Origin of the sequence: Streptomyces sp. NPDC006733 (assembly GCF_040636125.1) — a bacterium.
Classification (GTDB): domain Bacteria; phylum Actinomycetota; class Actinomycetes; order Streptomycetales; family Streptomycetaceae; genus Actinacidiphila.
The window spans coordinates 115,344-171,676 of the sequence record NZ_JBEYJD010000002.1 but is presented as its reverse complement, the minus strand read 5'-3'; the positions used below and the strand labels follow the sequence as shown (position 1 = coordinate 171,676).

49 protein-coding genes and 1 pseudogene (2 of these 50 cut by a window edge) are annotated in these 56,333 nt (G+C 73.8%); 33 read left to right on the top strand and 17 right to left on the bottom strand.

The genetic code is table 11. The features are described 5' to 3' along the window. On the top strand, positions 1-433 hold the 3' portion of the coding sequence (locus ABZ721_RS02980) for an electron transfer flavoprotein subunit alpha/FixB family protein (protein WP_358786785.1). Its footprint begins 530 nt before the window's first position; only the last 433 of its 963 coding nucleotides appear in the window; its start codon lies beyond the left edge, outside the window; it ends in the stop codon at positions 431-433. Positions 434-601: 168 nt separating this feature from the next. Next, positions 602-1,882 (top strand): aldolase/citrate lyase family protein, encoded by a 1,281-nt coding sequence (locus ABZ721_RS02975; RefSeq protein WP_358786784.1) that lies wholly within the window; start codon positions 602-604, stop codon positions 1,880-1,882. Here the strand turns inward: ABZ721_RS02975 and ABZ721_RS02970 are convergent. Continuing rightward, positions 1,879-2,865, bottom strand: a complete 987-nt coding sequence (locus tag ABZ721_RS02970) for a LacI family DNA-binding transcriptional regulator (RefSeq protein ID WP_358786783.1) — start codon at positions 2,863-2,865, stop codon at positions 1,879-1,881. The two genes, ABZ721_RS02975 and ABZ721_RS02970, sit on opposite strands and share 4 nt — an antisense overlap. Positions 2,866-3,028: 163 nt before the next feature. Here ABZ721_RS02970 and ABZ721_RS02965 point away from each other — a divergent pair, with 163 nt between their 5' ends. From ABZ721_RS02965 to ABZ721_RS02945, 5 genes are all read left to right on the top strand, one after another. Beyond that, entirely contained in the window at positions 3,029-4,012 is a 984-nt protein-coding gene (locus ABZ721_RS02965) for an ROK family protein (protein ID WP_358786782.1), read from the top strand. A 249-nt stretch (positions 4,013-4,261) separates the two neighbouring features. After that, positions 4,262-5,587 (top strand): ABC transporter substrate-binding protein, encoded by a 1,326-nt coding sequence (locus ABZ721_RS02960; protein ID WP_358786781.1) that lies wholly within the window; start codon positions 4,262-4,264, stop codon positions 5,585-5,587. Between the two features lie 11 nt (positions 5,588-5,598). After that, on the top strand, positions 5,599-6,513 hold the full coding sequence (locus tag ABZ721_RS02955; protein WP_358786780.1) for a sugar ABC transporter permease: 915 nt from the start codon (positions 5,599-5,601) through the stop codon (positions 6,511-6,513). Continuing rightward, a complete protein-coding gene (locus ABZ721_RS02950) occupies positions 6,510-7,436 on the top strand; it encodes a carbohydrate ABC transporter permease (protein ID WP_358786779.1) in 927 nt (308 codons plus the stop codon). Before ABZ721_RS02955 ends, ABZ721_RS02950 begins: the two co-directional genes overlap by 4 nt. A 136-nt stretch (positions 7,437-7,572) precedes the next feature. Further along, positions 7,573-8,577, top strand: a complete 1,005-nt coding sequence (locus ABZ721_RS02945; protein ID WP_358786778.1) for an NUDIX domain-containing protein — start codon at positions 7,573-7,575, stop codon at positions 8,575-8,577. 80 nt (positions 8,578-8,657) lie between these two features. Here the strand turns inward: ABZ721_RS02945 and ABZ721_RS02940 are convergent, their stop codons facing one another. Continuing rightward, positions 8,658-10,019 (bottom strand): dipeptidase, encoded by a 1,362-nt coding sequence (locus tag ABZ721_RS02940; RefSeq protein ID WP_358786777.1) that lies wholly within the window; start codon positions 10,017-10,019, stop codon positions 8,658-8,660. Positions 10,020-10,168: 149 nt separating this feature from the next. On the opposite strand from ABZ721_RS02940, the gene ABZ721_RS02935 reads away from it, so the two are divergent. Further along, positions 10,169-11,398, top strand: coding sequence for a geranylgeranyl reductase family protein (locus ABZ721_RS02935; protein WP_358786776.1), 1,230 nt, complete (start codon positions 10,169-10,171; stop codon positions 11,396-11,398). 58 nt (positions 11,399-11,456) lie between these two features. Then, the gene (locus ABZ721_RS02930) at positions 11,457-12,113 is read left to right on the top strand and encodes a DUF4230 domain-containing protein (RefSeq protein ID WP_358786775.1); all 657 of its coding nucleotides are present in this window, start codon (positions 11,457-11,459) and stop codon (positions 12,111-12,113) included. Positions 12,114-12,203: 90 nt separating this feature from the next. Here the strand turns inward: ABZ721_RS02930 and ABZ721_RS02925 are convergent, their stop codons facing one another. After that, positions 12,204-12,659, bottom strand: a complete 456-nt coding sequence (locus ABZ721_RS02925; protein ID WP_358786774.1) for a nitroreductase family deazaflavin-dependent oxidoreductase — start codon at positions 12,657-12,659, stop codon at positions 12,204-12,206. 131 nt (positions 12,660-12,790) lie between these two features. Here ABZ721_RS02925 and ABZ721_RS02920 point away from each other — a divergent pair, with 131 nt between their 5' ends. The 3 genes from ABZ721_RS02920 to ABZ721_RS02910 are packed head-to-tail and all read left to right on the top strand — an operon-like array spanning position 12,791 to position 15,462. After that, positions 12,791-13,522 (top strand): TetR/AcrR family transcriptional regulator, encoded by a 732-nt coding sequence (locus ABZ721_RS02920; protein WP_358786773.1) that lies wholly within the window; start codon positions 12,791-12,793, stop codon positions 13,520-13,522. Between the two features lie 57 nt (positions 13,523-13,579). Beyond that, complete coding sequence (locus ABZ721_RS02915; RefSeq protein ID WP_358786772.1) at positions 13,580-14,800, top strand: sensor histidine kinase; 1,221 nt, start codon at positions 13,580-13,582, stop codon at positions 14,798-14,800. After that, positions 14,797-15,462, top strand: coding sequence for a response regulator transcription factor (locus tag ABZ721_RS02910; protein ID WP_358786771.1), 666 nt, complete (start codon positions 14,797-14,799; stop codon positions 15,460-15,462). The genes ABZ721_RS02915 and ABZ721_RS02910 overlap by 4 nt, the downstream gene beginning before the upstream one ends. 172 nt (positions 15,463-15,634) lie before the next feature. Here the strand turns inward: ABZ721_RS02910 and ABZ721_RS02905 are convergent, their stop codons facing one another. Next, the gene (locus ABZ721_RS02905; RefSeq protein WP_358786770.1) at positions 15,635-17,200 is read right to left on the bottom strand and encodes an MFS transporter; all 1,566 of its coding nucleotides are present in this window, start codon (positions 17,198-17,200) and stop codon (positions 15,635-15,637) included. A gap of 87 nt (positions 17,201-17,287) precedes the next feature. On the opposite strand from ABZ721_RS02905, the gene ABZ721_RS02900 reads away from it, so the two are divergent. Beyond that, positions 17,288-17,683 carry a MarR family transcriptional regulator gene (locus ABZ721_RS02900; protein ID WP_358786769.1) on the top strand — a complete coding sequence of 132 codons (396 nt, stop codon included), beginning with the start codon at positions 17,288-17,290 and terminating at the stop codon, positions 17,681-17,683. Between the two features lie 90 nt (positions 17,684-17,773). Beyond that, a complete protein-coding gene (locus tag ABZ721_RS02895) occupies positions 17,774-19,144 on the top strand; it encodes a deoxyribodipyrimidine photo-lyase (RefSeq protein WP_358786768.1) in 1,371 nt (456 codons plus the stop codon). Between the two features lie 112 nt (positions 19,145-19,256). Here the strand turns inward: ABZ721_RS02895 and ABZ721_RS02890 are convergent, their stop codons facing one another. Both ABZ721_RS02890 and ABZ721_RS02885 read right to left on the bottom strand, forming a co-directional pair. After that, entirely contained in the window at positions 19,257-20,000 is a 744-nt protein-coding gene (locus ABZ721_RS02890; protein WP_358786767.1) for a maleylpyruvate isomerase family mycothiol-dependent enzyme, read from the bottom strand. Between the two features lie 240 nt (positions 20,001-20,240). Further along, positions 20,241-21,467 (bottom strand): MFS transporter, encoded by a 1,227-nt coding sequence (locus tag ABZ721_RS02885; RefSeq protein WP_358786766.1) that lies wholly within the window; start codon positions 21,465-21,467, stop codon positions 20,241-20,243. 41 nt (positions 21,468-21,508) lie between these two features. On the opposite strand from ABZ721_RS02885, the gene ABZ721_RS02880 reads away from it, so the two are divergent. Then, positions 21,509-22,732 carry an ROK family protein gene (locus ABZ721_RS02880; protein WP_358786765.1) on the top strand — a complete coding sequence of 408 codons (1,224 nt, stop codon included), beginning with the start codon at positions 21,509-21,511 and terminating at the stop codon, positions 22,730-22,732. A 338-nt stretch (positions 22,733-23,070) separates the two neighbouring features. Beyond that, a complete protein-coding gene (locus ABZ721_RS02875; protein ID WP_358786764.1) occupies positions 23,071-24,759 on the top strand; it encodes a DUF2142 domain-containing protein in 1,689 nt (562 codons plus the stop codon). A 29-nt stretch (positions 24,760-24,788) separates the two neighbouring features. Here ABZ721_RS02875 and ABZ721_RS02870 read toward each other — a convergent pair whose 3' ends face one another. Further along, complete coding sequence (locus ABZ721_RS02870) at positions 24,789-25,688, bottom strand: DUF2797 domain-containing protein (RefSeq protein ID WP_358786763.1); 900 nt, start codon at positions 25,686-25,688, stop codon at positions 24,789-24,791. Positions 25,689-25,747: 59 nt separating this feature from the next. Between ABZ721_RS02870 and ABZ721_RS02865 the strand changes: the two genes are divergently transcribed. The 4 genes from ABZ721_RS02865 (at position 25,748) to ABZ721_RS02850 (ending at position 29,951) form a co-directional block, all read left to right on the top strand. Next, entirely contained in the window at positions 25,748-26,128 is a 381-nt protein-coding gene (locus ABZ721_RS02865; RefSeq protein WP_358786762.1) for a PPOX class F420-dependent oxidoreductase, read from the top strand. Between the two features lie 162 nt (positions 26,129-26,290). Then, positions 26,291-26,596 (top strand): SHOCT domain-containing protein, encoded by a 306-nt coding sequence (locus ABZ721_RS02860; protein WP_358786761.1) that lies wholly within the window; start codon positions 26,291-26,293, stop codon positions 26,594-26,596. Beyond that, positions 26,593-27,390 carry an ABC transporter ATP-binding protein gene (locus ABZ721_RS02855; RefSeq protein WP_358786760.1) on the top strand — a complete coding sequence of 266 codons (798 nt, stop codon included), beginning with the start codon at positions 26,593-26,595 and terminating at the stop codon, positions 27,388-27,390. Before ABZ721_RS02860 ends, ABZ721_RS02855 begins: the two co-directional genes overlap by 4 nt. Beyond that, the gene (locus tag ABZ721_RS02850) at positions 27,387-29,951 is read left to right on the top strand and encodes an FtsX-like permease family protein (protein WP_358786759.1); all 2,565 of its coding nucleotides are present in this window, start codon (positions 27,387-27,389) and stop codon (positions 29,949-29,951) included. The genes ABZ721_RS02855 and ABZ721_RS02850 overlap by 4 nt, the downstream gene beginning before the upstream one ends. 86 nt (positions 29,952-30,037) lie before the next feature. On the opposite strand, the gene ABZ721_RS02845 is transcribed toward ABZ721_RS02850, so the two are convergent. Beyond that, positions 30,038-30,496, bottom strand: coding sequence for an ATP-binding protein (locus ABZ721_RS02845; protein WP_358786758.1), 459 nt, complete (start codon positions 30,494-30,496; stop codon positions 30,038-30,040). Positions 30,497-30,900: 404 nt separating this feature from the next. Between ABZ721_RS02845 and ABZ721_RS02840 the strand changes: the two are divergent. Next, a pseudogene (locus ABZ721_RS02840) lies at positions 30,901-31,508 on the top strand (hypothetical protein). Positions 31,509-31,539: 31 nt separating this feature from the next. Here the strand turns inward: ABZ721_RS02840 and ABZ721_RS02835 are convergent. Further along, positions 31,540-32,877: a PLP-dependent aminotransferase family protein gene (locus tag ABZ721_RS02835; protein ID WP_358786757.1), complete on the bottom strand. Its 1,338-nt coding sequence runs from the start codon at positions 32,875-32,877 to the stop codon at positions 31,540-31,542. 124 nt (positions 32,878-33,001) lie between these two features. Between ABZ721_RS02835 and ABZ721_RS02830 the strand changes: the two genes are divergently transcribed. The 4 genes from ABZ721_RS02830 (at position 33,002) to ABZ721_RS02815 (ending at position 36,821) form a co-directional block, all read left to right on the top strand. Beyond that, on the top strand, positions 33,002-33,832 hold the full coding sequence (locus tag ABZ721_RS02830; RefSeq protein ID WP_358786756.1) for an alpha/beta fold hydrolase: 831 nt from the start codon (positions 33,002-33,004) through the stop codon (positions 33,830-33,832). Between the two features lie 52 nt (positions 33,833-33,884). Next, positions 33,885-34,643 (top strand): molybdopterin-dependent oxidoreductase, encoded by a 759-nt coding sequence (locus tag ABZ721_RS02825; protein ID WP_358786755.1) that lies wholly within the window; start codon positions 33,885-33,887, stop codon positions 34,641-34,643. Then, positions 34,627-35,280: a cytochrome b/b6 domain-containing protein gene (locus ABZ721_RS02820; RefSeq protein ID WP_358786754.1), complete on the top strand. Its 654-nt coding sequence runs from the start codon at positions 34,627-34,629 to the stop codon at positions 35,278-35,280. Before ABZ721_RS02825 ends, ABZ721_RS02820 begins: the two co-directional genes overlap by 17 nt. Before the next feature lie 110 nt (positions 35,281-35,390). Next, positions 35,391-36,821, top strand: coding sequence for a hypothetical protein (locus ABZ721_RS02815; RefSeq protein WP_358786753.1), 1,431 nt, complete (start codon positions 35,391-35,393; stop codon positions 36,819-36,821). Between the two features lie 191 nt (positions 36,822-37,012). On the opposite strand, the gene ABZ721_RS02810 is transcribed toward ABZ721_RS02815, so the two are convergent. Continuing rightward, positions 37,013-38,068, bottom strand: coding sequence for a LacI family DNA-binding transcriptional regulator (locus tag ABZ721_RS02810; protein WP_358786752.1), 1,056 nt, complete (start codon positions 38,066-38,068; stop codon positions 37,013-37,015). Between the two features lie 222 nt (positions 38,069-38,290). Between ABZ721_RS02810 and ABZ721_RS02805 the strand changes: the two genes are divergently transcribed. The 5 genes from ABZ721_RS02805 to ABZ721_RS02785 all read left to right on the top strand — a co-directional run bounded on the left by ABZ721_RS02805 (position 38,291) and on the right by ABZ721_RS02785 (position 45,863). Next, positions 38,291-39,628, top strand: coding sequence for an extracellular solute-binding protein (locus ABZ721_RS02805; protein WP_358786751.1), 1,338 nt, complete (start codon positions 38,291-38,293; stop codon positions 39,626-39,628). A 15-nt stretch (positions 39,629-39,643) separates the two neighbouring features. Beyond that, positions 39,644-40,519, top strand: coding sequence for a sugar ABC transporter permease (locus ABZ721_RS02800; protein ID WP_358786750.1), 876 nt, complete (start codon positions 39,644-39,646; stop codon positions 40,517-40,519). 1 nt (position 40,520) lies between these two features. After that, positions 40,521-41,354 (top strand): carbohydrate ABC transporter permease, encoded by an 834-nt coding sequence (locus ABZ721_RS02795; protein WP_358786749.1) that lies wholly within the window; start codon positions 40,521-40,523, stop codon positions 41,352-41,354. Positions 41,355-41,415: 61 nt separating this feature from the next. Next, the gene (locus ABZ721_RS02790) at positions 41,416-42,684 is read left to right on the top strand and encodes a glycosyl hydrolase (RefSeq protein ID WP_358786748.1); all 1,269 of its coding nucleotides are present in this window, start codon (positions 41,416-41,418) and stop codon (positions 42,682-42,684) included. Positions 42,685-42,812: 128 nt separating this feature from the next. Next, complete coding sequence (locus ABZ721_RS02785; protein ID WP_358786747.1) at positions 42,813-45,863, top strand: glycoside hydrolase family 38 C-terminal domain-containing protein; 3,051 nt, start codon at positions 42,813-42,815, stop codon at positions 45,861-45,863. Between the two features lie 39 nt (positions 45,864-45,902). Here the strand turns inward: ABZ721_RS02785 and ABZ721_RS02780 are convergent, their stop codons facing one another. Continuing rightward, on the bottom strand, positions 45,903-46,370 hold the full coding sequence (locus ABZ721_RS02780; RefSeq protein WP_358786746.1) for a MarR family transcriptional regulator: 468 nt from the start codon (positions 46,368-46,370) through the stop codon (positions 45,903-45,905). Between the two features lie 105 nt (positions 46,371-46,475). Here ABZ721_RS02780 and ABZ721_RS02775 point away from each other — a divergent pair, with 105 nt between their 5' ends. Further along, positions 46,476-47,033, top strand: a complete 558-nt coding sequence (locus tag ABZ721_RS02775; protein ID WP_358786745.1) for a DoxX family membrane protein — start codon at positions 46,476-46,478, stop codon at positions 47,031-47,033. A 40-nt stretch (positions 47,034-47,073) separates the two neighbouring features. Here the strand turns inward: ABZ721_RS02775 and ABZ721_RS02770 are convergent, their stop codons facing one another. After that, entirely contained in the window at positions 47,074-47,562 is a 489-nt protein-coding gene (locus tag ABZ721_RS02770; protein WP_358786744.1) for an SRPBCC family protein, read from the bottom strand. A 25-nt stretch (positions 47,563-47,587) separates the two neighbouring features. Beyond that, positions 47,588-48,424, bottom strand: a complete 837-nt coding sequence (locus ABZ721_RS02765) for a DeoR/GlpR family DNA-binding transcription regulator (protein WP_358786743.1) — start codon at positions 48,422-48,424, stop codon at positions 47,588-47,590. 219 nt (positions 48,425-48,643) lie between these two features. On the opposite strand from ABZ721_RS02765, the gene ABZ721_RS02760 reads away from it, so the two are divergent. After that, positions 48,644-51,004, top strand: coding sequence for a hypothetical protein (locus tag ABZ721_RS02760; RefSeq protein WP_358786742.1), 2,361 nt, complete (start codon positions 48,644-48,646; stop codon positions 51,002-51,004). Here ABZ721_RS02760 and ABZ721_RS02755 read toward each other — a convergent pair. The 4 genes from ABZ721_RS02755 to ABZ721_RS02740 form a co-directional block, all read right to left on the bottom strand. Then, the gene (locus ABZ721_RS02755) at positions 50,974-53,373 is read right to left on the bottom strand and encodes a right-handed parallel beta-helix repeat-containing protein (RefSeq protein WP_358786741.1); all 2,400 of its coding nucleotides are present in this window, start codon (positions 53,371-53,373) and stop codon (positions 50,974-50,976) included. The two genes, ABZ721_RS02760 and ABZ721_RS02755, sit on opposite strands and share 31 nt — an antisense overlap. A gap of 86 nt (positions 53,374-53,459) precedes the next feature. Next, entirely contained in the window at positions 53,460-54,056 is a 597-nt protein-coding gene (locus ABZ721_RS02750) for a hypothetical protein (RefSeq protein ID WP_358786740.1), read from the bottom strand. Between the two features lie 105 nt (positions 54,057-54,161). Then, the gene (locus tag ABZ721_RS02745) at positions 54,162-54,986 is read right to left on the bottom strand and encodes an MOSC N-terminal beta barrel domain-containing protein (protein WP_358786739.1); all 825 of its coding nucleotides are present in this window, start codon (positions 54,984-54,986) and stop codon (positions 54,162-54,164) included. Between the two features lie 49 nt (positions 54,987-55,035). After that, positions 55,036-55,632, bottom strand: coding sequence for a DUF6643 family protein (locus tag ABZ721_RS02740; protein ID WP_358786738.1), 597 nt, complete (start codon positions 55,630-55,632; stop codon positions 55,036-55,038). Between the two features lie 260 nt (positions 55,633-55,892). Between ABZ721_RS02740 and ABZ721_RS02735 the strand changes: the two genes are divergently transcribed. Then, on the top strand, positions 55,893-56,333 hold the 5' portion of the coding sequence (locus tag ABZ721_RS02735; protein WP_358786983.1) for a TerD family protein. 963 nt of this gene lie beyond the right edge of the window; only the first 441 of its 1,404 coding nucleotides appear in the window; the start codon lies at positions 55,893-55,895; its stop codon lies off the right edge, out of view.

The following is a 56,333-nucleotide window of genomic DNA, read 5'->3' as shown; positions in this document are numbered from 1 at the left end:
GGCCACGGGCACCAAGGTCCTCACGCGCACCCCGCGCGAGTCCACCGGCCGCCCGGAGCTGACCGAGGCCGCGATCGTGGTCTCGGGTGGACGCGGTGTCAACGGCGCCGAGAACTTCCACCTCATCGAGGCGCTCGCCGACTCGCTCGGTGCGGCCGTCGGCGCTTCCCGCGCCGCGGTGGACGCCGGCTGGTACCCGCACACCAACCAGGTCGGCCAGACCGGCAAGTCGGTCTCGCCGCAGCTCTACATCGCCAACGGCATCTCCGGCGCCATCCAGCACCGGGCCGGCATGCAGACCTCGAAGACGATCGTGGCGGTCAACAAGGACGCCGAAGCGCCGATCTTCGACCTGGTCGACTACGGCGTGGTCGGCGACCTGTTCCAGGTCGTCCCGCAGCTCACCGGCGAGATCACCGCCCGCAAGGGCTGATCCCGCGACCCGCTGTCGACGGCCCCCGCCCGCCTGGCGCGTGCGGGGGCCGTCGTGCGTCCGGAGCCTGTCCCGCGTCCGGGCGGGGCCGCCGGGTGGGGGTTGACCTGGTCCGACGGCGCGGATAGCTTCCCTTCAACGGTTTGTTGAAGTTCGGGAGGCTGGCACATGACGCACGGTGAGACGGTCGGCACGACCTGGTCGGACGCGGTACGGGAGAGCGTCGGCGCCGCGCTCGCCACCACCGACGCGGAGCTGGCCCGCCGCTACCCGGGGGACCCGGGCACCCGGCAGCCCGTGCACACCGTCTACGTCCCGGCCGACGCCTTCACCGCCGGCACCGCGCGCGACTGGGGCCGGCAGGCCCTGGCCGCCCTCGACGAGCACGCCCCGGACGCGGAGTCGTTCGCGCGGGTGCTCGGCCTGAGCGACGAGCTGGCCGGACCGGTGCACGACCGGGTGCGCGCCAAGCTGGAGCGCGAGCCCGTGGAAGACCTCCGGATCGACTTCGAGGACGGCTACGGGCAGCGCCCGGACGCCGAGGAGGACGCGGCGGCCGTGGCCGCCGCCCGGATCGTCGCCGCCGTCGCCGGGGACCGCACGGCACCCCCGTACCTCGGCATCCGCATGAAGTGCATGGAGGCGGCGGTCCGCGACCGCGGCATCCGCACCCTGGACCTCTTCCTCAGCACCCTGATGGCGTCCGGCGGCCTGCCCGACGGCCTGGTGCTGACCCTGCCGAAGGTGACCTTCCCGCAGCAGGTCACCGCGATGGTGCGGCTCTGCGAGGCGTTCGAGGCGGCGCACGGCCTGGCGCCGGGCCGCATCGGCTTCGAGATCCAGATCGAGACGACCCAGTCGATCCTGGGCCCCGACGGCACCGCCACCGTGCCCCGGCTCATCGACGCCGCCGAGGGCCGCGCCACCGGACTGCACTACGGCACTTTCGACTACAGCGCCTCCTGCGGGGTCAGCGCCGCCTACCAGTCGATGGACCACCCGGTCGCCGACTACGCCAAGGCCGTCATGCAGGTCGCGGCGGCCGGCACCGGCGTCCGGCTCTCCGACGGGTCCACGAACGTACTGCCGGTCGGCCCGACCGCCCAGGTGCACGACGCCTGGCGGCTGCACCACGGACTCGTCCGCCGCTCGCTGGCCCGCGCCTACTACCAGGGCTGGGACATGCACCCCGGCCACCTGCCCACCCGCTACGCCGCCGTCTACGCGTTCTACCGCGAGGGGCTGGACACTGCGGCGGCCCGGCTCGCGGCGTACGTGGCGAAGACCGGCGGCGACGTGATGGACGAGCCCGCCACCGCCAGGGCGCTCAGCGGCTACCTGCTGCGCGGCCTGGACTGCGGCGCCGTCGACCTCGAGGAGGTCACCGCCCGCACCGGGCTCGGCCGCGCGGAACTGGACGCGCTGGCCGGGCGCGGGCCGGCCGCCTAGGTCGCCGGCGGGAGCTCGCCCGAGCCGCGCACGATCAGCCGGGCGGGCAGCTCGATCCGGCGCGTCCCGTCCGATCCGCCGTCCAGGCGGCGGAAGAGCAGCTGGGCCGCGGCCCGCCCGAGTCCGACCGCGTCCTGCGCGATCACGGTGATGGCGGGGCGCAGCAGGTCGGCGAGTTCGAAGTCGTCGAAGCCCACCAGGGCGACCGGCCGGACCTCGCCGGCGAGCACCCGCACCGCCGTGACGGTGACCCGGTTGTTGCCCGCGAACAGCGCCGTGACCGGTTCCGGCCCCGCCAGCATCGCGGTCAGCGCGGCGCGGACCCGGTCGGGTGCGGTGGGGCCCATCGAGACCCACTCCTCGCTCACCGGCAGCCCCGCCGCGGCCATCGCCTCGCGGTAGCCGCGCAGCCGCTCGGTGGCGGTGTGGATCCGCGGCTGGTCGCCGATGAAGCCGATCCGGCGGTGGCCGTGCGCGATCAGGTGGGCGACGCCCTCGCGGGTGCCGCCCGCGCTGTCGGTCAGCACGACGTCGGCGTCGATGCGGCCGGCCGGCCGGTCCACGAAGACGGTCGCGACGCCCGCGTCGATCTCCGGTTCCAGGTAGCGGTGGTCGTCGCTGGCGGGGACCACGACCAGGCCGTCCACCCGGCGGGCGCAGAACGCGAGGACCAGTTCCTGCTCGCGGGCGGCGTTCTCGGCGCTGGAACCGGTGAACAGCAGCGTCGAGTGCGCGCGGGCCACCTCTTCGACGGCCCGGCTCAGCGGCGAGTAGAAGGGGTCGGCCAGGTCCTCCAGCACCAGTCCTATGCTGGCGGTCCGGCCGGTGCGCAGCAGCCGGGCGCTGTCGTTGCGCCGGAAACCGAGGGCGTCGATCGCCTCGCGCACCCGGTGGATGGTGTCCGGGGTGACCCCCGGTTCCTCGTTGACCACCCGGGAGACCGTCTTGAGCCCGACTCCGGCCCGCGCCGCGACGTCCTTCATGGTGGGACGGGGGGTATGCCCCGGAGTATGGGTCACTGTCGCGATATTCCTTGCCGCAATGAATGGACAACGTTGTCAGCGAAAGAAACACTACTCCTAACCCCGCGCGACGTGCGGGTATACCGGCCAATGGGCCGGTCCAGGAGAGGGAGAACGGAACCCGATGCACACCGACCGCGCCGCAGGCCCGCTGATCGCCGCACTGGACATCGGCGGAACGAAGATCGCCGGTGCGCTGGTCGACGCGAGCGGCCGGCTGCTCGTGCGCGCGCTGCGGCCGACCCCCGCCCAGCAGGACGCCGAAGCGGTGATGGACGCGGTCGGGCAGGTGCTCGGTGAGCTGCGCCGGGACGCGGGCTGGCGGCAGGTGGTGGCCGTCGGCATCGGCAGCGCGGGACCGGTGGACGCCTCACGGGGAACCGTCAGCCCGGTCAACGTCCCCGGCTGGCGGGACTTCCCGCTGGTCGAGCGGGTGGCGCGGGCGGCGGACGCGCTGCCGGTGGTCCTGACCGGCGACGGTGTCGCGATGACGGCGGCCGAGCACTGGCTGGGCGCCGCCCGCGGCTACGACGACGCGCTGTGCATGGTCGTCTCCACCGGCGTCGGGGGCGGGCTGGTGCTCGGCGGCACGCTGCTGCCGGGCCCCACGGGGAACGCCGGCCACATCGGGCACATCAGCGTCGACCTCGACGGCGACCCCTGCCCGTGCGGGTCGCGCGGCTGCGTGGAGCGGCTGGCCAGCGGGCCGAACATCGTCCGCCGGGCGCTGGAGAACGGCTGGGTGCCGGCGGACGGCGCCGAGCCGACGGCGGCGGCCGTCGCGCAGTCCGCGCGCGCCGGCCACCCGGTCGCCCTGGCCTCCTTCGACCGGGCCGCGCAGGCGCTGGCGGCCGGGATCGCCGCCACGGCGACGCTGGCCGAGGTGCGGGTCGTGGTGATCGGCGGCGGGGTGGCGGGCGCGGGGGACGTGCTCTTCGGCCCGCTGCGCGCGCACCTGGCGCGCTACGCGACGCTGTCGTTCACCGCCGGGATCGAGGTGGTGCCGGCCCTGCTGGGCACCGACGCGGGCCTGGTCGGCGCCGCGGCCGCGGCCGCCCAGGCCCTCGGGCTGACCGAGTTCTCGACGGAGTTCGCCCTGGAGAGCTGAGCAGCGCTCCGACGACTGGCCGCGTGTTGTGCGGCCGGTCGGCGGAGCGTTCGGCCCGGCTCGGCATCACTCTGCGTGGCACTCCGAGGATGACGGTCGTTTTCGTTAGAAGCTGTTGAAGCTTGTTGCGAGCGATCGGGTAACTGTTGTTCGTTATCGCGTCAGAACCCTTGACATGGTCCCCGCCTGGCGGTGAGATCGCACCGCTCGCGTTCGGTTGTGTTCAGTTCCACCCACGAGGAGGGGGACATGGCGCAGTCATCGTTCAGCGGTCGGCCCACAGTCAGGGCAGCGGCCGGACATCGGATCTCCCGCCGAAGTCTGCTGCGAGGAGCGGCGATCAGCGCGGGAGCGGTCACCCTGCCCTCGCTGCTCGCCGCCTGCGGCGGCGGGCCCGCCGGGGACGGCAAGACCGTCACGCTCGGTTCCAACGCGTCGGACGCCGTGCCGAAGGCGGCGTTCCAGGCGGCCTTCGACGCCTACCAGAAGCAGTCGGGCAAGACGGTGAAGGTCAACACCGTCGACCACAACACCTTCCAGGAGAACATCAACCGCTACCTGCAGGGCAGCCCGGACGACGTCTTCATGTGGTTCGCCGGCAACCGGATGCAGTTCTTCGCGGAGAAGGGCCTGCTGACCGACATCAGCGATGTGTGGTCGGGGTTCAAGGGCTTCTCCGACGCCCTCAAGGCCCAGTCCACCGGCCGTGACGGCAAGCAGTACTTCGTGCCGTACTACTACTACCCGTGGGCCGTCTTCCACCGCAAAAGCGTCTTCCAGCAGCACGGCTACGCGGTGCCGAAGACGTTCGACCAGTACACCGCGCTCGCCCGGCAGATGCAGAAGGACGGCCTGACCCCGATCGCCTTCGGCGACAAGGACGGCTGGCCCGCCATGGGCACGTTCGACTACATCAACATGCGGGCCAACGGCTACGAGTTCCACGCCTCGCTCATGGCGGGCAAGGAGGCCTGGACCGACCCCAAGGTCAAGCACGTCTTCGACCTGTGGCGCAGCCTGATGCCCTACCACCAGAAGGGCGCCAACGGCCGCACCTGGCAGGAGGCGGGGCAGAGCCTGCAGCAGCGCAAGACCGGCATGGCGGTCCTCGGGCTGCCGCACCCCGGCACCCAGTTCCCCGAGGCCGAACACGCGGACCTGGACTTCTTCCCCTTCCCCGAGATCGACCCGGCGCACGGCCAGGACTCCGTCGAAGCCCCCATCGACGGCTTCCTGATGTCGAAGAAGGCCAAGAACAAGGACGCGGCGCGGGACTTCCTCACGTACCTCGCCACCCCGGCGGCCGAGGACTCCTACCTGGCCGGCGACCCGAACAACGTCGGGGTCAACTCCGGTGCCTCCACCGCCAAGTACACCGAGTTGCAGAAGAAGTCGGCGGAGCTGGTCGCCGGGGCCAAGCACATCTCCCAGTTCCTGGACCGCGACACCCGCCCGGACTTCGCCTCGACCGTCATGATCCCGGCCCTGCAGACCTTCATCAACAAGCCGGACGACGTCGACGGGCTGGTCAACAGCATCGAGAGGCAGAAGAAGACCATCTTCGCCGCGGAGTAGGAGTACAGGCTGTGCCGCAGATCATCACGCGGCGCGCCGGACGGCGGGGCCCGCGGAGGTTCACCCCCCGCGACCTCGCCGTCCTCGGTGTGCTGCTCGGTATCCCCGTCCTGCTGGAGATCGGCCTCATCTGGGGCCCCACCCTCGCCTCCGTCGGGCTGTCGTTCACCAGCTGGGACGGTGTCGGCAGCATCCAGTGGGTCGGCACCCGCAACTACCACGACCTGTTCACGAACTACCCGCCGTTCTGGCGGGCGGCCCGCAACAACCTGCTGTGGCTGGGGTTCCTCGGGCTGGTCGCCACCCCCTTCGGGCTGCTCCTCGCGGTGCTGCTGGACAAGAACATCCGCTTCAGCCGCTTCTACCAGAGCACCCTCTACATGCCGGTCGTGCTCTCGCTGGCGGTGGTCGGCTTCATCGCGCAGCTGGTCTTCTCCCGCGACCAGGGCGCCCTCAACGCCGTGCTGGCCGACACCGACAACCCCACCGACTGGCTGGGCGACCCCTCGCTGAACATCTGGGCGATCCTGCTCGCCGCGGCCTGGCGGCACACCGGCTACGTGATGATCCTCTTCCTGGCCGGGCTGAAGTCCGTGGACCCGGCGCTCAAGGAGGCCGCGGCGATCGACGGGGCCGGCGAGGTGCAGGCGTTCTTCCGGGTCGTGCTGCCCACCCTCCGGCCGGTGAACGTCATCGTCGCGGTGATCACCGTCATCGAGGCGCTGCGGGCGTTCGACATCGTCTACGCCGTCAACCACGGCCGCAACGGGCTCGAACTGCTCAGCGTGCTGGTCACGGACAACATCATCGGCGAGGCCAGCAGGATCGGCTTCGGCTCGGCGATCGCGGTGGTGCTGCTCGCCATCTCGCTGGGGTTCATCGTGACGTACCTGGTCCAGGAGATGCGCGAGGAGAAGAAGTCATGACATCCGCCGTTGCCGCCCGGCCCTCCCAGCACGCGAAGGCCGCCACCGGCGATCAGCCGGGGCGGCGCCGGATCCGCCCCGCGCGCCTGGGGCTCCACACGTTCCTGATGGTCGTGTCGCTGGCCTTCCTCGCCCCGCTGCTGCTCGCCGTCTACGCCTCCCTGCGGCCCTACCAGGAGACCGCGAAGTACGGGTACTTCTCGCTGCCGCGGCACCTGTCGTTCGACTACTACCGGCAGGCCTTCACCGAGGGGGAGATGAGCAAGTACTTCGTCAACTCCCTGATCATCGCGGTGCCGGCGCTGCTTCTCACCCTGTTCTTCGCCTCGTTCGTCGCCTTCTCGGTGTCCCGGATCCAGCTCAGGGGGCGGGTCTTCCTGCTGGTGATGTTCACCGCGGGCAACCTGCTGCCGCAGCAGGTGATCGTGACCCCGCTGTACGCGCTGTTCAACCGGATCCCGCTGCCGTACTGGATGTCCGACTCGATGACGATGTACGACTCCTACTGGGCCGTTGTCGCCGTTCAGGTGGCCTTCCAGACCGGGTTCTGCGTATTCGTTCTCGCCAATTTCATGCGCACCCTGCCGATGGAGATCATCGAGGCGGCGATCGTGGACGGCGCCGGAGTGTGGACGCAGTACTGGCGCATCACGCTGCCGCTGTGCCGGCCGGCCCTGGCCGCGCTCGCCACCTTGCAGTTCACCTGGATGTACAACGACTTCCTGTGGGCGCTGGTCTTCATGTCCTCCGGCGACAAACTGCCGATCACCTCGGCACTCAACAACCTGCGCGGACAGTTCTTCACCGACTACAACCTGCTGGCGGCGGGGTCGGTCCTGGTCGCGCTCCCCACCATCGTGGTCTTCATGATCCTGCAGCGGCAGTTCATAGCGGGCCTCACCCTCGGCGCGAGCAAGGGGTGAAGCACGCGCGGCGCGGGGTGCGGAAGGCGGCGCGAGGGCCCTGACGGGGGCCGGTGCGAGCCGATGGCCGGTACTGCGCGTTTGCCGATAGCGATGATCCGGGCAATTCGTAGGGGGCTACGGAGAAGGGGGCACCGTGATCGTCTGGGTGAACGGGGCGTCCGGCGCGGGCAAGACCAGCGCCGCACGCGAACTGCTGGACCTACTGCCGGGCAGCACTCTCTACGATCCGGAGGTCGTCGGTACGGGGCTGGGCCAGCTGCTGCCCGAGAAGCGGCTCCAGGAGGTGACGGACTTCCAGGACCTGCCGGTCTGGCGGCGGCTGGTGGTCGACACCGCCGCCGCGCTGCTCCAGGAGGTCGGGGGAGTGCTGGTCGTCCCCTGGACGCTGCTGCGGCAGGAGTACCGGGACGAGATGTTCGGCGGTCTGGCCTCGCGCGGAATCGTGGTGCGGCATGTGCTGCTCGACCCAGGGGAAACGATCCTGCACGAGCGTCTGGCCCTGCGGGAGGCGGCGGAGGAGCAGCCGGCGAAGGGCCTGCCCGCGTACCTGGACGCGCTGCCCTGGCTCAGCACCGACGCGTACGTCATCAGGACGACGCGGCTGACGCCCCGGCAGACCGCCGAGCGGATCGCCGAGGCGCTGCGCCAGGGCGTGGGGCGCTGCGACATCGTGCAGACCCCGGAACCCACGGCGGAGACCGTCGCCTCCGGGGTGCTGCTCTTCGACGAGCACGACCGGGTGCTGCTCGTCGACCCGACCTACAAGCCGGGCTGGGAGTTCCCCGGCGGCGTCGTCGAACGCGGCGAGGCGCCCGCGCAGGCGGGCCTGCGCGAGGTCTCCGAGGAACTGGGCATCGAACTCGCCGTGGTGCCGCGGCTGCTGGTCGTCGACTGGGAGCCGCCGTCGCCCCCCGGCTACGGCGGGATGCGACTGCTCTTCGACGGCGGACGCATACCCGCCGCCGACGCGGCCCGGCTGCTGCTGCCCGGCGCCGAACTGCGCGGCTGGCGGTTCGTCACCGAGGACGAGGCCGCGGCCCTGCTGCCGCCGGTGCGCCTGGACCGGCTGCGCTGGGCGCTGCGCGCCCGCGAGCGCGGCATACCGATCAACCTGGAGGCGGGCCGGTCCGTCGAGTGACGGGCCCGGTGGGGCCCCGCCCGAGCCGCCGGTCACGCCGGTCACGGCGCTCCCGGCGGTCGGCGCGGGACCCCGCCGGCTCAGCCGGACTTGGACGCCGCGTACCGCGTCAGGAACAGCGCCTCGGCCAGCGACAGGCGCTCCAGCTCCTGCGGGGAGACGCTCTCGTTCACCGCGTGGATCTGGGCGTCGGGCTCGCTCAGGCCGATCAGCAGGATCTCCGCCTCGGGGTACAGCGTGGCCAGCGTGTTGCACAGCGGGATCGACCCGCCCTGGCCGGCGATCTCCAGCTCCTGCCCGTACGCGGTGCGCATGGCGTCGGCCATCGCGGTGTACGCGGGGCTGGTGGTGTCGGCGCGGAACGGCTGGCCGCTGCCGCGCTGGGTGACCTCGACCCGGGCCCCCCACGGGGCGGCCGCGCGCAGGTGCGCGATGAGCGCGTCGCCGGCCTCCCGCGCGTCCGTGCCCGGCGGCACCCGGAGGCTGACCACCGCTCCCGCGGTCGCCTGGACGGACGGGGTCGCGCCCACCGTCGGCGGGCAGTCGATGCCCAGCACGGTCACGGACGGCCGGGCCCAGATCCGGTCCGAGACGGTGCCCGTGCCGATCAGGCCGACGCCGTCGAGCACCTTGGCGTCCTTGCGGAAGTCCTCCTCCGGGTACTGCAGCCCCTCCCAGCTGCCGCCGCCGTCCAGCCCGTCGATCGTGGTGGCGCCGGTCTCGTCGCGCAGGGTGCCGAGGATGTGGATGAGCGCGGCGAGCGCGTCCGGGGCCGCGCCGCCGAACTGGCCCGAGTGGAGATTGCCGCCGAGGGTCTCGACCCGCACGTCGACCATGGCCATGCCGCGCAGCGTTGCGGTGACCGTCGGCAGCCCGAGCCGGAAGTTGCCCGTGTCACCGATCACGATCGCGTCGGCCGTCAGCAGGTCCGGGTGCGCCTCGACGTAGCGCTCCAGGCCGCCGGTGCCCTGCTCCTCGGAGCCCTCGACGATGACCTTGACGCTCACCGGGGCCCCGCCGTGCTCCCGCAGCGCGCGCAGCGCCGTCAGGTGCATCAGCAGGCCGCCCTTGCAGTCCGCGGCGCCGCGCCCGTACCAGCGGCCGTCCCGCTCGGTCAGCTCGAAGGGCGGGGAGATCCAGGCGGCCTCGTCCAGCGGCGGCTGCACGTCGTAGTGCGCGTACAGCAGCACCGTCGGCGCGCCCTGCGGTCCGGGCAGGAAGCCGTACACCGACTGGGTGCCGTCGGGGGTGTCGAGCAGCGCCACGTCCTGGAAGCCGTCGGCCCGCAGCGCCTCGGCGACCCAGCCGGCCGCCTTCTCGCAGCCGCTCCTGGGGAACTGGCGTTCATCGGCGACCGACGGGAACGACACGAGTTCGGCGAGTTCCGCGCGGGCGCGCGGCATGAGCGAGGCGACGGTTTCGGAGAGCGGGACGGCCTGCATGGGCGCTCCTTGCGGGTGTGATGGTGTGTTCGTGCGCACAAGTGGACGTTGCCGATGGTGCCACAGCGGTCCGAGCCGGGTTCTCGCCATAGGATGCGGCTGAGCAGGGGCGACGAGAGTCGGCGGGTCGAGCGGGAGCGGAATCACACGTGAGCAGCGAGCAAGCGGCGCAGGGCAGCGGTTCGGCGGACGGCGGGGCGGACGACACGGTCTGGGATGTCGTGGTGGTCGGCGCGGGCCCCGGTGGCGCCTCGGCCGCCCATGCGGCGGCCACGGCCGGCCGCAGGGTGCTGCTGCTGGAGAAGTCCGAACTCCCGCGCTACAAGACGTGCGGCGGGGGCATCATCGGCCCCTCCCGCGACTCGCTGCCGCCCGGCTTCGAGCTTCCGCTGCGGGACCGCGTGCACGCGGTCACGTTCAGCCTCAACGGCAGATTGACGCGCACCAAGCGCTCGCGGCAGATGCTGTTCGGCCTGATCAACCGGCCCGAGTTCGACGAGGCCCTGGTGCGGGCGGCGACGGAGGCCGGGGCCGTGCTGCGCACCGGGGTGGCCGTCTCGCGCGTGGAGCAGCACGGCCCGGCCGTGCCCGACCGGCGGACCGTCGCCGTCGTGCTCAGCGACGGGTCGACCGTGCTGGCCCGCGCCGTGGTCGGCGCCGACGGCAGCGCCAGCCGGATAGGAGCCCACGTCGGGGTCAAGCTGGACCAGGTCGACCTCGGCCTGGAGGCCGAGATCCCGGTGCCGGCCGCGGTGGCCGAGGACTGGGCCGGCCGGGTGCTCATCGACTGGGGCCCGATGCCGGGCAGTTACGGCTGGGTCTTCCCCAAGGGCGACACCCTCACCGTCGGGGTGATCTCCGCGCGCGGCGAGGGCAGCGCCACCAAGCGCTACCTGGAGGACTTCATCGCCCGGCTCGGGCTGGCCGGCTTCGAGCCGAGCATCTCCTCCGGACACCTCACCCGCTGCCGCTCCGACGACTCCCCGCTCTCCCGCGGCCGGGTCCTGGTCTGCGGCGACGCGGCGGGGCTGCTGGAGCCGTGGACCCGTGAGGGCATCTCGTTCGCGCTGCGCTCCGGACGGCTGGCGGGGGAGTGGGCGGTCCGGATCTCCGAGGCGCACGACGCGGTCGACGCCCGCCGGCAGGCGCTCAACTACGCCTTCGCGGTGAAGGCCGGGCTCGGGGTGGAGATGGGTGTGGGCCGGCGGATGCTGGCCCTGTTCGAGAAGCGCCCCGGTCTGCTGCACGCCGCGCTCACCACCTTCCCGCCGGCCTGGCACGCCTTCGCGGGGATCACCCGCGGCAAGGGCACGCTGGCAGACCTGGTCCGCAACCACCCGCTCGCCCGCCGCGCGCTGTGGGCGATGGACCGCTCGTAACGGTCTCCCATGGAACGGCACTTGCTGGGAAGAAGCCTTCCCAGGAGGTGCCGTCAACATGGTGTTGCGCGACAGTGCGGGAAGAATGCCCTGGTGGGCCAAGCTGGTCACCACCGTGGTGGTCCTGACCGGTCTTTTCTTTCTGTTCGCCAAGGCAGACCTGCTCCCCGGGCTCCCCAACCCGTTCGGGGAGAAGACCAAGGACCGCAGCGGTCCCGTGGTGCTGAAGTCGATCCAGGACATGAACCGCTTCGAGGGCGCGAGCGGGAACTTCCAGGTGGTCGTGGACCTCCAGAAGGACGCGAACTTCCTGCCCGACTCGGTGAAGGGCAAGCGGACGCTGTACGTCGGCGCAGGCAGCGTCGACTCCTACGTGGACCTGGGCAAGGTCGCCAAGGACGGGGTCACCGTCTCCGCCGACCGCACCACCGCGACCATCCGGCTGCCCCACGCCGAGCTGGAGCGGACCTCGCTCGACCCGAAGAACTCCTACGTGGTCTCGCAGCAGCGGGGCTTCTTCGACCGGCTCGGCGACTTCCTGGGCAATAACCCCGGGAACGAGAAGCAGCTGAACGAACTGGCCGCGCAGAAGATCCAGGACGCGGCCAAGGCGACCGAACTGAGCAAGCGCGCGGAGGCCAACACCCAGTCGATGCTGAAGGGGCTGCTCACCTCGCTCGGGTTCACCACCGTCCAGGTGACCTTCCCCGCCTAACCCGCACCGGCCCCACCGGCACCGGAACTCGTCCCTACCGGTGCCGGGCCCGCACCGCCCCGTCGTCCGCCGTCCCGCCCCGGCTGCCCGTCAGCCCGCGGTCGTGACCCGGAAGACGGGGTGTTTGTGCGCTATCGCGCGCAGCTCCTCGTCCGTCGAATCGGGCCCCACACCGTCGAAGAACACTCCGACCTCGGCCTTCCACCGCTTGAGGTAGGCGCGCAGCAGCACCGGCTTGTCGTCGTCCGCGATCTCGGTGGCGGTGAACTCCTCCGTCCGCCGGCCGAGGATCAGCTGCCCGCCGCCGGCGGCCCGCATGTTGTGCGTCCACTGCACATGGCCGCGCGGGGCGACGAGGTAGCGCTCCTCGCCGACCGTCAGCAGGTTGACCGGGGTGCGCCGCCACTCGCCGCTCTTGCGGCCCCTGACCGCCAGCACCCGCGAGCCCCAGACGCTCAGCCCGCGCCGGGTCAGCCACGCCACCGCGCGGTTGAAGACGTTGACGGTGAACCAGCCCGGCTTCTTGACGTGGTCGCGTTCGGACATGATCGGTGCCCCCTGAAGATGGTGGAGAGCGGTGCTCTCGCTCGAGATCAGCCTCTCACTCTCGCCGCCAAAAGACAAGAGCAGTGCTCTCGTTGTTGGCCGATGCTCCGGAAGATGGCACACTGGACGACATGAGTGTGATCCGCGGAGCCAGGGAACGGGCCCGAATCGAAGTGACCGCCGCCATAAAGGAAGAGGCGAGACGGCAGCTGGCCGCCGAGGGCGCGGCCCGCCTCTCCCTGCGCGCGGTCGCGCGCGAGCTGGGCATGGTCTCCTCAGCCCTCTACCGGTACTTCCCGAGCCGGGACGATCTGCTGACCGCGCTCATCATCGACGCGTACGACGCCATGGGGGCGGAGGCCGAGGCCGCCCTCGCCCGCACCGCCGCCGAGGACCCGCACGCCCGCTGGCTCGCGGTCTGCCGCTCGGTGCGCGCCTGGGCCCTGGAGCATCCGCACGAGTACGCCCTCATCTACGGCTCGCCGGTGCCCGGCTACAGCGCCCCGCTGGACACGGTCGGGCCCGCCTCCCGCTTCCCGCTGACGCTGGTCGCCGTGGTCCGGCAGGCGCACGCGGCCGGCACGCTGGGCCCGCCCCCCGGATCGCCGCTGGCGGCGCCGGTCCGGGCGGACGCCGCCCGGCTGGCGGCGGAGCTCGCCCCCGAACTGCCCATCCCGGTCATCGCCGCGCTGGTCGGCAGCTGGGCCCAGCTCTTCGGCCTGCTGAACTTCGAGCTCTTCGGCCAGTTCAACCGGGTGCTGGAGGCCCGCGGCGAGTTCTACGACCAGGCGGTGGGCGCGCTGGCGGCCCAGGTCGGGCTCCCGCCCGCCGGCGCCCTCCCGGCCGTACTCCCGGCGGAGTAGACACGATCACCGCGGCAGGCGGACGACTGCCGCGCCCCGCCGGACTAGCGTTGCGGCATGACGCACCAGGAGCCGCCGCGCGGACGCCGTATCCCGGGCATCGCCCTCCGCCACCGGTGGATCTCCTCGGTCATGGTGGCGGTCGCGCAGCTCATCGGCACCAACGGGGCGGCGCGGAACCAGAGCGGCCGGGTCCACCTGGACGCGCTGGCCTACGTCCTGCTGCTGGCGGGACCTGCCCTGCTCCCGCTGCGCCACCGGCTGCCGGTGCTCGTCGCCGCCGGCACCACCACCGTGGCCGCCGTCTACCTCGCCCTCGGCTATCCGTACGGGCCGGTCTTCCTCAGCGTGATCGTCGCCTTCTTCACCGCCATCGGCGCGGGCCACCGCCGCGCCGTACTGATCATCGCGGGCACGGTCTACACCGTGGAGCAGCTGCTGGTCGGGCACTGGCTGTACCGCTGGCTGCCGCCCGCGGGCGACGGGCCCACGTCCTGGATGACCACGTCGGGAATCGCCGCCTGGCTGCTGGCGGTGCTGGCCGGAGCCGAGCTGTTCAGGTCGCGCAGCGAGCGGGTGGCGCGCGAGCGGCGCGAGCGCGCGGAGGCGGAGAGCCGGCGTGCCGGCGAGGAGCGGCTGCGGATCGCCCGGGAGCTGCACGACGTCCTGGCGCACAGCATCTCGGTGATCAATGTGCAGGCCGGGGTCGCCCTTGCGCTCATGGACGAGCACCCCGAGCAGGCCCGCACCGCGCTGACCACCATCAAGGCCGCCAGCAAGGAGGCGCTCGGCGAGGTCCGGCAGGTGCTCAGCACCCTGCGGGCGCCGGGCGACGCGCCGCGCTCGCCCGCCCCCGGCCTGGACCGGCTGCCCGAACTCGCGGAACAGGCGGCCGGCGCCGGCCTCAAGGTGGACCTCAGCACCGTAGGGGCCCGCTTCCCGCTGCCGCCCGGCGCGGACCTGGCCGCCTTCCGCATCATCCAGGAGGCGCTGACCAACATCGTCCGGCACTCCGCCTCCCGCACCGCCCGCGTCCGGCTGGGGTACGGACCGGAAGGAGTGGAGCTGAGCGTGGACGACGACGGGCCCTCGTCGCCCCGGGCGGAGCCCGCCGTGAGCGGCGGCAACGGCCTGGTCGGCATGCGCGAGCGGGCCGCGGCGCTGGGCGGCACGGTCGAGGCCGGGCCCCGCCCCGACGGCGGCTTCCGCGTTCTGGCGAAACTGCCGACCGGCGCGGCCGGTACGGTGGCGGTCGCCACCGAGGAGGAGGGCCGATGATCCGCGTACTGCTCGCCGACGACCAGGTCCTGGTGCGGGCCGGCTTCCGGGCGCTGCTCGACGCCCAGAGCGACATCGAGGTGGTCGGCGAGGCCGACGACGGGGAGGCGGCGCTGCGCCTGGTGCGCGAACTCGCCCCGGACGCCGTCCTGATGGACATCCGCATGCCGCGGATGGACGGCCTGGCGGCCACCCGGCACATCACCGCGGATCCGGCGCTGGACGACGTCAAGGTGGTCATCCTGACCACGTTCGAGCTGGACGAGTACGTCTTCGAGGCGATCCGGGCCGGAGCCTCCGGCTTCCTGGTCAAGGACACCGAGCCGGCCGAACTGCTGCGCGCGGTCCGCGCGGTGGTGGAGGGCGACGCGTTGCTGTCGCCCGGGGTGACCCGCCGCCTGATCGCGGAGTTCGCGGCCCGGTCGAAGGAGCCGACGGCCGTCGCGGGCCTGGAACACCTCACCGACCGGGAGCGCGAGGTGATGGCGCTGGTGGGCATCGGCCTGTCGAACGAGGAGATCGCCCGCAGGCTCGTCGTCAGCCCGCTCACCGCCAAGACCCACGTCAGCCGCGCCATGATCAAGCTGAGCGCCCGCGACCGGGCCCAGCTCGTCGTGCTGGCCTACGAGTCCGGGCTGGTCCGCCCCGGCTGGCTCGGCTGACCGCGCCGCACCCCCCTGACCGACCGCACCGCGCCCCTCGACCGACCGCACCGCGCCCCTTCGGCTGACCGCACCGCGCCCCCCGCACACGGGAGCCGTCCGGCCCCGCGCCCTCCCTCGTGGCGCGGGACCGGACGGTGGTCGGATCCCGGGTGGTGCGGCGGACGGCCGGTCAGTCGCGCGCCGCCACCGGCCGCACCTCGGCCTCCGCCACGAGCACCCCGGCGGGCACGGCGGCGGGAGCACCGGACGGCACCCCGGCAGGCACCCCGGACGGCGCGGCCGACGGGACGGACGTCGCGACGATGATCTCCCGGGACGGGCGGCGCTTCCGCAGCCCGGTGACGGTGATCAGCAGCCCCACCACGCCGATGAGGGTGACGACCACCAGCCCCGGCCGGTAGGTGTCCAGGACCTCCTGCGGCGAGCTGGGGGAGCCGCTGCCACTGGAGGTCACCACCGCGGTCACGATGGCCAGGAAGATCGCCCCGCCCACCTGGAAGGAGCTGTTGAGCAGGCCGGAGACCATCCCCTGCTCGTGGTCGCGGACCCCGTTGGTGGCCTGGATGTTGAGTGACGAGTAGGCCAGCGTGAAGGCCGTGCCGAGCAGCAGCATCGACGGCAGGATGTCGAGGGCGAAGTTCGGCGACAGGTCGATCCGCAGGAAGAGCACGTAGCCGAGGACGAGCGAGGCGAAGCCGGCCGTGATCACCCGCGGGGTGCCGAACCGGTCGACGACCGGTCCCATCCGGGGCGAGGCGATGGCCACCAGCGCGCCGGCCGGCAGGAAGGCGAGCGCGGTGTGCAGCGCCGACCAGCCGAGCAGGGACTGCATGTACTGGGTGACGAGGAACTGGAAGCCGATGTACGACCCCATGAAGGTGGCGCCGCCCAGGTTGGCGCGGATCTGGTTGGGGGAGCGCAGGATGCCGAGCCGGATCAGCGGGTGCGCGGAGCGCCGCTCGACCGCGATGAACCCGGCCAGCAGGACGGCGACGACGGCGAACGACACCAGGGTGCGGGCCGAGCCCCACCCGTTCTGCCCGGCTTCGACGACGGTGTAGACCAGCAGCAGCATCGCGGCGGTACCGGTCAGCGCGCCGGGCAGGTCGTAGCCGCGGCCGGCACCGGCCTCGCGGGGGCTCCTGGGGATGAGCTTGAGGCCGACGACGAGGGCGATCAGGGCGACCGGGGCGGGCAGCAGCATCGTCCAGCGCCATCCCACCTCGGTGAGCAGCCCGGAGAGCACCAGGCCCATCGAGAAGCCGGTCGCGCCGCAGGAGGCGTAGATGGTGAGCGCCCGGTTGCGGATCGGGCCCTCGGCGAACGAGGTGGTGATGATCGACAGGCCGGCGGGCGCGGTGAACGCGGCGCTCAGGCCCTTGATGAAGCGGGTGGCGATGAGCAGCTCACCGGAGTCGACGACGCCGGCGAGCAGCGAGGCCCCTGCGAAGACGCCGAGCGCGATCAGGAAGACGCGGCGGCGTCCGAGCAGGTCGGCCGCGCGTCCGCCGAGCAGCAGCAGGCCGCCGTAGCCGAGGATGTAGCCGCTGACGATCCACTGGAGCGAGGCGGTGGTGAGGTCGAGGTCGTGGGCGATCGACGGCAGGGCGACACCCACCATGGACACGTCGAGCGCGTCGAGGAACAGCGCCGCGCAGAGCACCAGCAGGGTGCCCCACTGCCGGGCGCTCCAACGCGCTTCGATACCGGGGACGGTGGAGGACGGAGAGGTCATGCGGAGCAGACTTACATGCGTATGCATTCAATGCAAGTGCATTTAATGCTTGCGCATGAAGCCGCGATTCTCTGCTACCGTGCAGAGATGACCGGTGACAAAGGTGAGCGGGCGCTCGTGGAGGAATGGCGGGCGATCCTCGCCGTCCACGCGCGTACGGCGTGCGAACTCGACCGTGAGCTGCATCAGCACGGTCTCGGGGCCAGCGACTTCGAGGTCCTCGACGTGCTCGCCGGCGGGGATCCGGCGGACGGCGGCTGCAATTTCCGCGTCCAGGAGCTGGCCGACCGGGTCCATCTGAGCCAGAGCGCGCTGTCCCGGCTGGTGGCCAGGCTGGAGAAGGACGGCCTGGTCAGCCGCGGGATCTGCGACGAGGACCGGCGCGGCGTACGGGTCGGCATCACCGAGCTGGGGCGCACCCGGTACGAGGCGGCCAAGCCCGGCCAGCGCGCCGTGCTGGAGCGCATGCTCGGCGACGCCTGACAGCTCCCGGCGCCTCCTTCGAGTACCGGCTGACCGCGCCTTGCGCGTGTCGCACGTCCACGGGCCGCCGGGGTGGGTAGCTGTTGGCGTATGTCCGTCTCCATCGCGCTGTTCACCAGCGACCTCCGGCTGCACGACAACCCCTCGCTCCACAGCGCGTTGGGCTCGGCCGGCCAGGTCGTCCCGCTCTTCGTCGTGGACGACGCGATCCGCGACAGCGGCTTCTGCGTCCCCAACCGCGCCGCCTTCCTGGCCGGCTGCCTCGCCGACCTCGACACCCGACTGCGCCGCGCCGGCGCCCGGTTGGCGGTGCGCACCGGCGAAGTCGCCGAGCAGGTCCGCGCGGTGGCGGCCGAGGCCGGGGCGCGCGAGGTGCACATCGCCGCGGGCGTCAGCGGCTACGCGCAGCGCCGCGAGGAGCGGCTGCGCGCCGCCCTGGAGCGCGACGGCCGCGTCCTGGTCGTGCACGACGCGGTGGTGACCGCCGTCGCCCCCGGCGCCGTGACGCCGACCGGCAAGGACCATTACGCCGTCTTCACCCCGTACCTCAGGCGCTGGGCGCAGCACGGCGTCCGCGCACCGCTGCCCGCCCCGCGCCGGATCGCCGGCGCCGACGTGCGGTTCGGCCCGCTGCCGTCCGCGGCGTCGCTGGCCGACGGCACCCCGTCGCCCGACCTGCCCGAGGGTGGCGAGACGGCGGGCCGCCGGCTGCTCGACCGCTGGCTGGACGGGCCGGTGGAGGGGTACGCCGACGGGCACGACGACATGCCCGGCGACCTCACCTCACGGCTCTCGCCGTATCTGCACTTCGGCTGCCTGTCGGCCGCCGAGCTGGTGCACCGGGCGACGGCCGTGGGCGGGGAGGGCGCGGAGTCCTTCGTGCGCCAGCTGGCCTGGCGGGACTTCCACCACCAGGTGCTGGCCGCCCGGCCCACCGCCGCGCACCGCGACTACCGGACCAAGGGCGACCGCTGGCACGCCGGGACGGACGAGATCGAGGCCTGGCGCGAGGGGCGCACCGGCTACCCGATCGTCGACGCCGCCATGCGCCAGCTCCGGCACGAAGGCTGGATGCACAACCGGGCCCGGCTGCTCGCGGCGAGCTTCCTCACCAAGACGCTCTACGCCGACTGGCGGGTGGGCGCCGCCCACTTCCTGGAGCTGCTGGTCGACGGCGACCTGGCCAACAACCAGCTCAACTGGCAGTGGGCGGCCGGTACCGGCACCGACACCCGCCCCAACCGGCTGCTCAACCCGCTCACCCAGGCCAAGCGCTTCGACCCGGACGGCGACTACGTGCGCCGCTGGGTCCCGGAGCTGGCGGGCGTCCCCGGCGGCGCGGTCCACCGGCCCTGGCGGCTGCGGGCGGCCGACCGCGCGGCCCTGGAGTACCCGGAGCCGATCGTCGACCTCGACGAGGCGGCGGCGCGCTTCCGGCAGGCCCGGGGGCTCGACGACTGAACCACCGGGCAGCGCCGACCGAGCCCCCGGGCATCGACGCACGAGCAGCCGGGCATCGACGCACGAGCAGCCATGGGGGACCGACCGCCGGGCCCCGTCCCGGCGGAGCGCCTCACACGATCGGGGAGGTCCGCCGCCACAGCTCCATCAGCTCGGCGTCCCCGGAGACGTCGAGCCGCTCGTACGGTCCGCGGTTCCACAGCGCGAGGTAGAGGTCGGCGGCCGGCCCGCTCACCGTGCAGTCGGCCGCGCCCGGCGCCCCGCGCTCGACCCGCGGGGCCTCCTGCGACAGGTGGACCGTCCAGTCGCCCGTGCCGGCGGGGGCGTCGGCCGCGCGGACGTGCAGGGTGCGCGGCAGTTCGGTGCGCACCCTGCTGCGGGGGCGGGTGTGGAAGCCGGCCAGCAGCTCGTCCACGCCGTCGGCGGCGAAGGCCGTGGTCACGGGGGAGGGGGCGGTGCTCAGTGCGGCCTCGGCGTCCACCCGGTGGACGGCCGTCTCGTGCGCTTGGCGCCGCGCCCAGAACTCCAGGGACGAGGGCGCGCCGAAGAAGTGCCAGCACCGCAGGTCGGCGGGGGCGGCGGTGAGCGCGTCCACCAGGCGGGCGTGCGCCTCGCGGTACCAGTCGAGGAGCGTGTCGTCGTCGGGGACCTTGCCCTCGATCGGCGCGGGTTCCATCCGTCCCTCGACGATGAATCCGGTCGCCCAGCGGTGGACGGTGCCGGTGTGCTGTACGAGGTCGCGGACCCGCCACTCCGGGCAGGTCGGGACCGGTGCGTCCAAACCTGCCTGTTCCGCTGCGCCGGCGAGCAGGGTTCCGTCGTGTCGCAGGGTCTCGATGAATTCAACCGTCTCCATGGCGGGATTGTGACATCCCGTCACGCTGAGGGGTACGCCCGTCGCGCACCGTCTTCGCGGCTGCCGGCGCTGCGCCGCTGACCAGTGCCGGAACCGCCGCCGTGGGCACGGATCGTATACCGTCCCCGATCACGTCCCCGATCACGTTCCCGAGCCGGTCCCGGAGCCCGCCCCGGCACGTCCCCGATCGGCCGCCCGGACGCCGCGACGTCATCGGCCGCGACGTCATCGGCCGCGACGTCAGCGGCCGGGGCGGGCATTGCGTACGGCGTAGGCGATGGCCGACGCGGTCGCGGCCAGCAGCGCCACCGTGGTCAGCGCGGTCGGCAGGCCGAAGGCGTCGGCGAGGAAGCCGATGGAGGGCGGGCCGAGGAGCATCCCGCCGTAGCCGAGGGTGGAGGCCGCCGCGACGCCGCTGGGCCCGGCGAGTTCGCCCGCGCGGGCGATGGCGACCGGGAAGAGGTTGGCCAGCCCGAGGCCGGTCACGGCGAAGCCGGCGAGGGCCAGCCAGACGGACGGGGCCAGCGCCCCGAGGAGCATGCCCGCGGCGGCGGTCAGCCCGCCGAGCACCAGCGCCCGGGTCTGGCCGAGGCGCTCCAGCAGCGCCGTGCCGGACAGCCGGCCGAGCGCCATCGCGAGCGCGACGGCCGCGTATCCGGCCGCGGCGATGCCCTGGCCGCCGCCGAGGTCCTCCTGGATGTGCAGCGGACCCCACTCCGCGAGCGCGCCCTCGCCGTAGGCGGTGCAGAGCGCGATCAGGCCGAAGACGGCCACCAGCAGGCCGGTACGCCGCACGGCCGGTGCGGCCGTTCCGCGAGAGGTCTCCGGGTCCCCGTCCAGGTCCCCGCCCGGGTCCCGCCGGGCGTCCGCCGGGGTGGCGATCCGCTGGGTGAGAAGCGTCCGGCCGGCGACGGCGGCGACCAGCAGCCCGACCGGCACGAGCAGCAGCAGATGGGTGGTGGGCGACAGGTGCGGGGCGATGAGGCCGCCCAGGGCGGCACCGAGCAGCCCGCCGAGGCTGTACGCGGCGTGGAACCCGGACATCACCGGCCGCCGCAGCGCCGCCACCAGGTCGACGGCGACGCTGTTGATCGCGACGTTCATCCCGCCGTACGCGGCGCCGAAGACGAGCAGCACCAGGCCGAGGGCCAGGGCCGAATGGGTGAGGGGCGGCAGGGCGATGCTCAGCGACATCAGCACGCCGGTCACGACGGTGATCGTGCGGCTGCCGAAGCGCCGGCAGAGGCCGCCGGTCAGCACCATCGTGGCCACCGCGCCGGCCGAGACGCCGAGCAGGGCCAGGCCCAGCTCGCTTGCGGAGGCGCCCACTTGCGTCTTGATGGCCGGGATGCGGACCACCCAGCCCGCGAAGATGAAGCCGTCGAGGGCGAAGAAGGCGGTGAGGGCGACGCGCAGCCGGGTGAGGGAGGGGTCGATCGGGGAGCGGCGGGCGGCCGTAAAGGCCATCCCTATTTTGTTTAGCGTCGGCACAAAGTCAGAATAGGGGGGTGACCCAGATTCGGACAAGGCTCGAGCGGGGCCGAGGAGCACTCGGCCCGGCCCTCGCACTCGTGCACACCGGCCGTGCACCGACCCGCGCCCTGCTCACCTCGGAACTCGGTGTGACCCGCGCGACCGCGGGCGCGGTCGCCGCGGAACTGGAGGCGCTGGGCCTCATCCGGGTGGATACCCGGCCGAGCGGTGCCTCCGGGGCCCAGGGCAGGCCCTCGCACGGCCTCGACCTCGACCCGGCGGGACCGGTGGTCCTCGCCGCCCAGGTGCACTCCGACGGCTTCCGCGCCGCACTGGTCGGGCTCGGCGGCCGGATCGTCGCCACCGCCCCCGGCTGCATGACCGTGCCCGCCGATCCGGCGCACGTCCTGGGCGCGGTCGTCGAGGCCGGCGCCGAACTGCTGCGGGAGTCCGGGCGCAACTGCCTGGGCGCGGGGCTCGCCGTGCCGTCCGCCGTCGCGGAGCCCGAGGGCACCGCCCTCAACCCGCTGCACGTCGCCTGGCCCGCGGGCTCGCCCGTGCGCGAGGTCTTCGCCGAGCAGATCGCCCGGGCCGGCATCACCGGTCCCGGCGGCGCCCCGGTGCCCTCCTTCCTGGGCAACGACGTCAACGTCGCCGCCCTCGCCGAGCACCGGCACGGCGCCGGGCGCGGGGCCGGCCAGCTGCTGGTCGTCGCCACCGGCCACCGCGGCGTCGGCGGGGCGCTCGTGCTCGGCGGGCGGCTGCACACCGGCAGTTCGGGCCTCGCGCTCGAGGTCGGCCATCTGACGGTCAATCCGGCGGGCCGGCCCTGCCACTGCGGCAGCCGCGGCTGCCTCGACGTCGAGGTCGACCCGCTCGCCTTCCTGGAGGCGGCGGGCCGCCCGCCGGGGCCGGCGGTCTCCCTGCTGGAGCAGGCCCGCGACCTGCTGCGGGACGAGTACGCGGACCCCGGTGTCCGCGCCGCCGCGCACACCCTCATCGACCGCCTCGGCCTCGGCCTCGCCGGCCTCGTCAACGTCCTCAACCCCGACCGCATCCTCCTCGGCGGCCTGCACCGCCACCTCCTGGACGCCGACCCGGAACGGCTGCGCGCTGTCGTCGCCGACCGCAGCCTGTGGGGGCGCAGCGGCAGCGTGCCGCTGCTCGCCTGCGCCCTGGACCACAACAGCCTGGTCGGCGCCGCCGAACTGGCCTGGCAGCCGGTGCTGGACGACCCCCTCGCGGCCCTCGGCGGCTGAGCGGACCCCGGGGCCGTCCCGACGCGCGCTGTCCCGCGAAACGGTGACCCCGCGCTGAACAGTGCGGGACCGGTGGGGGAATTCACGGCGGTGGCGCGGCGGCCGGGACAGCCGCGCGACCGCCTCCCCAGCCCGTCCCGTGCTCGCGGCAGGACCGCTGTGAGCAGGGACGATCCCGCGCGGCAGGGGTACCGCAGGGCCGCCCGCCGGGGCGCCGGCCGGCGGCACCGTGCCGTCAGCTCGCGCGTATATGGTGCGCCTCGAATCGACGGCGCGACCGTCAGCGGGACCGGCCGTCGGCGGCCGCGCCGCCGCGGCGGAAGAAGTGGAGCCATACGGTGGCCGGTTGGCTGCGGGAACGGGTGTCGGCGTGGGCCGCCGCCCGTACGGTCTGGACGCTGGCCTTCGCCACGTTCGTCACGCTCATGACCGCGTGGTCGCTGGCCACCCCGGTCACCGCGCCCCCGGACGAGGCCGCCCACCTGGTCAAGGCCGCCGCCGTCGTCCGCGGCGAGTTCGGCGGCGAGCAGCGGGTCATCGAGGCGCACCACGTCGGGGTCGACGTCGAGGTCGGGTTCACCGCGGTACGGGTGCCCGCCGGCTACCGCGACCTGGACGTCACCGACGGCGTCTACCGGTGCTTCCGCAACGACGACAAGCTCTCCGTCGCCTGCCGCGGCACCGTCGCCGCCTCCGACGACACCGCGACCGTCATCACCAGCGCCGGCACGTACGGCCCCGGCTACTACCTGCTGGTGGGCTGGCCGAGCCTGTTCCTCACCGGTGAGGCCGGGCTGTACGCGATGCGGCTGCTGAGCGCGCTGCTGTGCGCCGCGCTGCTGGCGAGCGCCGTGGTGACGGTCGTGGAGGGCGCGGCCAGGGGGTACAGCGGACGGGTCGCGCTGATCGGCGTGCTGACCGCGGCCACGCCGACGGCGGTCTACCTCGGCGGGGTCGTGAACCCCAACGGGCCGGAGGTCGCGGCGGCCGTGCTCGCCTGGGCCGTCGTCGTCCGGCTGGCGACCGACCAGGACGGCCTGCCGCTGCTGCGCCGGCGGCTGGTGCGGCTCGGCGCCGCCTGCGTGCTGCTCGCGTCGATGCGGGCGCTGGGGCCGCTGTGGATCGCGCTGGTGCTGGCCGGCGGCCTGATCCTGGCGCGCCCCGGACGGCTGCGGCAGCTGGCGCGGCTGCGCCCGGTGTGGGTGTGCCTGGGGGTCGCGGCCGCGGCGGGACTGGCCGCCGTGGCGTGGACCATGACGGCCGACACCCTCGCGCTCCCCACCCAGACCCTGGCGCAGTACACCCCCCTGACCTCCGCCCTCAAGGCGGTCTTCGACCTCCTCCCGAACTACCTCCACCAGATGGTGGCGATCTTCGGTTCGCTGAACGTCGCCGCCCCCGAACTCACCCACGTGCTCTGGTGGGTGCTGACCGGGTTCCTGGTGATGTTCGCGCTGGCGACCGGACGGGCGCGCGAGATCCTCGTCCTGGTGGCGCTGATGGCGGGCACCGCCTTCGGACCGCTGGCGCTGATGGCCCCCAAGGCCGCCCATCTGGGGCTCATCTGGCAGGGCCGCTACCTGCTGGCCCTCGCCGTCGGGGTCCCGGTGCTGGCGGCGGTGGTCACCGGCCGCGAGTGGAGCGCCCTGCCCGAGCGGCTGCGCACCCGCCTGCCCGTACTGCTGATCGGCGGCTGGGCGGTGGCCCAGGGCGGCGCGTTCGTCTGGGCGGCGCTGCGCTACGCGTTCGGCCGCAGGCACCAGTTCTCCGGCGGCGCGCTGCAGTGGCAGCCGCCCGTGGTGGGCTGGAGCGCCGCGCTGCTGCTCCTGCTGCTGTCGGGCTTCCTGCTGGTCCTGCTGGCGATCAGGACGGGGCATCCGATGCCCGGCCCGACCTCGGCCGCAGGTCCCGCATCAGGTGCCGAAACCGGCGCCGAAGCCGGTGCCGAACCGGGTGCCGGGGCGACTGTGACACCGTCGGAGCGCGGCGGACCGGCCGTCAGGGAGCAGGAGCCGAGCCGCGGTTGACGCACCCGGTCCGCCACGTCCCCGCCAGGTCAGAAGAGCGGCTCCGGGACGTCGCGCGGGCGCGGCACCGGAGCCGTGGGCGCCACGTCCCGCGGCCCGGCGGCCGGCGCGGTGAGCGGCCAGCCGGAGACCAGGCGGGAGTCGAGCAGCAGGCAGCCGTCCGGCGTGTCGAGGTACAGATCGCTCCCGGCGGCCGCCCGGACGGTGCCGGTGACCGACGTCCCCGGCGCCAGCGCGGTGACCCGGGCCGCCGGCCGGGGCGGCTCCGGCTCGAGACCGAACAGCGCCGCGTGGTCGACCAGGGCGTAGGGCAGCCGCTCCAGGGTGTCCGGCAGCCCGGTCACCGCCTCGTACAGGGCCCGCAGCTCGGCGGCCCGTTCGGCGGCGGGCGGCAGCGCCCACCGCGCCGCCCGCTTGGCGCCGGCCGACACCCGGTCCGGGATGCCCAGCGCGGCGCCGAGCGAGGCCTCCGTGCGGCGGGCGGCCATCAGCGGACCGCGCCCGAGGAAGCTGAAGCAGACCGCCGCCTGCTCCACCAGCCGTGTGGCGCCGCGCTCCACGCCCGTGATGCCGACCTTGGTCAGACCGGGGCCGAACCAGGCGAGGTAGACGGAGTACGGCCGGGGGTCGTCGGCCAGGGTGTCGGCGGCGACGGAGGAGAGCCGGTCCAGCGCCGCGCAGTCGTCGCACAGGTCCCGGCGGGCCGTGGGGCCCAACTCCGCGGCGTGCGGGCACACGAGGTGCCGGCCGGCCCGCCACACGCCGGTGCAGCGCCGGACCGCGTCCGGGCCCACGGCCAGCGCCAGCGGGGCGCCGACGGGGATCGGGCTGCTCCGCTCGCCGTACCGGGGGTGCGACCACTGCCAGCAGGGCTCCCAGGTGCCCGGGCCGCCCGTCCAGCGCAGTCCGGTGCATCGCCACGTCTCCACCACCCCGATGGTATTCGGCGCGTGGTGGCCGCCCGTCCCGCGGAGTACCCTCCCGTTGCATGGTGCCCGACGAGCTCGCCCGCAGTTCCTACATCAGCCTCACCACGTACCGCCGCAGCGGCGACGCGGTGCCCACCCCGGTATGGGCGGTCCGCGAGGGGGACGAGCTGCTCGTCTGGACCAAGAACGACACCGGCAAGGTCAAGCGGATCCGCAACAGCGGCCGGGTGACGGTCGCCCCGTGCGACGCCCGGGGCCGGATCGCGCCCGGAGCGCCGTCCGCCGAGGGCACCGCGCGGCTGCTGGACGCGTCGCAGCTCGACCGGGTCCGCAAGGCCATGGCGGGCAAGTACGGCCTGCGCTTCCGGGTCCTGGACGTGGGCGGCACGCTGCTGCGGCTCGGCAAGCGGCCGCACGTCGGGATCGCCGTCACCTTCTGACCTGCCATGACGCGGCACCGGAGGTAGCCGCGCCCGGCGTTCGTACTCCCCTGGTGGTACGCGCACTGCCGCTGGCCGTACGACGACCCGGCCGCGCTTTCGGACGAGTCTCGTTGCTGTCGGGATGCACCGCATCCCCCCGGCATCGAGGAGACGACTCCGATGAACGTCCTGGCATGGCACGACGGCGGGCCCGGCCCGTGGATCCTGTTCTTCCCGCTGGTCTGGGCGGTCGTCGTGGTCGGCGCCGTCCTGGTGCTGCGGCGCACCGCAGGGCGCGGCCGGGGCTGCGGCCGCGGGCCCTGGCAGTGGCGGGCCGCCGACGGTGAGCACGCGCCGGTGGCGCTGCTCGGCCGGCGCTTCGCGGCGGGCGAGATCGACGAGGACGAGTACCGCGCCCGGCTCGCCGTCCTGGACGAGCAGCACGGGCCGTTCGGCCCGAAGGGCACCGAGGGCGGTGCGCGATGACCGCCCCGGCCCCCGCCCCCGCCTCGGTCGACACCTCCGCCGCCCGCGTCGTGGACGCCGACAAGGTCTACGGCGCGGGGGACGCCCAGGTCCGCGCGCTGGACGGCGTCACCGTCGGGTTCCCGGCGGGGCGCTTCACCGCGATCATGGGCCCGTCCGGCTCGGGGAAGTCCACCCTGATGCACTGCGCCGCGGGCCTGGACACGCTCAGCTCCGGCTCCGCCTTCATCGGGAGCACGGACCTGAGCACGCTCGGGGACCGCGACCTGACGCTGCTGCGCCGGGAGCGGATCGGCTTCGTCTTCCAGTCGTTCAACCTGGTGGGGACGTTGACGGTCGCCGAGAACATCACCCTGCCGATCGACCTGGCGGGCGGCAGGCCCGACCCCGCGTGGGTGGACGCGCTCATCGACGTCGTCGGCCTCGGCGACCGGCTGCTGCACCGCCCGAGCGAGCTGTCCGGCGGCCAGCAGCAGCGGGTGGCCGTGGCCCGTGCGCTGGCGGGCCGCCCGGACGTGGTCTTCGCCGACGAACCCACCGGCAACCTCGACTCGCGCTCCGGCGCCGAGGTGCTGGACCTGCTGGGCCGCGCGGTCCACGCGATGGGCCGCACGGTCGTCATGGTCACCCACGACCCGGTCGCCGCCTCCCACGCCGACGAGGTCGTCTTCCTCGCCGACGGGCGTCTGGTGGACCGGATGGCGGATCCCACCGCCGAGAAGGTGCTCGACCGGATGAAGGCCTTCGACGGCGCCGCCGCGGTCACCGCCGCGGGACGGGGGGCGGCCTCATGAGCGGCTCGCGCGCCTCACTGCGGATCAGCCTCGCCTCGCTGCGCGCCCACAAGCGCCGCTTCGCCGGCACCTTCCTCGCGGTCTTCCTCGGCGTGGCGTTCCTGGCCGGCACGATGGTCATGGGCGACACCCTCAAGGCGAGCTTCGACACCCTGTTCACCGACGCCAACCGCGGTACGGACGCGGTCGTCCGCAGCTCCGACGCCATCACCGTGCCGGGCGGCCGCCAGGGCACCCGCGAGCCCGTCGACACCGCGCTCGTCGAGCGGATCGAGGCGGTGCCGGGGGTGGCCGCGGCCGAGCCGAACATCAGCGGCGCCGGCCAGCTCGTCGGGTCGAACGGCAAGCCCGTGGGCGGGCAGGGCCCGCCCACCGTGGCGGGCAACTGGATCGAGGACGAGCGGCTCAACCCGTACAAGCTCAGCGAGGGCCGCGGCCCGAGGGCGCCGGGGGAGGTCGTGGTCAACCGCGGCGCGGCCAAGGCCGGCAAGCTGCGGATCGGTGACCGGACGGTGCTGCGCACCCCCGACCCCGTCCAGGTGACGATCGTCGGCGTGGCGGTCTTCGGCGGCGAGGACGGCATGGGGCAGACCACGTTCACCGGCCTCACCCGCGCCGACGCGGAGCGCCACCTCACCCCGAAGCCGGGCCGGGCGTCGACCATCCAGGTGCGGGCGGGGCCGGGCGTCGACCAGCGGGAGCTCGTGCGCCGGCTGGCGCCCGTGCTGCCGGCGAACGTCGAGGCGATCACCGGGCAGCAGGCCACGGACGAGAGCCTCACCATGATCTCCGGCACCTTCCTGAAGATCTTCACCTCGCTGCTGATGGTCTTCGCGGGCATCGCCCTGCTGGTGGCGACGTTCAGCATCCACAACACGTTCGCGATCGTGGTGGCCCAGCGGACCCGGGAGAACGCGCTGCTGCGGGCGCTGGGCGCGTCGCGCCGCCAGGTGCTCGGCTCCACGCTCGTGGAGTCCGCGGTCGTCGCGGTGGCCGCCTCGGCCGCCGGGCTGCTCGGCGGCGTCGGCGTCGCGGCCGGGCTGCGGGCGCTCTTCCCGGCGGTGGGCTTCCCGTTCCCTGCCGGGGACCTGGTGATCGGCGCGACCGCCCTGGTCCTGCCGTTCCTGGTGGGCCTCGTGGTGTGCACCGGCTCGGCGCTGCTGCCCGCCGTACGGGCCGGGCGCACCGCGCCGCTGGCCGCGCTGCGGGAGACCGCCGTGGACTCCTCGGGTGCCTCCCGGACCCGGGCCGTGCTGGGCGCGGCCGCCCTGGCGGCGGGCGTCGCCCTGACCGTGGCGGGTGCGGCGGGCACGCCCGACGTCCGGCTCGCCGGCGGCGGCTCGGTGCTCACGCTGGCCGCGTTCGTGGTCCTCGGCCCGGTCGCGTCCTCGTACGCGGTACGGCTGCTGGGCGCGCCGCTGGCCCGGCTGCGCGGGGTGACCGGCGCGCTGGCCCGGCGCAACGCGCTGCGCAGCCCGAAGCGGACGGCGGCCACCGCGACCGCGCTGATGATCGGGGTCGCGGTCGTCTCCCTGTTCACGGTCTTCGGCGCCTCGCTCAAGGCGACCATGGACCAGACGGTGTCCCGCGCCTTCGCCGGCGACGTCGCCATCAGCGCCCCGGTGTTCGGGGCGGGCGGCAGCGGGCTCAGCCCGAAGCTGGCCCCCGCCGTCGCGGAGCTGCCCCAGGTGCGCACCGCGGTCGGCCTCGGCCGGGGCGTCGCGAAGGTCGACGGCGGCGGCCGCGCGCTGACCGTCACGGACCCGGCGGCACTCGCCTCCGTCCTCGACCTCGGTACGGTCGACGGCTCGCTCGCCGGTCTCGGCACCGACGGGATCGCGGTCGCCCGGGACGAGGCGGACCGGCACGGCTGGACGGTGGGCGGCAGGGCGTCGCTGGTCTTCACCGACGGCGAGCGCCGGCCCTTCACCGTCGCGGCGGTCTACGAGCGGGGGGATCTGGCGGGCGACTACGTCATCACCCGCGAGGCGTGGGCCCCGCACCGCACGCAGGACTCCGACACCCTCGTCGCGGTCGCGTTCAGGGACGGGGTGGCGGCGGACGACGGCAGGCGGGCCGTCGAGAAGGTGGCCGCGGCGTACGGCGGGCCCACGGTGCAGACCCGCGCCCAGTACGCCGCGTCCTCCGCGTCGACCATCGACATGATGCTGACGCTGGTCTACGCGCTGCTGGCGCTCGCGGTGGTCATCGCGCTGCTGGGCATCGCCAACACCCTCACCCTCGCGGTCCACGAGCGCACCCGGGAGCTGGGGCTGCTGCGCGCGGTCGGCCAGACCCGGTCGCAGCTGCGGGCGATGGTGCGCTGGGAGTCGGTGCTGGTCGCCGCGTTCGGCACGGTGGGCGGCCTCGGTCTCGGCGCGTTCCTCGGCTGGGCGCTGGTGCGGGCCACCGACGGATCGGGCACGAGCGCCTTCGCGGTGCCGCCGGCGCAGCTCACGGTGGTGCTGCTGGTCGGCCTGTTCGCGGGGGTCATGGCGGGGTGGCGCCCGGCCCGCCGGGCGGCCCGGCTGGACGTGCTGCGGGCCGTCGCCACCGAATGAGGGCAGCCGGCCCGCTGCCCGTCCGGGCAGGCCACGGCCACCGTGCCCCGCACGGGGGGGGCACGGCGGCCGTGGTCGTCGGCAGGTCAGGCCGCGGCGACGAAGGGGATCCGCCGGACCGCGGAACGACTGCGCGGAGCCGGTGCGGGTACCTCGACGTGCAGGCTGAACCAGACTCTTTTGCCGCCGCCCGTCACCGGTTCGGCGCCCCAGCTGTCGCTGAGGGCCGCCACCAGGGCCAGCCCTCGGCCACAGGTGGCCAGCGGCTCCAGGCTCCGCACCTCGGGCAGCTGGGGGTCGCTGTCGAGGACGGACACCGTCAGCCTGCCCGAGACAACGGTCAGCTGGACCGAGCAGTGCTTGTCGGCCACCGCGTGCCGGTGGACGTTCGCCAACAGTTCTGTGATGCCCAGCAGGGCAGTGTCGAGCAGCGGGTCGAGATGCCAGTAGCGCAACTGAGCTGCGACGATCCTGCGGATCTGCTGGATACGGGACGGCAGTGCTTCGAGTTCCAGCGTGCACTGTCGATCGGCTTGCATGATCACGGCTGCGACTCCCTCCGCGGCGAGGGCCGGCCGCCGTGTGGAAGCCGTGTCCTGGACCGCTCGGAATGAGAACACCTGAGCGAAAATGCGTAGAGTGACTGCTGCAGTACTCCGTGATGTGACTTCAGGTTCACCCCGCGTGGCGGGATCCGCAACCCGCGTGGTGCCGTGCGCCGTCCGCGGGGTCGCCGAAACCGCTGTCCGCCGGCCGGAAATCCGGCTCCGAAGGCCTCGTACGGCGGTCAGTCTGCCCCGTTCCCGGACGGTGCGACAGGGCGCATTTAAGCGAGTTCGCGAGCAATGGGACGTGGGTGCCCGGTGCGCGACAAGGGGCGGAATGGATCGTTATGATCCGAAACGGCCCGGCCTCCCGTCGGGGACCGGCACGAGCGGAGGCGGGCGCGGTGGGCACGATCGGGCGGACGGGGAGCGGCGGCTGTACGCGCACCGGGGACGTGGACCGGACGGACCACGGGTACCGGGAGTGGCTGAAGGAGGCGGTGCGCAAGGTCCAGGCGGACTCCAACCGTTCGGCCGACACCCATCTGCTGCGCTTCCCGCTGCCGCTGGAGTGGGGCATCGACCTGTACCTGAAGGACGAGTCGACGCACCCGACCGGCTCGCTCAAGCACCGGCTGGCCCGTTCGCTGTTCCTGTACGGGCTCTGCAATGGCTGGATCCGGCCGGGCAAACCGGTGATCGCGGCGCCATCGACCGGATGATGAAGGTGCCGGACGCCGCCTCCGTCGCGGCGGTGCGGGCGCTCGACGGCGCCATCGGCCGCAAGGCGGGCGGCTCGACCGGGACCGGCCTGTGGAGCGCCTTCAAGATCATCGCGGAGATGGTCGCGGCCGGGGAGACCGGCAGCGTCGTCACCCTGATCTGCGACCCGGGCGACCGCTACCTCGACAAGTACTACTCCGACGACTGGGTCGCCGGGCAGCACCTGGACATCGCGCCGTACACCTCCGCCATCGCGCACTTCCTCGCCACCGGCGGCCGGCCGGGCTGAACACGCCGTCCGCCGGGGGCGTTCGGGCCGCTCAGCCGACCGCCGCGTCGTCCGGGGAGACGGCGGCGACGGCCGCCAGGGCGGCGAGGGCCGCCGCGAGGGTGTCGGGCGGCGGTGAGGCGAGCGCGACCCGCACCGCGTTCGGGGCGCTGTGCGCCCCCACGGCGAAGGCCGCGCCCGGGGTGACGGCGATGCCGCGCCGGGCCGCCGCCGCGACGAACGTCTCCGCCCGCCAGGGCTCGGGCAGCTCCCACCAGACGAAGTAGCAGGACGGCGCGGTGCGCACCGGGAAGCCCGCGAGCTGCCGGGCCGCGATCGACTGGCGCAGCGCCACGTCCTCGCGCTTGGCGCGCCCGACGGCCGCCACCGTGCCGTCCGTCATCCAGCCGGTCGCCGCGTCCAGCGCGAAGCCCGCCGCCGTCCAGGCGCCGGAGCGCAGCGCGGTCGCGACCCGCTCGGTGAGGGCCGCGGGCGTCACGGCGAAGCCGGTGGTCAGACCCGGGGCGAGCCGTTTGGACAGGCTGTCGACGAGCACGGTGTGCTCCGGCGCCCAGGCGGCCAGCGGCGGCGGCCCCTCGCGCAGGAAGGCCCAGATCGTGTCCTCCACCGCGTGCACGCCGGTACGGTGCAGCACGTCGGCGAGTTCGGCCCGGCGGCGCCGCGGCATCGTCGTCGCCAGCGGATTGTGCAGCGTCGGCTGGAGGTAGACGGCGGCCAGCGGGGCGCTGCGGTGGGCGGCCAGCAGGGCGTCGGGCAGCAGCCCGTCCGCGTCCTGGGCCAGCGGCACCAGGGTGACGCCGAGCCGGGCGGCGACGGCCTTCACCACCGGATAGGTGAGGGCCTCCACGCCGAGCCGGCCCCCGGTGGGCACCAGCGCGGCCACGGCGGCGGCGATCGCCTGCCGGCCGTTGCCGGCGAAGAGCACCCGCGCCGGGTCCGGGGACCAGCCGTCCCGGGCGAGCAGGGCGGCGGCCGCCTCGCGGGCCGGGGGAGTGCCGGCCGGGCCGACCGGCCGCAGCGCGTCCCCCAGCACGTCGGTCCGCAGCAGCCGCCCCAGCCCCTCGCCCAGCAGGGCGGTCTGCCCCGCCACCACCGGGTAGTTCAGCTCCAGGTCGACCGGCGCGGCGGCCGGCTCGGCGAGCGCGGGCCCCGGCGTCCTGGGGGCGGCCCGGACGAACGTGCCGCGCCCGACCTCGCCGACGACCAGGCCGCGCCGGGCCAGTTCGCGGTAGACGCGGTTCGCCGTCGAGTCGGCGATGCCGCGCTCGCGGGCGAACGCGCGCTGCGTGGCGAGCCGGTCGCCCGGCCGCAGCCGGCCGGCCGCGATCTCCGCCGCGACCGCGTCGGCGACCGCCCGGTAGTCCTCCATGAGCCCCTCCACTTCGCACAGGATTGCACCGAGAACAATACAGACATTGCACTCACTCCGCTCCCGCCCTAGCATCGGGAACCGGAACAGCCGGACGTACGAGAGAACACGGGTGGTCAGCGCGATGACGGCGAGAGCAGCGGCAACGGCGGCGACGGCGGAGATCGGCGGCATCACCGTCGGCTACGACGACGCGGGCACGGGCGACCCGCTCGTCCTGGTCCACGGCCACCCCTTCGACCGCTCGATGTGGGCACCCCAGCTCGGTGCATTCGCGGCCCGCGGCGTCCGCGTCGTCGCCCCCGATCTGCGCGGCTACGGCGCGAGCAGCGTCGTCCCCGGCACGACCCCGCTGGAGACCTTCGCCCGCGACATCGCGGCGCTCTGCGACCACCTCGCCCTGGACCGGATCGTCATCGGCGGGCTGTCGATGGGCGGCCAGATCGTCATGGAGTTCTGCCGGCTCTTCCCCGACCGGGTCCGCGGCGTGCTGCTCGCCGACACCTTCCCGGCGGCCGAGACCGAGGACGGCAAGCGGGTGCGGCGCGACATGGCGGACCGGCTGGTGCGCGAGGGGCTGCGGGGGTACACCGACGAGGTGCTGTCCAAGATGGTCGCGCCGCACAACATCGCGGCGCTGCCCGCCGTCGCCGACCACGTGCGCCGCATGATGTACGGCGCTCCGCCGCAGGGCGCCGCCGCCGCGCTGCGCGGGCGCGCCCTGCGGCCCGACTACCGGGAGCTGCTGGGCCGGATCGCCGTGCCCGCCCTCGTCGTCGTCGGCCGGGACGACGAGTACACCCCGGTCGCCGACGCCGAGGACATGCACCGCCGGATCCCCGGATCCGAGCTGGTCGTCGTCGAGGGCGCCGCCCACCTGCCGAACCTCGAACGCCCCGAGGCCTTCAACGCGGCACTGGGCCGCTTCCTGGACCGAGTTATGACGAAAGCCTGACGTCAGGGCGCCGCCCCTGGCCCTCGGCGGTCGTACGTGCTCGAATCGACCCATGGACGAACCCCGCGTGGACGGCACCCCCGACGACCCGGGGGAACAGGACGAGCGGCGCGGTGCGCCGGTCGGGCGGCGCGTCGTGCTGGGCATGCTGGGCCTGGGCGCCGCGGGGGTCGCGCTCGGCAGCCATGTGCAGGACCGCCTCGACGCGGTGCTCGCCGAGGTGAGCGCCAAGGACCCCACCGGAGTGACCGGGCTGCTGCCCGGCGGCGGGGGGTTCCGCTACTACTCGGTGACCTCCTCGGTGCCCAAGCGCAACGCCGAGAACTACCGGCTCACCGTCGGCGGGCTGGTCGACCGGCCCGCCACGTACCGGCTCGCCGACCTGCGGGCGATGCCGCAGCAGCGGCTGGTGCACGACGTGCAGTGCGTGACCGGGTGGCGGGTGCCGAAGACCGCCTTCGCCGGGGTGCGGCTCTCCGCGCTGCTGGCCGCGTCGGGGGTGCGGCCGGAGGCGACCGCCATCCGCTTCGACTGCTTCGACGGCGCCTACACCGAGAGCCTGACGCTGCAGCAGGCCCGCCGCGACGACGTCATGGTGGCGCTGTCGATGCAGGACAAGCCGGTCACCCACGCCCACGGCGGCCCGGTCCGGCTCTACGCGGCGCCGATGTACTTCTACAAGTCGGCGAAGTGGCTGTCGGGGATCACCGTCACCAGGAGCGTCGAACCCGGCTACTGGGAGAAGCTCGGCTACGACGTCGACGCCTGGGTCGGCACGTCGAACGGACGGTCCGATGACCCCACGTCCTGACGGCGTGACCACCCCGGCGCCCGTGCGGCGGCCGGAACGCCGGGTGCGCCGCTTCAGCCGCGCGGAGCGCTGGGTGCACCGCGCCACCGCCTGGCTGATGGCCGTCTGCGTGTTCACCGCCGCCTGCCTCTACCTGCCGCCGCTGTCCGAACTCGTCGGCAGGCGGCGGCTGGTGGTGACCGTCCACGAGTGGTCGGGACTGCTGCTGCCGCTGCCGCTGCTGGCGGGCGTGTTCTTCCGCGCGCTCCGGGCCGACCTGGGCCGGCTCAACCGCTTCGGGCGGCACGACTGGCACTGGCTGCGCACCGTACTGCGCAGGCGCAGCAAGGCCGGAGTGCCCGCGGGCAAGTTCAACGCCGGCCAGAAGCTCTACGCGTCCTTCACCGCGGGAGCGGTGCTGGTGATGATCGGCACCGGGCTGCTGATGTGGTTCACCCACCTCGCCCCGGTGGTCTGGCGGACCGGCGCCACCTTCGTCCACGACTGGCTGGCGCTGCTGCTCGCCGCCGGCATCGCCGGACACGTCTGGATGGCCGCCAAGGACCCCGAGGCACGGCTCGGGATGCGGACCGGGAGCGTGGCGCCGTGGTGGGCGCGGCGCGAGCACTCGCTGTGGAAGCCGGACGGCAGGGACTGAGCGGGCCGCGCGGCGGACGGCCGCCCTCCGTTCGATTCCGTTACGGGCAGGCCATCCGGAGTCCGCCGGCAGGACACCGTCCCTTTCCGGCCCGCGCCTAGCGTCGTGACATGACGACCTCTCAGGCGCCGCCGGTGCGGCGGGTGCCCGTGACCGAGGTACCCCGGGCCGTGCCGGCCGCCGGGCCGGCCCTGCCGCCCGGCGAGCCGCCGCGGATGCGGCGCTCGCCCGCACCGCGCCCGCGGCTGCCGATGGACGGCCCCTTACGGCTCGTCGTGTCGGCGGCGCTGGCCCTGATCGCGCTCGCCGCCCTGTGCGCGGCCGCCGTCCTCGGCGCCGTCGACGTCCGGGGCGAGGTCGCCGAGCTGGACACGGCCGTCTCCCAACGGGCCGCCGTCGCTGCCGAACTGCGGTTCGCGCTCGCCGACCTCGACGCCCAGCGGGCCAACTCCCTGGTCCCCGGCCACTCGGCGCTCCACCCGGACGTGGAGGTCGGCAACCGGCTGCTCGCGCTGATCACCGCGCAGCAGCGCCGCGCCGAGGTGAGCGATCTGCTGCGGCGGCTCGGCGCCGACCCGCGGCAGGGCGACCGGGTCCGCTCCCTGCTCGACGCGCTCGGCCGCTACGACGACGCCGGCGCGCGCTCGTCCTACGTGGACGAGACCCACTCCGACCGCCCGGCGGGCGTCCCGCCGCACGCGGCCGTCGCCCTGTCCTCCGAGGCCGCCGACGTGCTGCGCAACGAGCTGCTGCCCGTCGCGACGGCCCTGTCGCAGACCTACGCCCAGCAGGCGGCCGACCGCGAGTCGGCCGCGCGGCGGAGCGCGTCCTGGTCGGCGGCGCTCGTCGGGGTCTTCGGTGTCCTCGCCCTCGGGCTGCTGCTGTGGTGGCAGCGCGACCTCGCCCGCCGCTACCAGCGGGTGTTCAACCCGGCGCTGGTCGCCGCCACGGTCGCCGCGCTGGTGGTCACCGTGTCCGGCACGCTCTCCTTCACCGCGGCGGCCTCCGAGGTCGGGGCCGCGGGCCGGGAGGGGCTGCGCCCCTGGTCCCAGCTGGCCGAGGCCCGCGCGGTGGCCGCCGACGCCGCGGCCACCCAGAGCCGCTGGCTGGTCCACGACGCCGCCTCGGCGGGCTTCCAGCGCGAGCGTTTCGACGCCCTCACCCGCAGGCTCGACGTCCTCCTCGCCCCCGGGACCTCCACCACGGCCGCGGAGCGCCCCGCCTACCAGGACGTGTCCACCCGCTACGGCCACTTCCGCGCCGACGACGCCAAGCTGCGCTCCCTGCGCGCCGCCGGCCGGCTCGACGAGGCGGTCACGGTGCTCACCGAGGTCGGCCGCGGCCAGGTCGCCTTCGACTTCTGGGACTTCGCCACCACCCTGGACGCGCTCGCCGACCGGCAGCACGCCGCCTTCGACCGGCACACCGACCGCGCCCGCTCGGCCCTCGCCGGCTGGCCGGCCGTCCCCGGCGCCGCGCTGGCCGCCGCGGCCGTCCTGGTCCTGCTGGGCGTCCGCCCCCGCCTGGCCGAGTACCGCTGAGCGGCTGCCGCCGGCCGGTGCCGACCCGCGACGGCGTCCGCCGGGCGGGGCGCAGGGCGTGCGTCCGGCCCGGCCGCGGGTGGTTCGCGCGCCCGGGTACGTGCCCACCGGGGCCCCTTCGCTCGGCAGCGCGGTGGGGATGCCGGGCCCGCGGCCCCAAGAGGAAGCGGCCCCGCGGCAGGCGCCTCGCGCTACCCCGCGGGAGGCGGTCCGGTGCTCGCGCGGGCCACCAGGCGCGGCAGGTCGTCCTGGATCTCCTGGGCGGGGTTGCCGTCGAGGAGGCTGAGCAGCTGCTCGGCCGCGTGCCGGCCGAAGCTGCCGGTGTCGCGGACCAGCGCGGTCAGCGCGGGGTGCGCGCTGCGGCAGAGCACGGAGTCGTCCCAGGCCACGACGGACAGGTCGGCGGGGACCGCGAGCCCGCGCTCGTTGGCGACGGCCAGCCCCGCCATCGCCAGCACGTCGTTGTCGTAGACGATCGCGGTCGGCGGCCGGGGCTGGGCCAGGGCGCGGCGGGTGGCCTCGGCGCCCTCGGTGTCCGAGTAGTCGGTGCTGATGGAGTGCACGTCGGGCAGCCCGCGGCGGGCCGCCTCCGCGCGCAGCGAGCGGATCCGGCGCTGGGTGTGGGCGAGGTGCGGCAGCCCGGCGATGTGCAGGATCCTGCGGTGCCCGAGCCCGTACAGGTGGTCCACGATCGAGGCCATCGCCCCCGCGTCGTCGGCCCACACGGTGGACAGGCCCGAGTGCGCGGGCGCGCCCGGGGCGAGCGCGCCGATCACGACGGCGGGCAGGCCGAGTTCGTCGAGCAGCGCGGGACGGGGGTCGTCGAGCCGGGGGTCGACGACGAGCAGCCCGTCGACCCGGCGCTCGGCCCACCAGCGGCGGTAGATCGCGCACTCCTCGCCGAGGTCCTCCACGACCTGGAAGAGCAGCCCGAGGTGGCGCCGCGCCAGCACCACCTGGATGCCCGAGACGAGTTGCAGGAAGAACGACTCGACGCCCAGCGTGTGCGCGGGCCGGGCCAGCACCAGGCCGACGGTGGCGGCGCCCTCGCCGGACAGCGCGCGGGCCGCGGTGCTGGGCCGCCAGCCCAGCTGCTCCGCGACCCGGCGGACCCGGTCGCGGGTCGCGGGGGAGACGCCGGGCCGGTCGTTGAGCGCGAAGGAGACGGCGCTCTCGGAGACGCCCGCGCGCCGCGCGATGTCCTTCATCGTCGGGCGGCGGGCCGGAGTGCGGCGCACGGGATCCATGGCTGGATTATGTCCTACTCCCGCATCGAGCGTGAGCGCGGCTACTAATGCGCTTGAGCTACATCGTACTAATGCGCATTAGTTTCCCGAGTAGAACTGCTCTCACCTGCACATATGCCGGACAGTTGGAATTCATCACCGGTTAACCGTTGACGATGCTCACCACACGGGTGCAGCCTTACCCCGCCCCCCTGCTGGCCCGAGCGAAGGAGCTTGTCAGCCATGTCCGAATCCCGTGGAAGAACCCGTGGAGAGCGCGGCACCCGCCGCGGCGCCACCCGCACGACTGCCGTCGTCCTGCCCCTGCTGCTGTCCGCGCTGACGCTGACCGCCTGCGGTTCCGGCGCGGACGACGCCGGCGGCAGCGCCGACGGGAAGATCGAGGGCGACATCAGCTTCCAGACCTGGAACCTGCGGGCGAACTACAAGGACTACTTCGAGGGCCTGACGGCGCAGTTCGAGAAGGAGAACCCCGGGGTCCACGTGAAGTGGCTCGACCAGCCCGCCGAGAACTACGCCGACAAGCTCAGCGCCGACGCGGCCGGCGGCACGCTCCCCGACGTCGTCAACGTCTCGCCCGACCTGTCGTACCCGCTGGCCAAGGCGGGGATGCTGATGAGCCTGGACAAGGAGCCGGCGGCCGCCAAGTTCAAGGCCGACTACACGCCCGAGGCGTGGAAGGGCAACGAACTGCCCGGCCTGGAGGGCTCGTACGCCTTCCCCTGGTACCTCAACACCGGCCCGCTGTTCTACAACAAGACGCTGTTCCAGCAGGCCGGCCTCGACCCGGCCAAGCCGCCGAAGACCTACGACGAGCTCTTCACCGCCGCCAACACCATCGCGGTGAAGTCCGGCGGGAAGACCGCCACCCTCGCGGGCACCCCCTCCATCGAGGACTTCGGCCGCTACGGCGTCCCGCTGATGAACGCGGACGCGACCGAGTTCACCTACAACGACGCCAAGGGCACCGAGCTGCTCACCAGGTACCTGGAGCTGTTCAAGAACGGCGGACTGGACTCCCAGGCGCTGACCAGCGGCCCCGACGCCGTCGGCCAGAAGTTCCTGCAGCAGAAGGTCGCGATGAACCCGGGCAGCGCGCACGACCTGGGCACCTTCAAGCAGAACGCGCCCGAGCTGTACAAGAACCTCGGCATCACCGACGCGCCCAACAACACCGGCCACCCGAACATGTACGTGATGGGCATGGGGGTGAACAGCCACAGCAAGCACAAGGCCGCGGCCATCGCCTTCGCGCACTTCATCACCGACAAGCAGAACCAGGAGTCGTTCGCGCACAAGGTCGCGATCTTCCCGAGCACCGCGGGCTCGCTCGACCAGCCCTACTGGACCCAGGACGACGGCACCGACGAGGGCCGGGTCCGGGTCGCCTCCGCGCGGCTGCTCAAGGGCGCGGTCAACTACACGCCGGTCGTGATGACCGACGAGATGAAGACCATCCTCAAGAACGAGGTGGCCAAGGCGCTGCAGGGCAAGAAGTCGCCGCAGCAGGCGCTGGACGACGCCGTCGCCCAGAGCGACAAGCTGCTCAAGCAGAGCTGAGCGGGCGGACCCGACATGAGTGCAAGGACCCACCGGGCCGCCAGCCCCTGGCTGTTCCTGCTGCCCGGCCTGGTGATCATCGCCGCGTTCAGCCTCTACCCGTTCCTCTCCACCGTCGGCACGGCGTTCACCGACGCCCGCACCCTGACCCCCGGCCACTGGGTGGGGCTGCGGAACTTCCAGGACATGCTGGACGACGAGCAGTTCTGGACCGGGCTGCGCAACAGCACGCTGTACGTGCTGCTCGTGGTGCCGTGCACCGTGCTGCTGCCGCTCCTGCTGGCGCTGCTCGTGCAGAAGCAGGTCCCCGGCATCGCGTTCTTCCGCTCCTCCTTCTACACCCCGGTCGTCGCGTCGGTCGTCGTGGTCGCGCTGATCTGGGTGTGGATGCTGGACGACCGCGGGCTGGTCAACGGGATCCTCGGGTACTTCGGCACCGGCCCGGTGGCGTTCCTCAGCGACCAGTGGCTGCTGCTGTTCAGCGCGATGGCGCTGACGGTGTGGAAGGGCCTGGGCTACTACATGATCATTTACCTGGCGGCGCTGGCCAACGTGCCGCGCGAACTGCACGAGGCGGCCGCCGTGGACGGTGCCGGGGCGTTCCGGCGCTTCGTCAGCATCACCGTCCCGGCGGTGCGCTCCACCATGGTGCTGGTCGCCGCGCTGTCGTCGGTGGCGGCCTTCAAGGTCTTCACCGAGGTCTACCTGATGGCCGGCCCCACCGGCGGCCCGGCCGGCGAGGACACCACCCTCGTCATGCTCGTCCAGCGGGTCGGCACCGGGCTGTCGGGGCGCACCGGCTACGCCTCCGCGCTCTCCGTGGTGATCTTCGTGGTCACCCTGGTCCTGATGCTGCTGGTGCTGCGCGCCGACCGCAAGGACGGTGAGTGACATGGGCGGCCGTATGCCCCGCTGGCAGCTCGTCCTGCGCTACCTCCTGCTGCTCGCCGTCCTGGCCGTCACGATCGGCCCGTTCCTGTGGCAGCTGAGCACCTCGCTCAAGGGGCCGACCGAGGACATGTACAGCTACCCGCCGAAGCTGCTCCCGGAGCATCCGACGCTGGACAACTACTCGGGCGTCGCGAACATCATCCCGGTCTGGGAGTACGCGCTGAACTCCCTCAAGGTCGCGGCGGCGAGCGTCGTCACCAACTGCGTCGGCTCGGCCCTGGCCGGCTACGCGCTGGCCCGGCTGCGCTTCCGCGGCCGCAAGCTCGCGACCACCGCGTTCGTCATGGCGCTGCTGGTGCCCTTCGAGTCCATCTTCATCGCGCAGTTCACCACCATGCGCGAGCTGCAGTTGAACAACACCCTGATCGCCGTGGTGCTGCCCGGCTGCATCGGCGCGATGAACGTGCTGCTGATGCGGAACGCGTTCAGCCACCTCCCGTACGAGATCGAGGAGGCGGCCGTCATCGACGGCGCCAACGTCTGGCAGCGCTTCACGCGGATCGCGCTGCCCTCCGTCAAGGGCACCCTGGCGGTCGTGGCGATCTTCTCGTTCATGGGTGCCTGGGACGACTTCCTCTGGCCGCTGATCGTGCTGTCCGACCCGGACAAGTACACCCTGACCGTCGGGCTGAACTTCCTGCACGGCACGTTCGCCAACAACCCCCGGCTCGTCGCCGCCGGGACCATCATCGCCGTAGCCCCGCTCATCGTCATGTTCGCCTGCCTGCAGCGGTACTTCTTCCGCGGCGTGGGCGAAGGCGCCGTCAAGGGCTGAGCACCCGTTCCCCTCGGGCCGAGCACCCGATCCCCTCCCCGCACTGAGGACATCGCACCGGATGAACACCATGCGCTTCGGCGTCAACTACACGCCCACGCGCGGCTGGTTCCACCACTGGCTCGACTTCGACCTCGACGAGGTCCGCGCCGACCTGGACTCCATCGCCGCCCTCGGCCTCGACCACATCCGGGTCTTCCCGCTCTGGCCGGTCTTCCAGCCGAACCGCACCCTGATCAGGCCGCGCGCCGTCGAGCAGCTCGTCCAGCTGGTCGACGCCGCGGCCGAGCGCGGCCTCGACACCGCCGTGGACGGCCTGCAGGGCCACCTGTCCAGCTTCGACTTCGTGCCCTCCTGGACCACCACCTGGCACCGCCGCAACCTCTTCACCGACCCCGACGTCATCGACGGCGAGGCCGCGTACCTGCGCACCCTCGCGGCCGCGCTCGCCGACCGGCCCGGCTTCCTGGGCATGACCATCGGCAACGAGATCAACCAGTTCTCCTCGGGCCCGCACCCCGACCCCGACCGGATCACCCCCGGCCAGGCCGAGGCCTGGCTGCGGCGGGTGCTGGCCGCGTGCGAGGAGGGCGCGCCCGGCAAGTTCCACCTGCACGCGTCCTACGACGCCGCCTGGTACCAGGACGACCACCCCTTCACCCCCGGCCACTCCGCCCTGCTGGGCGCCGCGACCGCCGTCCACTCCTGGGTCTTCAACGGCACCGCGCAGCGCCACGGCCGCACCGGCACCGCCACCGAGCAGCACGCCGCCTACCTGATCGAACTGTCGAAGGCGTGGGCCGCCGACCCGCACCGGCCGGTGTGGCTGCAGGAGGTGGGCGCGCCCGCCCCGCACATCCCGGCCGAGCACGCCGCGGAGTTCACCGAGGCCACCATCGCCGCCGCGCTGGACTGCCCGGACGTGTGGGGCATCACCTGGTGGTGCTCCCACGACGTGGACCGCGCGCTCGCGGACTTCCCCGAGCTGGAGTACGGCCTCGGGCTGCTCACCACCGACCGCACCGTCAAGCCCGCCGGTGCCGCCGTCGCCCGGGCCGTCGAGCGGTGGCGCGGACGCGAACACCGCCCGGCGCCGCGCACCACCGCCCTGGTGGTGGAGGCGGGCGACCCGGTGGAGGCGCCGTCCCGGTCGGTGTGCGCGCCCGGCGGGGCGTTCTTCGAGGCGTGGGCGCGACTGGCCGCCGCCGGGGTCCGGCCCGCCGCCGTCCTCGCCGAACGCGCTGACGACGCCGCCCATCTGGCGGCCCGCGGCATCACCGAGGTCCTCACCGTCGAGCAGGTCGACCTGATCGCCGGAACGGGCCGGTGAGCGGCGTGCGCCGGTGCGCCGCTACCGCTCGCCCCCCGCGCGGCGTAGAGATGGAAAGGCCGTGACCCGGTCGCCCGCCGCCTCCGCCCCGCCGTCCGCCGCCTCCCCCCGGATCTGAGGAGACCCTCATGCACAGCAACCGAACCGTCACCGAGGACCGCCTCAAGCGGGTCCTCGACGAGCGCATCCGCCCCGCCGTGTACCCGCAGTCGGTGCCGCTGGACATCGGGATCTGGAACGCCCCCGGCGAGCCCGTCCCGGTCGCCGAGGGACTGGCCGCGCCCCGCACGCCCATCGAGACCGGCCGGCCCTGGGGCCCGCCGTGGGGCACCAGCTGGATCACCGTGACCGGCGTCGTGCCGGACGAGTGGGCCGGCCGGACCGTCGAGGCGCTGCTCGACCTCGGCTTCGACGAGAACATGCCCGGCTTCCAGTGCGAGGGCCTGGTCTACCGGGCGGACGGCTCGCCGGTGAAGGGGCTCAACCCGCGCAACCAGTGGATCCGGATCGGCGCGCCCGTCGCCGGCGGCGAGCGGGTGGAGCTGCACATCGAGGCGTCGTCCAACCCGGTCCTGCTCGACTACCACCCCTTCCTGCCCACCGACCTCGGCGACAAGGAGACCGCGGGCAGCGAGCCGCAGTACAAGCTCGCCCGGATGGACCTCGCGGTCTTCGACGAGACGGTGTGGGAGCTGGTCCAGGACCTGGAGGTGCTCGGCGGGCTGATGCAGGAGCTGTCCACCGACTCCCCGCGCCGCTGGGAGATCCTGCGCGCGGTCGAACGGTCGCTGGACGCCGTGGACCTGCAGGACGTCGGCGGCTCGGCCGCCGCCGCCCGCGAGCAGCTGGCCGAGGTGCTCGCCGCACCCGCCCACCGCTCCGCGCACCGCATCAGCGCGGTGGGCCACGCGCACATCGACTCGGCCTGGCTGTGGCCGCTGCGCGAGACCGTCCGCAAGGTCGCGCGCACCACCTCCAACATGACGGCGCTGCTGGAGGAGAACCCGGAGTTCGTCTACGCCATGTCGCAGGCGCAGCAGTACGCCTGGATCAAGGAGCACCGGCCGGAGGTGTACGCGCGGGTCAAGAAGGCCGTCGCGGACGGCCGGTTCGTGCCGGTGGGCGGGATGTGGGTGGAGTCCGACACCAACATGCCGGGCTCCGAGGCGCTGGCCCGGCAGTTCGTGCACGGCAAGCGGTTCTTCCTCGACGAGTTCGGCATCGAGACCGAGGAGGTGTGGCTGCCCGACACGTTCGGCTACTCGGCGGCGCTCCCGCAGATCGTCAAGCAGGCCGGCGCCCAGTGGTTCCTGACCCAGAAGATCTCCTGGAGCGAGACCAACAAGTTCCCGCACCACACGTTCTGGTGGGAGGGCCTGGACGGCACCCGGGTCTTCACCCACTTCCCGCCGATCGACACCTACAACGCCCAGCTGTCGGGCAAGGAGGTCGCGCACGCGGTCCGCAACTTCCAGGAGAAGGGCTCCGCGACCCGGTCGCTGGCCCCGACCGGCTGGGGCGACGGCGGCGGCGGCACCACCCGCGAGATGCTGGCGCACGGCAAGCGGCTGGCCGACCTGGAGGGCTCGGCGAAGGTCGTCTTCGAGAAGCCGTCGGCGTTCTTCGAGAAGGCGCACGCCGAGTACCCCGACGCGCCCGTCTGGGTGGGCGAGCTCTACCTCGAACTGCACCGCGCCACCCTCACCAGCCAGGCCCGCACCAAGCAGGGCAACCGCCGCAGCGAGCACCTGCTGCGCGAGGCCGAGCTGTGGGCCGCGACCGCCGCCGTACGCGCGGGCTTCCCGTACCCGTACCAGGAGCTGGACCGGATCTGGAAGACGGTCCTGCTGCTGCAGTTCCACGACATCCTCCCCGGCTCGTCCATCGCCTGGGTGCACCGCGAGGCGGAGGCGAAGTACGCGGCCGTCGGCGCGGAACTGGAGGGGATCATCACCGGCGCGCAGGCCGCCCTCGCGGGCAGCCCCACCGGCGGCACCTCCGTGCTGTTCAACGCCGCTCCCCACAGCCGCTCCGGCGTCCCGGCGGGCGGTGCCGTCGTCGCGGCGCCGTACACGGGCCCGGCGGTCACCGCCGCACCGCGCGAGGGCGGCGGGTTCGTCCTCGCCAACGGGCTGCTGCGGGTGGCGATCGACGCGCGCGGGCTCGTCGTCTCCGTCTACGACCTCGAGGCGCAGCGGGAGACCGTGGCGCCGGGCGCCGCCGCGAACCTGCTGCAGCTGCACCCCGACTTCCCCAACCGCTGGGACGCGTGGGACGTCGACACCTTCTACCGCAACACGGTCACCGACCTCACCGACGTCGACACCCTGGAGCTGGACGCGGTCGGCGCCGGGGTGGCGTCGGTCCGGGTGACCCGGTCCTTCGGCGCCTCGCGGGTCGAGCAGGTGCTGACGCTCAGCGCGGGGGAGCGGCGGCTGGACGTCGCCACCGAGGTGGACTGGCACGAGACCGAGAAGTTCCTCAAGGCCGCCTTCCCGCTCGACCTGCACGCCGACCGCACGGCGGCCGAGACCCAGTTCGGCCACCTCTACCGCGCCACGCACACCAACACCAGCTGGGACGCGGCGAAGTTCGAGGCGTGCGCGCACCGGTTCGTGCACCTGGAGGAGCCGGGCTGGGGCGTGGCCGTCGTCAACGACTCGACGTACGGCTACGACGTGACGCGCACGGTGCGGCCCGACGCCGCCACCTCGCTCACCGGCGGTACGACCACCACCGTGCGGCTCTCGCTGCTGCGCGCCCCGCGCTTCCCCGACCCGCACACCGACCAGGGCACCCACCGGTTCCGCTACGCGCTGGTCCCCGGCGCCTCGATCGGGGACGCGGTGCGGGAGGGCTACCGCATCAACCTGCCGGAGCGGCGGGTGCCGGGGGACACGGCGGTGGCGCCGCTGGTGTCCGTCGACCACGACGCGGTGGTGGTGACGGCGGTGAAGCTCGCCGACGACGGCAGCGGGGACGTGGTGGTGCGGCTGTACGAGTCCGGCGGCGGCCGGGTCCGGGCGCGGCTGACGACGGGGTTCGCGGTCGCGTCGGCCACGGTGTGCGATCTGCTGGAGCGGCCGGTGGGCGGGGCGGTGTCCGGCGCGGACGCGGTCGAGCTCGCGCTGCGGCCGTTCGAGATCCGCACCCTGCGGTTGGCGCGGAGCGGCCGCTGACGGCCGGCGGGGGGCCGGGGGACGGCCGGCCCGCAGGGCTCATCGGACGTTCGATGCGCGCATGCGGCGGCCGGCCTCCCCCAGACCCTCCGCGACGGCGGTGAGCTGCTCGCGGGTGAGGACGTCGATCAGGAGTTCGCGGACCAGGGCGACATGGCCCGGGGCGGTCTCGCGGACCTTCGCCCATCCCTCGTCGGTGAGGCAGGCGACGACGCCGCGCACGTCGCCGGGGAAGGACCTGCGGCGGACCAGCCCGCTCTTCTCCATCTGGGTGACCTGGTAGGTCAGTCCGCTCTTGGAGGTGAGCAGGGCGTCGGCGAGCTCGGTCATCCGCAGTTCGCCGCAGGGGGCCGCGGAGAGCCGGGCGAGGATCTCGTACTGCGGGTGCGAGAGGTCGGCGTCGTCCTTCAGCTGCTGTTCCACCCGGCGGGCCAGCAGGCTGCTCGCCGCGAGGAAGGCCGTCCAGGCCGCCATCTCCTGCTCGTCGAGCCACCTCGTGTTCTCCATGGGGACATCGTAGCCCTGTTGTTCAAATTCGAATTAGCCGCTACGGTCGGGAGCCGGTGGTTCGAATTTGAACCACGCCGTCCCCCACCCCAGGAGATCCGCCCTATGCCGTCCCCCACCACGCAACTCCCCTCGCGTTCGCTCGCCGCGCCCGCCCCGACGGACGCGGCGGCCACCCCGCACGCCTACGACGCGGGACTGCTCCTGCTCCGCCTCGCGGTCGGCCTCACCATGGCCGCGCACGGCAGCCAGAAGCTGTTCGGCTGGTTCGGCGGCGGCGGCATCGACGGCACCGGCCAGTTCTTCACCATGAGCGGCTACCCGTCGGGCAAGGCGATGGCCGTCGTGGCGGGTCTCAGCGAGACGCTGGGCGGCCTCGGCCTGGCGATCGGCCTGCTCACCCCGCTGGCGGGCGCCGCGGTGGTCGGCACCATGGTCAACGCGCTGGCCGTGAAGTGGGGCGGCGGCTTCTTCGCGCCCCAGGGCGTCGAGTACGAACTGCTGCTGACCGCGGCCGCCGCCGCCCTGGCCCTGACCGGTCCCGGCCGCCTCGCCGCCGACCGCTACCTGCCCGTCCTGCGCTCGCACCGCCTCGCCTACGGCGCGGCGGCTGTCGTGCTGGGCGTCGCCGTGGCGGGCGTCATCCTCCTGCTGCGGAAGTAGCGGCCGACCCCGCGGGGGCCGGCCGCCGAGCCCCCGCGGGCTACTCCGCCTTCGCCAGGCGCCGGTCGAGCTTCAGGACCGCGCCGCGGAACGCCCGGCCCAGGCCCGGTCGCAGCACCCGCAGTACCGTGCGCAGCGGTGCCGGGCCGTCCATCGCGAAGGTCCACTGGACGAGGCTGCCCGCGCCCGTCGGCGCGACCTTCCACTCCTCCACGAGGGCCCGCAGGCCGGGGGCGCTGGTGGTGTCGGCGCGGTAGACGTAGCGCCGGGGCGCCTCGTCGACGAGGACGGTCTCCTCGAAGCGCACGCCGCCCGCCAGGGCGACGTCGCGCCCCACGGCGGTGCGGCGCGCGGACTTCACGGAGTCGAACCAGGCCGGCCACGCCTCGGTGTCCTCGGCCAGGGCGCGGTACACCGCCTGAGGCGGGGACGTGATGGCGAGGGTGAAGACCAGGCGTACGGGCGCGGTGTCGAGGAAGTCGGTGTCGACGCGGCGCAGAGGGCGCGGGGAGCGTGATCGGCGGGCCATGCGCCGCACCCTACGTGACGACGCGTCAGCTGTCTGCGGGGGAGTCCGCCTCGCCCGCGACGACCAGGTCCGACAGGTACTCGGAGATCTCCGCGCGCAGCACCTCGGGGATGCCCGCGTCGGTGACGAGGGTGTCCACGTCCTCCAGCGAGGCGAAGGAACTGAGCCCGACCGTGCCCCACTTGGTGTGGTCGGCGATGACCACGACGCGGCGGGCGGACCGCACGAACTGCCGGTTGGTCTCCGCCTCCGCCAGGTTCGGCGTCGACAGGCCGGCCTCGACCGAGATCCCGTGCACGCCCAGGAAGAGCATGTCGAAGTGGAGCGAGCCGATCGCCCGGTCCGCCACCGGCCCCACCAGGGAGTCCGACGGGGTCCTGACCCCGCCGGTGAGCACCACCGTCGCCGCGCCGTCCCGGCTCTGCGCGCCGGGCCGCCGCTGCGCGGTGTGGAAGACGTCGGCGACGCGCACGGAGTTGGTCACCACGGTCAGGTCCGGCACGTCCAGCAGCCGGTGAGCCAGCGAGTACGTCGTCGTGCCGCCCGACAGGGCGATCGCGCTGCCCGGGGTCACCAGTTCGGCCGCCGCCCGCGCGATGGCCTCCTTCGCGCCCAGCTCCAGGCCCGACTTGGCCTCGAAGCCCGGCTCGTGGCTGCTCGCCTCGACCACCGGGACCGCGCCGCCGTGCACCTTCTCCACGACGCCCTGGCGCGCCAGGGCGTCCAGATCGCGGCGGACGGTCATGTCCGAGACGTTCAGCTTGCGGGTGAGCTCGTTGACCCGTACCCCGCCGCGCCGCCTGACCTCGTCGAGGATGAGGGCGCGTCGCTGCTCGGCGAGGAGATTCTGGTTGTCGCTCACCCGTGGCCCTGTCTCTCGTCTCATGCGTCCCGTCGAACGCCATCGAACCACGGTCATCCTTCCATGCGAGGGGCTATCCGGGCGTGCGGGGGGTGACGGGGGCTCCGGCGCGCGTCCTTGTCACCATTTCGGGGCACATTCCGTACGGGGGGCCGCGTCCGGCCGCCGGGACAAAGATCCTGGGGCCGCGCGACAGACGGGAATCATGTGAACCGGCACTTGTCGACCGGGCCCCGGGACACGTGGGCGCCGGCACTCGAACTGCTCGTCCACGGCGTGGGCGGCGCCACACCCGACGGCATGCTCGGCGATCCGCGGACCGTGCGGGTGGCCGGCGACAACACGGCGGGGCTCTACCGCCGCACGGCGGACGTCGACGCCGAGCAGGACGGGGACGACCGGAAGGGGCCGGTGCCGGAGGCCTATACCTGGTGCAACCTGACCTCGGGCAACGGCAGCCGCGCCCTGTGGCTGCTGCTGACCCCGTTCATGATCGTCAATCTGGCGCACTGGATGCGCCCGCCGACCGGCCGGCGCGGCCTGAACCGGACGTACGACGTGCTGGTGCGGCTCATCGCGCTCACCTTGACCCTGCTGCTGGTCGCCGCCGTCTGCGAGGTCTCCATGGACCTGGTCGGCTGGCAGTGCGCGGGCGGCGCCTCCTGCGTGCGCGGCAAGTACTGGCTCGGCTTCGCCGCCGCGCACCGGGGCGGCTGGTGGTCCGAGCCGGGCCGCCGGCTCGCCCTCGCGGCCCTGGTGCCCGCCGCGCTGACCGCGCTGCTGTGGTGGCTCTCGCACCGCACCTGGTACGCGTACGAGTCCCAGCGTCCGGCCGCCGACGACCGCCCCCGCGCCGACGGGCCCGCGCTGGCGCTGCCCGGGTTCTGGTACGGCCGCCGGCTGGTCGCCCGGCTGCGCTCCGCGCACACCGCCGCAGGGCTCCTCACCGTCGCGACGGCGCTGCTGGTGCCCGCGCTGCGCCACGACCACGAGCGCGGAACCGGTGCGCTCGTCGCGACCGGCTGGGGCCTCGGCGCCGCGATCGCCGTGCTCTCGGCCGCCGCGATCACCGAGACCTGCCGGGCCGGGCGCAGCGAGACCGAGCCCGACGACGCCACGGACCACCGCACCGCGCGGCTGCTGCTGTGCGGCAGCCCGGCCGTGCTGGCCGCCGTCGCCGGCTACGCCGGCTGGCACCGTCCCGGCTGGGTCTCCGCCGGGCGGCTGCCGGCCGACGCCACCTTCACCGCCTTCACCCTCGTCCAGGGGGCCATGATCGCCGCCCTGGCCGTGACGGCCGCACTGATGCACCGGGCGGCGCGCGAGCGACCACACGCGCCGGCGATCCCGGCGCAGTCGGCGGAGCCCGCCGTGGACGCGCCGCACTACGGCGGCCGGCCCGGCCGGGCGGTGCTGCGCGGGCTGGGCGGGCCCGCCGTCGCGCTGCTCGCCTGCGCCCTGGGCGGGGTGCTGACGGGCGGCGTCTGCCAGCGGATAGCGGACTGGCTGGACCGGGGCGGGACCCCGGGCCAGGACGGCGATCCGCTGCAGGGGCCGCCCGCCCTGCTGACGTGGCAGGCGTCGATCATCCCGGTGCTGCTCGTCGTGCTGGTGGGCGTGGTGGCCGGCGCGGCGTGGCGGGTGTGGCGGGAGCGGCTGGCCCTCGGCGAGCGGCTGGCCGAGCTGTACCCGGGGGAGGCCCGGCAGCCGGCCAGGACCCGGCAGATCGCCGGGGCGATCGCCCGGGCCGGGCTGACCGACTCCGTCGCGTCGCTGGTCGCGCTGGTCTGCGGGGTCTCGTTCGTGCTCGGCGCGGGCGCCGTCGTCGGGGCGTGGATCGGCGGGTCGGGGCCGGGGGAGGCGGCGCGCGGCACGCCGGGACCGCTGCCCGACGTGGCGCGGGCCGCGCAGTCGCTGGGCTCCTGGCTGGTCGGCGCGGGGGTCGTCGCCCTGCTGGCGCTCGGGCGCCGCGCCTACCGCGACGCCTCCGCCCGCCGCACGATCGGCATCCTGTGGGACGTCGGCACGTTCTGGCCGCGCGCCGCCCACCCCTTCGCGCCGCCCTGCTACGCCGAGCGGGCGGTGCCCGACCTGACGTGGCGGATGGCCGCCTGGACCGCGCGCACCGACGGACGGATCATCCTGTCCGGCCACTCGCAGGGCGGGGTGCTGGCGGCGGCGGCCGTCTGGCAGCTGGACCCGGCGACCCGGCGCCGCGTCGCCCTGCTCACCTACGGCTGCCCGCTGGAACGGCTCTACGGCCGGTGGTTCCCCGCGCACTTCGGGCCCGCGCAGCTGTGCTCCCTGCACCGGGAGCTGAGCGCCTGGCGCAACCTGTGGCGGCGGACGGACCCGATCGGCGGCCCGGTGCGGGTCGGCGAGGGCACGGTGGTGGACCGCGGGCCGCTCAAGGACCCCGTCGCCTACGGCCGCACCCCGCGCCACCCGCTGCCGGAACCGGTGCTGGGTCACTCGTCCTTCCAGACCGACCCGGCCTTCGCCGCCGAACGGGCCGCCCTGCTGCGCCGGTTGGCGACCGCGCTGCCCGCTCAGGGCAGTTCGGGCAGGTCCTCCGGGTAGAGCAGCTGCAGCTCGTCATGGCTCGGCTCGGTGACGTGCGCGAGGCGCCCCGCGTGCCGCTCGACCATCGCTTCGAAGGTCTGCCGGGCGGTGCGGCCGTTGCCGAAGCCCGGCCCCCGGGGCAGGCCGTTGAAGTACTTGAGGATCGCGTCGCCCGCGTCGTCGCCGAGCCGGTACTCGTGCTCGATCGCCTGCGCCTCCACGATCCGCAGCAGCTCCTCGGACGTGTAGTCGCCGAAGGTGATGGTGCGGGAGAACCGGGACGCCACCCCGGGGTTGGAGGCGAGGAAGCGCTCCATCTCGGCGGTGTACCCGGCGACGATGACCACCACCGCGTCCCGGTGGTCCTCCATGAGCTTGACCAGGGTGTCGATCGCCTCGCGGCCGAAGTCCCGCCCGGAGTCCTCCGGCGACAGCGCGTACGCCTCGTCGATGAACAGCACCCCGCCGCGCGCCCGGTCGAACGCCTCCTGGGTGCGGATGGCGGTCGAACCGATGTGCTCGCCGACCAGGTCCACCCGGGCCACCTCGACGAGATGGCCGCGCTGCAGCACGCCCAGCGAGGCCAGGATCTCGCCGTACAGCCGGGCCACCGTGGTCTTGCCGGTGCCGGGAGAGCCGGTGAAGACCAGGTGCCTGCGCAGCGACGGCGCCTTGAGGCCGGCCTCCTGGCGGCGGCGGCCGACGGCGATCAGGTCGATGAGGGTGCGCACCTCGCGCTTGACGCTGTCCAGGCCGACGAGGGCGTCGAGTTCGCCGAGCACGTCGTCCGAGTCCCGGACGGCCGGCTCCGGTTCCGGCTCCGCGGGCGCGGAGCCCTGCTGGGGCACCCCGCCGAGCAGCCCGAACGACTGGACGGCCACCGCGGTCGCCGGGGCGGTGGCGCCGATGTCCGGGGTCTGCTCCGCCGCCCGGTCGCTGGTGCAGTCCTCGGTGACGGGCCCCGGTTCCGCGAACTCGTAGCCGCCGCGCTCGCAGCGCTCGGTGCGGCAGCGGGTCAGGGTGCTGCGGCAGCCGTCGATGACGTGGAAGCCGTAGCCGCGGCTGCCGGTGACCCGGCAGCCGGTGAAGGTGCCGCGGCCCTCGGCCGACACGTAGAACCCGGCCTCGGCGGGGTTGGTGACGGTGCAGCGGTCCAGCACCGGGTCGGCGCCCTTGGTGACGATGACACCGGTGGCCGTGTCGTCGATGGTGACCGCGGCCAGGGTGCCGCCGCTGCCGTGGTCGCGGAACCAGGCGCCGGTGGCGGCCTCGCGGATCCGGCAGTCGTCGAGCTGGACGGTGGCGCCGTCGCTCACCGACACCGCGGTGTTGCGCACCTGGGTGAAGTCGCTGTCCACCACGTCCGCCCGCGAGCCGCGGTCGAGGACGAACAGGGCGTCGGGCACGTCGTGCACCCGGCAGGAGTCCAGCACGGCGGCGGCCCCGTCGCTCACCCAGACCGCCGGGTAGTCGCCCGTGCTGTCGTGGATCTCGCACTGGTTGGCGTCCACCCGGGTGCCCGGGTCCCACACCGACAGGCCGTTGCGGCCGAAGCGGCGCACGGCGGAGCGGGTGAGGGTGAGCACCGAACGGGCCCGCAGGTCGATCGCGTTCTCGGGGATGTCGTGGATGTCGCAGTCGGACAGGGTGAGCACCGCGTCGGTGTCGAGCGTGATCCCGTCGCCCGTGGTGCGGTGCACCTGGCAGTCGGTGAAGTGCCCGGTGGCGCGCGAGGCGACCTGCACCCCGGTGCCCTTGATCTCGTAGACCTCGCAGCCGACGGCCTCGGCGGAGGTGCCCTCGCCGGTGACGGACAGGCCCGCGCCGTTGCTGTGGTGGATGCGGCAGCGCTCCAGCCGGGGCGAGGCCCCGCCGCGCACCGACACGCCCGTCTGGCCCGCGCAGACCACCTCGCAGTCCTCGAACAGCCCGCCCGCCGACTCCAGGAGGCTGATCCCCAGCCCCGCCGGATTGTCCACGGTGCACTGCCGGACGGTGGGCCGCGCGCTGTCGCGCACCTCTATGCCGACGGCCGACCGGGTGGTGACCCGCAGGCCCGTCAGTTCCGGTGCGCAGCCCTCGATGAGCAGGGCGGCCACCGAGGTGTCCTGCCCCTCGACGGTCAGGTCCTGGACGAGGGCCGCCGCGCGCAGCGTCAGCGCCACGCCCGCCGCCGGGGCGATCCGCACCGAGCCCAGGCCCTCCGCGGCACGCAGCGTCACGGTCCGGGTCACGACCAGGTTCTCCCGGTAGGTGCCCGGCGCGATCGACAGCACGTCGCCGTCACCGGCCGCCTCCAGGGCCGCGGCCAGGGTCTCGTACTCTCCCGAACGGCGGCGCCACCGCGAGCTGCTCGTGCTGGTCACCTGCACCACGCCATGTGCCATCGGGCTGCCCTGCCCCCACCTCTTGCGTTAAGCCACCGGGGGATCCACCGTAGCGTGCGTGGGGCGCCCTCCATGACGAGTCGCGGTCAGCCGCCGGCGCCCGCCCGTCCCCAATCCTGCCCGACACGGGCCCAATCACGCTCCCATTCGAGGAGCCGGCGGCGCAGCAGCCGCCGCAGCAGCAACTGCCGTGCCCCCAGCAGGGCCCCGCCGGCCAGCACCGCCCCGCCGATCCCGGCCAGCGCGGCGTGCGCCCGGGCGGTGGCGCGGTCCAGCGGCGGATCGGCCGGCCGGCCGGTGCGGTCGGTCCAGATGTGCAGCCGGCCGCCGACCCGCTCCTGGTTCTCGACGCGGACGGTGCCGCTGCGCGCCGAGCCGTCCGGCGCCTTCCAGGTCAGCACCGCGGGCCGCCGGCGCTCGCCCGCCCGGGCGGGCGAGCTGTCCGTCTCCGCCGGCCGAGGCGCGGCGACCGGGGCGGCGGGGACCAGGGCGCGCTCGGCCAGTTGGTGGCGCACGGTGCGCTGCAGGGCGCGGTTGGCGGCCTGGCCGGTGAACCAGCCGGCCGCGGGCACCGCGCAGACCAGCAGGACCGCGGCGAGCAGGCTGATCCACGCCTCGACCAGATCCGAGCGGCGGCGCAGCGGACTGCGCCGCCAACGCCAGAAGCGCACCCTGGAGCCCATGGAGGAGCACCCCCTTCAACCGTTCCCGTCACTGAACGGCGCGGACCCGCGCGGGAGCGGGCCGGGCCGGTCGCGCGGTGGTCGCGGGAGCGATGCCCTGGCGCGTCACTCCAGGATGGTCAACGGGTCGCCGACCCGCAGGGTTCCGGGGTGTTCGGGGATCAGATTCTGACCGAAGACCGTCTTGCCGTCGATGCGGTGGTGCTTGGCCAGGCTGCGCATCGGCTCCCTGCCGCGTACGGCGGTCTCCTGGTCCGTCGTCGGCACGGCGCAGCGCGCGCAGCGCTTGGCGACGCGGAAGGTGACCTCGCCGATCCTGATCCGCCGCCAGTCGTCCTCGGCCCAGGCCCCGGTGCCGTCCACGACCGCGTTGGGCCGGAACCGGTTCATCGGCAGCGGTCCCTCGGCGGCGTGCGGGCCTTGCGCGATATGGGTGTTGAGGGCGTCGAGCGACGCGGTGGCGGTGAGGAGCAGCGGGAAGCCGTCGGCGAACGACACGGTGTCGCCGGGACGGGAGAACTCCGGGTCGACGGGGCGGCAGACGGCCGGGTCCGGCATGTGCACCAGGCGGGCCGGCACGCCGAGGTAGTCGCTGAACCAGGCGGCGGCAGCGCCGTCCGCCACGACGGCCTCGACCTTGTCGCCGAAGATCAGCACCGGTTCCGGCGCGCCGTCCTCCGGCGGGTCCACCCGCAGCGCCTCGCGGCCCGGCGCGGTGAACCGCAGGCTGCCGCCCCCCGACGGCTGCGCGGTCACCAGCGCCGTCTCCGCGTGCTGCCGCTGCGTGATGACGCGCCCGTCGTCGTCCACCAGCATCCACCTGCGGTCTCCGGCGAGCCCCCACGGCTCCACGTCCGCCGCTTCGTGGGTGAGGCCGCGAAGCGATTTGACCGGGTAGGTGTGCAAGGCGCTGAGCAGGGCGTTGGGCATACCGGCATCCTGCCAGCACGGGTCGCGACCCGGCCAGCCGGTTTCGGGCTCAGCCCTGGTAGTAGCCCTGGTTCCCCTGGCCGAGCGGACGCCGCTGCTGGTACGGGTCCTCCACGTAGCCGCTCGGCGACTGGCGCGGCGCCGGCCGCTGCGGCTGGCGCGCGGAGTCGTAGCCGGGGCCGCCCTGCGCGGGGGCCTGCTGCGGCGGCTGCTGCACCGGATGGCTGCCGGTGGAACCGGGGTTGTAGCCGCCTGCGCCGGAGAAGCCGTTCGCCCCGTTGAAGCCGTTGTACGAGCCGCTCGCGCGGCCCCCGCCGGCCTGCTGCGGGATGTACGGCGCCGGGGTGTGCTGCACCGGCGCGGGCTGCGGCTGGTAGCCGTTCGACGGGTAGTTGTTGGACATGCCCTGCGCGGCCGGGTACGGGGAGTACTGCGACGAACCGGACGGCAGCGCGGGGAGGGCGGCCGGCAGGGCCGGAAGGTTCCTGCCGGTCTCGTACGAGGGATACGCGTACTCTGCCGGCACCCTGATCGGGGCGATCTGGGGGGTGCCACGCTCAGCGACGAGGCTGTCGTAGATCGGCGTGTCCGGGAAGGACGGCGCTGCGTAGTAGCCGCCACCATAGGTGCCGCGGGGGGAGCTCATGGCACTTAAGTTAAGCCCACGATGTGCTGGTTGGGGAGACCGATTAGTAGGTTGTTTTGTGTGCTGTGAGTGACGGTCGACCCTCAATGCGAGCGAATCGACGAAAATCGGTCATCATTGAACGCGAGATCGAGCAAAAGCCGTGCCCGTAGGGCGTTACCGGCGGTCGCCTCCCGCCCCGCCGGGGTGCGGCGTATGTCCACGGTCAGGGGTCGGGGCTACGGTGGACCGCACCGTGTGCAAAAGGGGAGAGCATGACGATGCGCAAGGGCACGAACGTGCCGGTGTCCGTCCCGTCCGTCCGCGTGGAGCTGGGATGGCGTGCGGGACCGGGTGTCCCTGACGTGGACGCCTCGGCCCTGCTGCTGGCAGGGGGCAAGGTCAGGTCCGACGCCGACTTCGTCTTCTACAACCAGCCGGCGCACGCCTCCGGCGCCGTGCGCCACGAGGGCAAGCGCACCGCCGGCGACACGGTGACGGACACACTCTCCGTCGACCTCGGCCGGGTGGAACCGGCCATCGAGACCATCGTGCTCGCCGCCTCCAGCGACGGCGGGACGTTCGGTCGGGTCCCCGGGCTGCACATCCGCCTCAGCGACCCGGCCAGCGGCGCGGAACTGGCGCGCTTCGACAGCACCGACGCCTCCGTGGAGACCGCGTTCGTGCTCGGCGAGCTCTACCGCCGCCAGGGCGCCTGGAAG

Bases quoted from the DNA above. Each gene is read 5' to 3' on its own strand.
- ABZ721_RS02810 (WP_358786752.1), bottom strand. From the start codon at position 38,068: ATGGATCCCGTGCGCCGCACTCCGGCCCGCCGCCCGACGATGAAGGAC.
- ABZ721_RS02830 (WP_358786756.1), top strand. From the start codon at position 33,002: ATGACGGCGAGAGCAGCGGCAACGGCGGCGACGGCGGAGATCGGCGGC.
- ABZ721_RS02975 (WP_358786784.1), top strand. From the start codon at position 602: ATGACGCACGGTGAGACGGTCGGCACGACCTGGTCGGACGCGGTACGG.
- ABZ721_RS02755 (WP_358786741.1), bottom strand. From the start codon at position 53,373: ATGGCACATGGCGTGGTGCAGGTGACCAGCACGAGCAGCTCGCGGTGG.
- ABZ721_RS02795 (WP_358786749.1), top strand. From the start codon at position 40,521: ATGGGCGGCCGTATGCCCCGCTGGCAGCTCGTCCTGCGCTACCTCCTG.
- ABZ721_RS02800 (WP_358786750.1), top strand. From the start codon at position 39,644: ATGAGTGCAAGGACCCACCGGGCCGCCAGCCCCTGGCTGTTCCTGCTG.
- ABZ721_RS02915 (WP_358786772.1), top strand. From the start codon at position 13,580: ATGACGCACCAGGAGCCGCCGCGCGGACGCCGTATCCCGGGCATCGCC.
- ABZ721_RS02885 (WP_358786766.1), bottom strand. From the start codon at position 21,467: ATGGCCTTTACGGCCGCCCGCCGCTCCCCGATCGACCCCTCCCTCACC.
- ABZ721_RS02950 (WP_358786779.1), top strand. From the start codon at position 6,510: ATGACATCCGCCGTTGCCGCCCGGCCCTCCCAGCACGCGAAGGCCGCC.
- ABZ721_RS02855 (WP_358786760.1), top strand. From the start codon at position 26,593: ATGACCGCCCCGGCCCCCGCCCCCGCCTCGGTCGACACCTCCGCCGCC.
- ABZ721_RS02865 (WP_358786762.1), top strand. From the start codon at position 25,748: ATGGTGCCCGACGAGCTCGCCCGCAGTTCCTACATCAGCCTCACCACG.
- ABZ721_RS02740 (WP_358786738.1), bottom strand. From the start codon at position 55,632: ATGAGCTCCCCCCGCGGCACCTATGGTGGCGGCTACTACGCAGCGCCG.
- ABZ721_RS02900 (WP_358786769.1), top strand. From the start codon at position 17,288: ATGACCGGTGACAAAGGTGAGCGGGCGCTCGTGGAGGAATGGCGGGCG.
- ABZ721_RS02780 (WP_358786746.1), bottom strand. From the start codon at position 46,370: ATGGAGAACACGAGGTGGCTCGACGAGCAGGAGATGGCGGCCTGGACG.
- ABZ721_RS02785 (WP_358786747.1), top strand. From the start codon at position 42,813: ATGCACAGCAACCGAACCGTCACCGAGGACCGCCTCAAGCGGGTCCTC.
- ABZ721_RS02890 (WP_358786767.1), bottom strand. From the start codon at position 20,000: ATGGAGACGGTTGAATTCATCGAGACCCTGCGACACGACGGAACCCTG.
- ABZ721_RS02940 (WP_358786777.1), bottom strand. From the start codon at position 10,019: ATGCAGGCCGTCCCGCTCTCCGAAACCGTCGCCTCGCTCATGCCGCGC.
- ABZ721_RS02835 (WP_358786757.1), bottom strand. From the start codon at position 32,877: ATGGAGGACTACCGGGCGGTCGCCGACGCGGTCGCGGCGGAGATCGCG.
- ABZ721_RS02905 (WP_358786770.1), bottom strand. From the start codon at position 17,200: ATGACCTCTCCGTCCTCCACCGTCCCCGGTATCGAAGCGCGTTGGAGC.
- ABZ721_RS02770 (WP_358786744.1), bottom strand. From the start codon at position 47,562: ATGGCCCGCCGATCACGCTCCCCGCGCCCTCTGCGCCGCGTCGACACC.
- ABZ721_RS02920 (WP_358786773.1), top strand. From the start codon at position 12,791: ATGAGTGTGATCCGCGGAGCCAGGGAACGGGCCCGAATCGAAGTGACC.
- ABZ721_RS02910 (WP_358786771.1), top strand. From the start codon at position 14,797: ATGATCCGCGTACTGCTCGCCGACGACCAGGTCCTGGTGCGGGCCGGC.
- ABZ721_RS02790 (WP_358786748.1), top strand. From the start codon at position 41,416: ATGAACACCATGCGCTTCGGCGTCAACTACACGCCCACGCGCGGCTGG.
- ABZ721_RS02925 (WP_358786774.1), bottom strand. From the start codon at position 12,659: ATGTCCGAACGCGACCACGTCAAGAAGCCGGGCTGGTTCACCGTCAAC.
- ABZ721_RS02850 (WP_358786759.1), top strand. From the start codon at position 27,387: ATGAGCGGCTCGCGCGCCTCACTGCGGATCAGCCTCGCCTCGCTGCGC.
- ABZ721_RS02825 (WP_358786755.1), top strand. From the start codon at position 33,885: ATGGACGAACCCCGCGTGGACGGCACCCCCGACGACCCGGGGGAACAG.
- ABZ721_RS02860 (WP_358786761.1), top strand. From the start codon at position 26,291: ATGAACGTCCTGGCATGGCACGACGGCGGGCCCGGCCCGTGGATCCTG.
- ABZ721_RS02805 (WP_358786751.1), top strand. From the start codon at position 38,291: ATGTCCGAATCCCGTGGAAGAACCCGTGGAGAGCGCGGCACCCGCCGC.
- ABZ721_RS02775 (WP_358786745.1), top strand. From the start codon at position 46,476: ATGCCGTCCCCCACCACGCAACTCCCCTCGCGTTCGCTCGCCGCGCCC.
- ABZ721_RS02820 (WP_358786754.1), top strand. From the start codon at position 34,627: ATGACCCCACGTCCTGACGGCGTGACCACCCCGGCGCCCGTGCGGCGG.
- ABZ721_RS02750 (WP_358786740.1), bottom strand. From the start codon at position 54,056: ATGGGCTCCAGGGTGCGCTTCTGGCGTTGGCGGCGCAGTCCGCTGCGC.
- ABZ721_RS02815 (WP_358786753.1), top strand. From the start codon at position 35,391: ATGACGACCTCTCAGGCGCCGCCGGTGCGGCGGGTGCCCGTGACCGAG.
- ABZ721_RS02960 (WP_358786781.1), top strand. From the start codon at position 4,262: ATGGCGCAGTCATCGTTCAGCGGTCGGCCCACAGTCAGGGCAGCGGCC.
- ABZ721_RS02895 (WP_358786768.1), top strand. From the start codon at position 17,774: ATGTCCGTCTCCATCGCGCTGTTCACCAGCGACCTCCGGCTGCACGAC.
- ABZ721_RS02970 (WP_358786783.1), bottom strand. From the start codon at position 2,865: ATGAAGGACGTCGCGGCGCGGGCCGGAGTCGGGCTCAAGACGGTCTCC.
- ABZ721_RS02745 (WP_358786739.1), bottom strand. From the start codon at position 54,986: ATGCCCAACGCCCTGCTCAGCGCCTTGCACACCTACCCGGTCAAATCG.
- ABZ721_RS02930 (WP_358786775.1), top strand. From the start codon at position 11,457: ATGGTGTTGCGCGACAGTGCGGGAAGAATGCCCTGGTGGGCCAAGCTG.
- ABZ721_RS02965 (WP_358786782.1), top strand. From the start codon at position 3,029: ATGCACACCGACCGCGCCGCAGGCCCGCTGATCGCCGCACTGGACATC.